This window comes from Microbispora cellulosiformans (genome assembly GCF_008728085.1).
GTDB classification, from domain to species: Bacteria; Actinomycetota; Actinomycetes; order Streptosporangiales; family Streptosporangiaceae; genus Microbispora; species Microbispora amethystogenes.
In genome coordinates this window covers 1-57671 of sequence record NZ_VYTZ01000010.1, presented here as the reverse complement: position 1 = coordinate 57671, position 57671 = coordinate 1, and the positions used below count along the sequence as shown (strand labels likewise).

Below are 57671 nucleotides of genomic sequence, written 5' to 3'. Positions count from 1 at the left end.
CTACCTGAACCCCGGGCTGCGCCCGGCGCAGGCCTTGGCCGCCGCCGCGGCGAGAGCCGTACGCCGCCCGGAGGCGTGGGGGATGCCGCCCGTGAACGGCCTGCCTGAGCTGCGCCGATGGTTCGCGGCGGAGGTCGGCGGCACGGTCACCCCGAACGACGTGCTCGTCGTCAGCGGCGGCCAGTCGGCGCTCACACACGCGTTCCGGGCGCTCGCGGCGCCGGGCTCGCCGGTCCTGGTCGAGACCCCGACCTATCCGGGCGCGCTCGCGGCGGCGCGGGCGGCCGGGCTGCGGGCCACGGCCGTGCCGCTCGACGGCGAGGGCGTACGGCCCGACCTGCTGGCGGAGGCCTTCGCCATGACCGGGGCGCGGGTGTTCTACTGCCAGCCGACGCTGCACAACCCCACCGGCGCGACCCTCGGCCACGAGCGCAGGGAGCAGGTCCTGGCCGTGGCACGGGCCGCGGGCGCCTTCGTCGTCGAGGACGACTACGCGCGTTATCTGGCGACCGGTCCCGTCCCGCCGCCCATGGCGGCCATGGACGCGCACGGGACGGTGGTCCACGTCCTGTCGCTGAGCAAGATCACCTCACCGAGCCTGCGGGTGGCGGCGCTGGTCGCGCGGGGGCCCGCCGCGCACCGGCTGCGGGCCTCGCAGGTGGTGGAGTCGTTCTTCGTCGCCCGGCCGCTGCAGGAGACGGCGCTGGAGTTCCTCACCTCCCCCGCCTGGCGCCGCCACCTCGGCGCGGTCCACCAGGAGATCGGCGTACGGCAGGCCGCACTGCTCGCCGGGCTCGCCCGGCACGCGCCCGCCGCCGAGGCGCACCTGGTGCCCCCCGGCGGCCTGCACCTGTGGGTACGGCTCCCGCCCGGCACGGACGAGGCCGAGACGGCCGAGGCGGCTCAGGCGAACGGCGTGCTGGTGAGCCCCGGACGGATCTACTACCCCGCCGAGCCTCCCGGCCCGCGGCTGCGGCTGACCCACACCGCCCCCGTCAGCCTCGCCGAGCTCGACGAGGGCGTGCGCCGCCTCGCCGCCGTCCTCCCCAACCGAGCGCCACGCTGACCGTCACCGGGCCCGGCGGTCCTGCCGGGGCGCGCGGGCGTCACGCGACAGGCGCTCGCGGCGCTCCTTGTTCCGCAGCGCCAGGTAGGCCAGGTAGCTGATACGCATGGGTTCCTCCTCCACCGGAATGCCAGACACCAGTGTAACGCTTATGGAGGTGTTGGTATTTCGCGACCTCCGACTGTCGTACAGTGGTCACGAGGGGTGATCGATCATGACGGGCCCGGCGGAGCTGCTCCGCGACTTCGTTAACACCTACGACGTCGAGGGAGACGCCGACGAGCTGGCATCGCCGGCCGACCTGTCTGTCTGGCTGCGCGAACGCGGGCTGACCGGCGATGGCGACCGGGCCTCCGACGAGGACCTCGCGATCGCCGCCCACCTGCGCGAAGGGCTGCGCGCGGCGCTGCGCCACAACCACGACGGAGGCCCGTACGACGGGCCGGAGGGCCTGGAGGCGGCGCTGGCCGGCCTTCCGGTGCGCGTGACGCTCTCGGGGGGCACACCCGCACTGGAGCCGACGGCGTCCGGCGTCGCGGGCGGCCTGGCGCGGCTCGCCGCGCAGATCCCGGCGGCCCACGCCGACGGCACCTGGCCACGGCTCAAGGTCTGCGCCGAGAGCACGTGCCAGTGGGCGTTCATCGACTCCTCGAAGAACCGGTCTCGCTCCTGGTGCTCCATGCGCGTCTGCGGAAACCGCACAAAAACCCGGGCATATCGGGCACGACGCCAGGTGGACGGCACGGCGAGGCCCTCCTGACCAGTACGGTGTTACAGGCTAAGAAAGGAGCCCGCCGAATGGGTGTGAGAGCTGCCCGCCTCGAGGACGTCGACGCGGTGACCAGCACCCAGATCCGGGCGTGGAAGGCGGTATACCGCGACTTCCTGCCACCGGTCCCGCTGGAGCACATGACGGGTCCGGCGGCGGAGAAGATGTGGCGCCGCCAGTGGGAGGAGGCGATCCTCTCGCCGCCCACGCCGCGTCACCGTCTGCTCGTCGCCGTCGAGCGGGTGGTGCCCGACACCGACGCGTTCACCGCGCTCGGGCCCGGCGGGATTCTGGCGACCGCGGCGCAGCGTGCCTCCGACCGGGTCGTGGGGCTGGCGTCGCACGGGCCCGCCGAGGATCCCGACCTCCATCCGGCCACGACGGCCGAGTTGATGACCCTGCTCGTCGACCCCAACCACATCAGGCGCGGGCACGGCAGCAGACTTCTCAACGCCACCGTGGACCACCTCCGTGAGGACGGCTACAGCACGGTCGTGACCTGGGTGTTCGCCGACAACCACCAGATGCTCGGCTTCCTGGAGTCGGCCGGCTGGGGCGAGGACGAGGCCGAGCGCGTGCTCGACATGGGCCGCCCGATCCGGATGATCCGCCTGACCACCGACATCAGCTGACCGCTCGCGTCCGCCCGGCCACCAGCAGCCCGGCCACCTCCAGCCCGCCTTCCGCCCCGCCGCCCGTCCCGTCCGCCAACCCCGCTGTCGGCACTCCGCAGGGGATTGGCCAGACTGGTGACGCCTTCACCGGCTACGCAAAGGTAGGAAAAGGGAGTCACGTGGCCACCCCAGCTCAATGGTTAGCGGGCGCACGCCCCCGCACGCTGCCCGCCGCCGTCGTCCCGGTCGCCGTCGGCACCGGCGTGGCGGTCGCGGAGGACGGCGCGGTCTGGTGGCGGGCCCTGCTCGCCCTGTTCGTCGCGCTGGCGCTTCAGGTCGGCGTCAACTACGCGAACGACTACAGCGACGGCGTCAAGGGCACCGACAAGGACCGGGTCGGCCCGTTGCGGCTGGTCGGCTCGGGCGTCGCGGCGCCGAAGCGGGTGCTCGCCGCCGCCCTGGCCTGTTTCCTCGCCGCCGCGGTCGCGGGGCTGGTGCTGGTGGTCGTCACCCGCGCCTGGTGGCTGCTGCTGGTCGGCCTCGCGTCCATCCTGGCCGCCTGGTTCTACACCGGAGGGTCCCGCCCGTACGGCTACCGCGCGCTCGGTGAGCTCTCGGTCTTCGTGTTCTTCGGCCTCGTGGCCGTGGCCGGCACGACGTACGTGCAGGTGGAACGCCTGACCTGGCTGTCGCTGGCCGCGGCGGTGCCCGTGGGGCTGCTCGCCTGCGCGCTCCTCGTGGTCAACAACCTGCGCGACATCGTGACCGACGGGCCGTCCGGCAAGCGCACGCTGGCGGTGGTGCTGGGCGACACCCGGACCCGTCTGGCCTACGCGGCGACCCTGGTGCTGCCGTTCGTGTGCGCGCTCGCCCTGGTGCCGGCGCGGCCCTTCGCCGCGCTGACCGTGCTCGCGCTCCCCCTCGTGGTGACCCCCGTCAGGACGGTGCGCTCGGGCGCGACCGGCCCCGCCCTCATCGCGACCCTGCAGCAGACCGGGCGCCTGCAACTCGTCTTCGGCGCCCTGTTCGCCCTCGGCCTGGCCCTGTTCTGACCGGCCCCGCCCTGCTCGGCCCTGCACTGCCGCCCTACTGGGAGCGGGCGCCGTTCGCGGCGTAGTCGCGGAGGGTGATGTTCTGCGCGGTCTTCCGCGCGATCTTCGCGGGCAGGTTCCTTCCGGGCAGGTAGGGCATGATCCTGTAGTAGCGGTTGAGGAACGAGGCCAGGAAGCGGTTGCCGGGGACCATCAGCTTGGCGACGCCGTCGCCCATCTTCTGGCAGCGCTCCGCGTACGCGCGCACCTCCCTCTCGTAGCGGGCGAACGCGACGCGGTGGTCGCCGTGCGCGTCGGCCAGCTCCCCCGCCAGGACGTACGCGCCGACCAGGGCCAGGCCGGACCCCATGCCCGACAGGGAGGACGGGCAGTAGGCGGCGTCGCCGACCAGGGCCACCCGGCCCCGGGTCCACGCGTCCATGCGGACCTGGCCGACCGAGTCGAAGTAGAAGTCCGGCGCGAAGCGCATGTCCCTCAGCAGCCGATCGCTCTGCCAGCCGTTGCCGGTGAACTGCTCCACGAGGACGGCCTGCTGCCGGGCCACGTCGCGCCGGTCCAGGTCCAGGATCGGTGAGCCGAAGTAGAAGACTGCCTTCGCCTCGGTGTTGTGACGCGCGCTGTACATCGCCACCAGCCTGTTGGCCGTACGGTAGGCGTGGCCGTGGTGGTCGAGGCCGAGGTGGTTGGCGGTGGTGAAGATCGCGCAGTAGACGCCCAGGTGCCTGACGTAGTCCTCCTCGGGCCCGAAGGCCAGGCGGCGGGTGGTGGAGTGCAGGCCGTCGGCGCCGACGACCAGGTCGAACCGGCGCGGCTCGCCGCGTTCGAAGGTCACGGTCACCCCGTCGGCGTCCTCGGCGAGCGAGGTGACGGAGTCGCCGAAGACATACTCGGTGTGCTCCTTGGTGGCGTCGTAGAGGATGCGGGCCAGATCGCCTCGGAGGATCTCGACGTCCCCGGCGAACAGGTCGGCGGGCAGCTCGGCCAGCGGCCTGCCGGCGCTGTTGACGTACGACATGGAGCCCATGCCGGTGCGGGCGCGCTCGATGTCGTCCAGGATGCCCATCCGGCGCAGGATCGACAGATGCGCCTCGCCCCGGAAGTCGACGGCGTATCCGCCGTCGCGCAGCGCGGGGGCGCGCTCCACGACGGTGGGGGTGAAGCCGTGGCGGTGGAGCCAGTAGGCGAGGGCGGGGCCGGCGACGGAGGCACCGGAGATCAGCACGTTGCGGTTGGCCACGGCATCGTTCACGACGTTCTCCGAGGCGTTGTTCAGGGCGTTGTCCATGGAGGAGAGCCTGCCGACAGGGGCTCACCGGAGGCTCACCCCCGGCTCACCGCCTCTGCGAGGGCCTCGGGAAGTCCCAGCCGGCGCAGCGCGTCCGGAGCCGAGATTCCGCCGGCCGCCACGGCTCCGGCGGCCTCCCGGTAGCGCGTCCGGGCCGTCGAGTGGTCGCCGCGCGCTTCCGCGACGCGGCCCAGACCGGCGAGCGCGCGCACCCGGTTGCCGAGGCTTCTGATCCAGTGCGGGTCGATCCGCTCCAGGGCCTCGCCGTACAGCCGTTCCGCCTCGTCCAGGCCGCCCTCCCCCAGGGCGATGTCACCGAGCCCTCGCAGGGCCGCCCCCAGACAGGTGCCGCTGCCGGCGCCGCGGGCCAGATCGGCGGCTCTCGCGTAGTCCGCGCGCGCCCCCTCCGCGTCGCCGGCGGCGGCCAGATAGTCGCCCCGGTTGACCAGCAGGTCGGCGGAGTCCTCCCGGGCGCCGAGCAGGCCGGTCAGGGTGAGGGCGTCGTCAGTCAGCGCGATCGCCCGCGCGTGGTCGCCGCGTCCGCCCGCCAGCCCGGCGAGCATGTCCAGAGCCAGTGCGGCGCCCCATCTGTCCCCGAGAACGCGGAACTCCTCGGCGGCCGCGCCGAAGTCCCGCTCTGCCGGTGCGACGTCCCTCTCGCCCAGGGCGCCGAAGCCCGACACGATCCGGGCGACCGCCCGCACCCACGGCTCGGGGCTGTCGTGCTGGGCCGACAGGAGGGTGAACGCGGCCTGTGGCTCGCTTTCGCCGACGTTCCGCATCATCCACGGCAACAGGACTGCCGGGTAACGGCCCGGCCGGTCGCCCGACCACGCGGCGGCCAGGGCTCTGTCCGCCGTCGCGCGGTGGCGCCGCCATGTCGCGTGGTCGGACGCGGCCAGCAGCACGCACGTCGCGTACTCCTCGCCGAGGCCGTCCGGGGGCGTGTCACCGAGCGCGCCGAGCAGCCCGATCGCGTACGGTGCGACCGCGGCGGACGCGCCCCGGATCCACAGGTAGGCCGAGGCGACCGCGAGCAGTTCCAGGGCCGTCGTGATCTCCCTGGCCTCGACCGCCCACCGCACCGCCGCCAGCAGGTTCTCGTGCTCGGCGACGAGGAGCGGCAGCCATTCCAGTTGCCCCGCCCGCCGCAGGTGCGGATCGGCCGTCCGCACGAGCTCCAGGACATGCCGCGCGTGGGCGCGCAGCGCCGTTTCGCGGTCGCCCGCCTCGTCGAGCCGCTCGGCGCCGTAGGCGCGGATCGTCTCCAGCATCCGGTATCGGCCGCGGGAGATCTCCAGGAGCGACTTGTCGGCCAGCGACTCCAGCGTCTCGGCATCCGTGCGGCACACCTGCCGCGCCGACTCCGCCGTCGCGCCTCCCGCGAAGACGGTGAACCGCCGTGCGGCTCGCCGCTCGGGCTCGGTCAGCATGTCCCAGCTCCACGCGACCACCGAACGCAGCGTCCGGTGCCGGCCGTCGGCCGGGCGGCTGCCGCGGGACGTGATCGCGAGCCGGTCGTTCAGCCTCCCCTCGAGTTCGCCAAGGTCCAGCGAGCGTAGCCGCGCTGCCGCGAGTTCGACGGCCAGCGGCAGGTCGTCCAGGGCCGCGCAGATCCGCCGTACGCGCCGGGGGTCGGCGGCGAATCCCCGTCGCACGGCGCGGGCCCGGTCGGTGAACAGCCGCACCGCCGCGTCGCCGTCGAGCGGACGCACCGGGTAGAGGTGCTCGCCGATGACTCCGAGAGGTTCGCGGCTGGTGGCCAGGACCCGCAGCCGCGGGCAGGCCGCCAGCAGCCGCGCCGCCAGTGCGGCCGCCTCCTCGACCACGTGCTCGCAGTTGTCCAGCACGAGCAGGAGCACCCGGTGGGACAGCGCCGCGATCAGGCGGTCGACCGGCGTCCGCGGGCCGTCCCCCATCTGCAGCCCGCTCTCACGCAGGCCGAGCGCGCCGAGCACCGCCCGCGCCGGCCCGTCCCCGTCGCCCAGCGCGGCCAGCTCCACGAAGCACACCTCGTCGGCCGCCGCCCCGGCCACCTCGACCGACAGCCGGGTCTTGCCCACGCCGCCGGGCCCGAGCAAGGTCACCAGCCGGGCCACCCGGAGCAGGCCGGCGACCTCGGCCACCTCCTCGTCGCGGCCGACGAAGGAGGTCAGCTGGGCGGGCGGTGCGGCGGGCCACGGCGACGGATCGGCGCTCAGCAGCTCCCGGTGCAGGGCGACCAGCTCGGCCGAGGGATCGGCGCCCAGCTCGTCGGCCAGGCGCCGCCTCACCTCCTCGAACACGAGCAGCGCCTCGCCCTGTCCGCCCTCGGCGGACAGGGCGCGCATCAACAGTCCGGCCGGCCGTTCCCTGAGCGGGTGGCGGCCGACCAGCTCGCGCAGCTCCGCGATCACGGCGCGATGCTCGCCGAGCCGCAGGTCGCCCTCGATCCGGTCCTCCAGCGCGGCCAGCCGCAGCTCCTCCAGCCGCGTCGCGGCGGCCTGGGCCGTCTCGCTCTCGGTGAGCCCGGCCAGCGCGGGTCCGCGCCACAGGTCCTGCGCCTCGCGCAGCAGCGTCACCGCTCGTTCCGCCTCGCCGTCGCGCAACGCCGTCCGGCCCTGCCCGGCCAGCCGCTCGAACCGGCAGGCGTCCACGTCGTCGTCCGCGACCAGGATCCGGTATCCCGCACCGCTCCGCTCGATCACGGCCTCCGGCCCCAGCGCGGCGCGCAGCCGGGACACCTGCGACTGCAGCGCGTGGGCCGACAGCACGCCGCCGGGATCGATCTCCCCGGTCAGCCGGTCGGACGGCACGACCCGGCCAGGGCGGATCAGCAGCAGCGCCAGCAGCGCGCGCCGCGCCGGTCCGCCCAGCGGAACCTCGCTCCCGTCGTCGCGCCACGCCCGGGTCTCGCCGAGGATTCCGAACCGCATGCCGGAGATTATCCTCCGGCGGGCGGCGACCACTACAGGTCGAGGAGGTGCTCCAGGCCCACGGTGAGGCCGTCGAGGCCCCCCACCCGCCGTACGCCCAGCAGGACGCCGGGCGTGAACGAGGCGCGGCTCATCGAGTCGTGGCGGATCGTGAGGGTCTCCCCCTCGCCACCGAAGATGATCTCCTGGTGCGCGATGAGCCCCGCGAGCCGCACCGCGTGCACGTGGACGTCGTCCACGGTCGCCCCCCGGGCGCCCTCCAGCGCGGTGGAGGTCGCGTCGGGCGAGGGGGCGAGACCCGCCTCGCGCCGCGCCCGCGCCACCAGTTCGGCCGTACGGCGGGCGGTGCCGGAGGGCGCGTCGGCCTTGTGCGGGTGGTGCAGTTCGACGATCTCGACCGACTCGAAGTGCCTGGCCGCCTGCGCGGCGAAGTGCATCATCAGCACGGCGGCGATGCCGAAGTTCGGGGCGATGAGCGAGTTCGTCCCCGGATTGGCGGCCAGCCAGCCGCGCACGGTCTCCAGCCGTTCGTCGTCGAACCCGGTCGTGCCGACGACCGTGTGGATGCCGTGGGAGATGCACCATTCGAGGTTGTCCATCACGACGCCGGGGTGGGTGAAGTCCACCACCACCTCCGCGCCGCTCAGCGCGTCGAGCTTGTCGTCCTTGTCGACCTCCGCCACGAGCTCCAGGTCGTCGGCCGCGGTCACGGCCTTGCACACTTCCACACCCACGCGCCCTCGGGCGCCCAGAACACCGACCTTAATCACGCGCCAAGGCTATAGCGCCCGGCCGCCGCGACGGCGGAGGGGAGGCACGGACAGGAGACACGGGCGGGGAAGCGCGGCCCGGGGTCAGTACGGACGGCAGACGAGAAAAGGCCGCGTGCGGTGCGAATGCACCACACGCGGCCTCCACAGCCCGCGGCGCGGGCTCACGACAGGCTTACGACAAGCTCACGACGGGCTCAGGCGATGGCGAAGCCGAAGTCCTTGTCGGCGTACGGCCCGATCACGGCGAGCGTCAGGGGCCGGTTGAGGACGTCCTGGGCGACCGCGGCGATCTCCTCGGGGGTGACCGCCTCGATGTGCCCGAGTATCTCGTCCACCGTCATGAGCCGCTCGTAGACGAGCTCGCTCTTGCCGATCCTGGACATGCGCGAGCCGGTGTCCTCGAGTCCGAGCACCAGCCCGCCGCGCATCTGGCCCTTGCCGCGGGCGATCTCCTCGGGCGTGATGCCCTCGGCCAGCACCCTGCCCAGCTCGTCGCGGCAGATCTTCAGCACGTCGTCGATCTTCGAGGGCAGGCAGCCCACGTAGATCCCGAACTGGCCGGTGTCGGCGTACTGCGAGGTGTAGCTGTAGGCGCTGTAGGCCAGGCCGCGCTTCTCCCGGATCTCCTGGAACAGGCGCGACGACATGCCGCCGCCGAGCGCCGCGTTCAGGACGCCGAGCGCGAAGCGCCGGTCGTCGTTGCGGGAGACGGCGGTCATGCCGAGGACCAGGTTGGCCTGCTCGGTGGGCCGGTCGAGCACCCGCACTCCGCTCCGGACGTCCACGCCGGGCCCGCCGATGCGCGGCTGCGCCGGCGCGGCGGAGCCGCCCAGCGCGCCCGCCCGCTCGTACGCCGCCGCGACCAGCGCGACCACCCGCTCGTGGTCGACGTTGCCCGCCACCGACACCACGGTGCGGGGCGGGACGTAGAACCGCTGGTAGTACTCGCGGATGCGGTCGCGGGTGAGCGCGTTGATCGAGTCGTCGTTGCCGAGGATCGGACGGCCGATCGGCGTGTCGCCGTACAACTCGGTGGAGAACTGCTCGTGCACCACGTCGGAGGGATCATCGTCGTGCATGGCGATCTCCTCCAGGATCACGCCGCGCTCCGACTCCACGTCCTCCTCGGTGACCAGCGAGGAGGTCACCACGTCGGCGAGCACGTCGATCGCCAGCGGCAGGTCCTCGTCGAGCACCCGGGCGTAGTAGCAGGTGTACTCCTTGGCGGTGAACGCGTTGATCTCACCGCCGATGCCCTCGATGGACGCCGAGATCTCCATGGCGTCCCGCGTCGGCGTGCCCTTGAAGAGCAGGTGCTCCAGGAAGTGGGTGGCCCCCATGTGCTCGGGGGCCTCGTCGCGCGAGCCGATGCCCACCCACATGCCGACCGCGACGCTGCGCACGGTCGGCATCGTCTCCGTCACGACCCGAAGGCCGCCGGGCAGGACGGTGCGGCGGACGACCCCCGCACCCTCCTTGCCCGGAAACAGCGTCTCGGTGGTCACGAGTTGCGCTCGTCCCGTCCGCCACGGGTACGGCTGCGGCTGCGGCGCGGAGTCCGCGGCTGCTCGTCCTCCCCCTCCGGCGCGGCGGCGGCCTCGGCGGGCGGGGCACCGGTCTCCGCGGCGCCGGTCTCAGCACCGGCGTCCTTCTCGGCGGCCTCCTTCTCGACCACCTCGACCGGGACCAGCGAGAGCTTGCCGCGCGAGTCGATCTCGGCGATCTCGACCTGGATCTTCTCGCCGACGTTCATGACGTCCTCGACGTTCTCGATCCGCCGGCCGCCGTGCAGCTTGCGGATCTGCGAGACGTGCAGCAGGCCGTCCTTGCCCGGGAGCAGCGAGACGAACGCGCCGAACGCGGCGATCTTGACGACCGTGCCCAGGTAGCGCTCGCCGACCTCCGGCATGTGCGGGTTCGCGATGCCGTTGATCAGCGTGCGGGCGGCCTCGGCGGACGGGCCGTCGGTGGCGCCGATGTAGATCGTGCCGTCGTCCTCGATGGTGATCTCGGCGCCCGTGTCGTCCTGGATCTGGTTGATCATCTTGCCCTTGGGGCCGATGACCTCGCCGATCTTGTCGACCGGGACCTTGATGGTGATGATCCGCGGCGCGGTCGGGTTCATCTCCGCCGGGGCGTCGATGGCCTCCTGCATCACGTCGAGGATCGCCAGCCGGGCGCCCCTCGCCTGCTTCAGCGCGGCGGCGAGCACGTGGGCCGGGATTCCGTCCAGCTTCGTGTCGAGCTGGAGCGCGGTGATCAGGTCCTTGGTGCCGGCGACCTTGAAGTCCATGTCGCCCATCGCGTCCTCGGCGCCGAGGATGTCGGTCAGCGTGACGAAGTTCTCGCCCTCGCCGATGAGGCCCATCGCGATGCCCGCGACCATCTCCTTGAGCGGGACGCCCGCGTCGAGCAGCGCCATCGTGGAGGCGCAGACCGACCCCATGGAGGTCGAGCCGTTCGACCCGACCGCCTCCGACACCTGCCGGATCGCGTACGGGAACTCCTCACGCGTGGGCAGCACGGGGATCAGCGCCCGCTCGGCCAGCGCGCCGTGGCCGATCTCGCGGCGCTTCGGCGAGCCGACGCGGCCCGTCTCACCCGTGGAGTACGGCGGGAAGTTGTAGTTGTGCATGTAGCGCTTGGTCCGCTCGGGATTGAGCGTGTCGATCATCTGCTCCATGCGCAGCATGTTCAGCGTGGTGATGCCGAGGATCTGGGTCTCGCCACGCTCGAACAGGGCCGAGCCGTGCACCCGGGGCACGACGTGGACCTCGGCGTTGAGCTGCCGGATGTCCTTGGGCCCGCGGCCGTCGATGCGGACGCCCTCGCTGATGACCCGCTCGCGCATCAGCTTCTTGGTCAGCGACCGGAAGGCGGCGCCGATCTCCTTCTCGCGGCCCTCGAAGTCGGGCAGCAGCTTCTCGGCCGCGAGCTGCTTGACCCGGTCGATCTCCAGCTCGCGCTCCTGCTTGCCGGCGATCGTCAGCGCCGAGGCCAGCTCGCTCCGCACGGCGGCGGTGACGGCCTCCAGGGCGTCGTCCTGGTAGTCGAGGAAGATCGGATACTCGGCGGTCTCCTTGCCGGCCACCTCGGCCAGCTTGGACTGCGCGTCGCAGAGCACCTTGATGAACGGCTTGGCGGCCTCCAGGCCCTGGGCCACGACCTCCTCGGTCGGGGCGACCGCGCCCTCGGCGACCAGCTTCAGCGTGTCGCGGGTCGACTCGGCCTCGACCATCATGATCGCCACGTCGCCGTCGGCGATCGTGCGGCCGGCGACGACCATGTCGAACGTGGCGCGCTCAAGCTCGACGTGGGTGGGGAACGCCACCCACTGGCCGTCGATGAGCGCGACCCGCACGCCGCCGATCGGGCCGGAGAACGGCAGCCCGGCGAGCTGCGTCGACATGCTCGCGGCGTTGATCGCGATCACGTCGTACAGGTGGTCGGGGTGCAGGGCCATGATCGTCGCGACGATCTGGATCTCGTTGCGCAGGCCCTTCACGAACGACGGGCGCAGCGGCCGGTCGATGAGGCGGCAGGTGAGGATCGCGTCCTCCGACGGCCTGCCCTCCCGGCGGAAGAACGAGCCGGGGATGCGGCCCGCCGCGTACATCCGCTCCTCGACGTCGACGGTGAGCGGGAAGAAGTCCAGGTTCTCCTTGGGATGCTTGGACGCGGTGGTCGCGGACAGGATCATGGTCTCGTCGTCCAGGTACGCGACCGCGCTGCCTGCTGCCTGCCTGGCCAGCCTGCCGGTCTCGAACCTGATCGTACGCGTGCCAAACGGGCCGTTGTCGATAACGGCCTCCGTGCTGTGGACACCCTCCACGGGGGACCTCCTTCTCGGATCGGTCTCCCGCGTCTCGGTTGCCGGGCTCCCCGTTCAGGTGCAGTGCCGGTCTTCGATCGAAGCGCCCGGTCCGTCCGCACGGCTTTCGCCGTGCCGACCGGGGGCCACTACCGAGGACCGGCCCTCTCACGCCGCGGGATCGCGCTGCGGCTTGCTTGCGGACGCGGGGCACTGTGTCTCGGCTCTTCAGTTGTCTTGCCAGGCCATTGTGGCCTGTTTATGGAAAAGGAGCGGCGAGGAATCGCCGCTCCTTTCTCACCTTATCGGCGAAGGCCCAGCCGCTCAATCAGGGAGCGGTAGCGGGTGATGTCCTTGGCCTGCAGGTACTTCAGCAGCCGGCGGCGCCGGCCGACCAGCAGGAGCAGACCACGACGGCTGTGGTGGTCGTGCTTGTGGGTCTTCAGGTGCTCGGTCAGGTCACTGATCCGCCTGCTGAGAAGCGCGATCTGGACCTCCGGGGACCCGGTGTCACCCTCGGTCGTGCCGTACTCGGTGATGATGGTCTTGGTGGTAGCGGCGTCGAGCGACACTGCTTCTCCGTTCTGATGAAATGGCACGCGCGACACTTCGAGCCCGCGAACGACCGTGCGTGCCTACAGTCGCCGTGACAGACAGCCGGGGTGGAAAGCTCCACCCGAACATGGCTGACATACAACCCTACCAGGTGCCGGCGGCGCTCCGTCGCGGTGCGTCACGACGTGAACGCGCGTGCCCTCGCCGTGTCCTCGTGCATCTGCTCGATCAGCGCCTCGATCGAGTCGAACCTGAGCGTGTCGCGCAGCCGCTCGCCGAAGTCCACCGCCACGTGCGCGCCGTACAGGTCGAGGTCGTCGCGGTCCAGCGCGTACGCCTCGACCGTGCGCTCCACTCCGTCGAAGGTGGGGTTGGTGCCGATCGAGATCGCGGCGGGCCAGCGCTCCCCCTCGTACGGCGAGGGGGACTGGAAGCACTCCAGCCACCCGGCGTAGACGCCCTCGGCCGGGACGGCGGTGTTCTGCGGCGACTCGACGTTGGCCGTCGGGAAGCCGAGCGCGCGGCCGCGCTGGTGCCCGCGGACCACCACGCCCTCCACCCGGTGGGGGCGGCCGAGCAGGGCCGCCGCGCCCGCGACGTCACCGGTGGAGAGCCGCTCGCGGATCCGGGTGGAGGAGATGGCCTCGCCGTCGCTGACGAGCGGCACGCCCTCGGCCGTGAAGTCGTACTTCTCCCCCAGCGTGCGCAGCGTCTCCAGGTCGCCCGCCGCCCGGTGACCGAAGCGGAAGTTCTCCCCCACCACGACACCGGCCGCGTGCAGGCGGTCGACCAGCGCGGTCTGCACGAACTCGTCCGGCGTCATGCGGGAGAACTCCAGCGTGAACGGCAGCACGCACACCGCGTCGACGCCGAGCGAGAACAGCAGGTCGACCCGTCGGGGTGTGGTGGTGAGCCGGGGCGGCTGGTGGCCGGGCCGGACGACCTCCTCGGGATGCGGGTCGAAGGTCACGGCCACGGCCGGCAGCCCGAGGTCGCCGGCCATGCCGACCGTCCGCGTCACCATGCGCTGGTGACCGAGATGGACACCGTCGAACACGCCGATGGTGACGACGGACCTGCCCCAGTCCTGCGGGACCTCGTCCAGCCCGTGCCAGCTCTGCACCTCGACCTCGCTTCGCATCCATGTGCCCCGCCTCCGGCGAGGCGGCCCGGATCGCCCTCCCGGACGCCCTCGCGCGCAGTAGACAGCCTGCCATGCCCGGGCGCCCGCGCGGGAACCAGCCCCGGTTTCAGGAGACGAAGACCACCAGGGGCCGGGCCGCCCCGTCACGCTCCTCGGCGAGCGCCAGCAGCGCGCCGTCCGGCCCGAACACGCCGACCGGGCCGGGCCCGAGGCCCGCCGCGCGCAGCCGCCCGCCGTGCGCGACCAGCCGCGCCTCGTCCTCCGCCACGTCCCGCCGAGGGAAGGCCGCCGCCACCGCGTCGGCCATCGGCATGATCACGCACTCGCGGGCCAGGTCCTCGATCGTGCGGGCCGACTCGATGCCGTACGGGCCGACCCGGGTGCGGCGCAGCCGGGTGAGGTGGCCGCCGACGCCGAGCGACGCGCCGAGGTCGCGGGCCAGCGCCCGGATGTAGGTGCCGCTGGAGCACGTGACGACCGCGTCCAGGTCCACCGTCTCCGGGGTCCGCCTGATCTCCCCGATCTCGAAGGCGCGCACCGTGACCGGCCGGGCGGCAAGGGCGACCTCCTCCCCCGCCCGGGCCCGCTTGTAGGCCCGCTCTCCGTCGACCTTGATGGCGCTCACCTGCGGCGGCACCTGCATGATCTCGCCCGTGAGCGCGGCGACGCCCACACGGATGTCCTCGTCGGTCACCTGGCCCGCGGGCGTGGTGGCGGTCACCTCGCCCTCGGCGTCGTCGGTGTTGGTCGAGGCCCCGAGGCGGATCGTCGCCTCGTACACCTTCTCGGTCAGCGCGAGGTGCCCGAGGAGGCGGGTCGCCTTCTCCACGCCGATCACCAGCACGCCGGTCGCCATCGGGTCGAGCGTGCCGGCGTGGCCGACCTTGCGGGTGCCGGCGACGCCGCGCATCTTGCCCACGACGTCGTGGGACGTCCAGTCCGCGGGCTTGTCCACGATGATGAGCCCGCTCGGCGGCGGGGGCCTTCTTGTCACGGCTCAGTCCTAGGAGAGGGCAGGTGGGGAGGCGACGAGGTGAGGAGGGGGCGGAGGGCGGCCATCGTGTCCGCCACGGGCAGCGCCGAGGAGAACCCCGCGGCCCGCGCGTGCCCGCCGCCGCCGAGGGCGGCGCAGGCACGGGCCACGTCCACCACGCCCTTGGACCGCGTCGAGACGTTCCAGCCGCCGTCGTCGTCCTCCTTGAGCACGACCGCGACCTCGGCCTCGTCGACCCGGCGTACGACGTCGATCACGCCTTCGACCTCGTCGTACGGCAGGCCCTCGGCGGCGCGGTCGGCGCGGCTCACGAAGGTCCACACCAGCCCGTGGCCGCCCGCGGCGTCCGGTTCCAGCGTGGCCCGTCCGAGCGCCGCGCCCAGCACCCGCAGATACGCGTACGGCGACCGGTCCCACAGCTCACGGGCGAGCTCCTCCGGGCGGAGCCCGGTCTCCAGCAGCCGGCCCGCCATGGCGTGGGCGGCCGGCGTGGTGACGGAGTGCCGGAACGAGCCGGTGTCGGTCACCAGTCCGGCGTACAGGCAGGTGGCGACGGATCGGTCCACCCGCAGCCCGAGCCGGTGGATCAGCTCCTCGACCACCATCGTGGTGGAGGCGGCCGAGGGATCCACCAGGTGGACCGTCCCGAACCTGGTGTTCGACACATGGTGGTCGATCACGAGCAGTTCCCCGGCCTTGCCCGCGTGCGGCGCGAGCAGGCCCAGCCGCTCCATCGTGGACGCGTCGAAGGTGATCATCAGATCCGGCTCGGCGGGGTAGGCGGGGGCCTCGACGAGCAGCTCCTGGCCGGGCAGGAACCGCAGCAGCCGGGGCACCTCGAGCACCCGGTCGCCGAAGGACGCCACGACCTTCTTCCCGGACCGCGCCAGCGCCAGCCCGAGGCCCAGCATCGAGCCGAGGGCGTCCCCGTCGGGGGAGACGTGGCAGGCCAGCGCCAGTGTGCCGGCGCCGTGGATGAGGTCGGCCGCCCGCCGCCAGTCCGGCTCGCCGATCGCGGTCTCGATCGCGGTCACCGGGCGGAGTGTCCGGCGCGGCCGCTGGGCTCCTCCTCTGCCGTCTCCTCGCCCTCCTCCTCGGCCGCCTCGGCGTCGAGGTCGTCCTCGAAGCGGTAGGGGTCGGCCTCCCCGGCGAACTGCGCGCCCTCGGCCTTCTTGGCGACCTCGGCGTCCTTGGCCCTGGCCAGCGCGAACAGGTCGTCCATGTGGCGGGCGTTGTCGGGGAGCGGGTCGTGCACGAACGAGAGGGTGGGGGTGTGCCGCAGGCCGGTCTGCCGGCCGACCTCGGAGCGGATGACGCCCTTGGCGCTCTCCAGCGCGGCGGCCGAGTCGGCCCGCTCCGCCTCCGAACCGAAGACCGTGTAGTAGACGGTCGCGTCGCTCAGGTCCGCGGTGACCCGGGTGTCGGTCACCGTCACGAACCCCAGCCGCGGATCCTTGATCCGCCGCTCCAGCATCTCCGCCACCACCTGCTGGATGCGGTCGGCCAGCTTCCTGGCACGCGCTGCGTCCATGCTCACGCTCCCTCGTATCTGTACGGCTGACGCGGGGGCCCGGCCGTCTATTCCTCGTGGTCGTTGAAGAGCCGCCGCCGCGCCGACAGCAGCTCGATCTCGGGGTGGTAGGCGACTACCCGCTCACAGGCGTCCAGCACCTCGTCGCAGTTGGCCGCCGACTCCGACACCACGGCCACGCCGATCTCGGCGCGCCGGTGCAGGTCGAGATGCCCCGCCTCGGCCACGGCGACCGCGGGAAAACGCCGCCGGATCTCGGCGATGATCGGCCGGACCACGGAGCGCTTCTGCTTCAGCGAGCGGACGTCGCCGAGCAGGACGTCAAGAGTAAGTGCACCGATGAACATGGATGTCTCACCACGGCGAAGACGCCCGACCGCCGCCCCCGCACGCGTGGTGCGGGGGCGGCGGCGCGGTGCGTCAGGCGCGCGGCTTCTCCTGCATCTCGAACGTCTCGATGACGTCCTCGACCTTGATGTCGTTGTAACCGACACCGATACCGCACTCGAAGCCCTCGCGGACCTCGGTCGCGTCGTCCTTGAAGCGGCGCAGCGACGAGACGGTGAGGTTGTCGGCCACCACGACACCGTCGCGGATGAGCCGTGCCTTGCTGTTGCGGGTGATCACGCCCGTACGGACGATCGAACCGGCGACGTTGCCGATCTTCGGAACCTTGAAGACCTCGCGGACCTCGGCCGTGCCGGTCCTGACCTCTTCGAACTCCGGCTTGAGCATGCCCTTGAGGGCCGCCTCGATCTCCTCGATCGCCTGGTAGATGACCGAGTAGTACCGGATGTCGACGCCCTCGCGCTCGGCGAGGTCGCGGGCCCGGACCTCGGGCCGCACGTTGAAGCCGATGATGACCGCGTTGTCGTCGGCGATCGCGAGGTTGACGTCGTACTCCGTGATGGCACCGACGGCGCGGTGCAGCACGCGGAGCTTGACCTCCTCGCCCACGTCGATCTTGAGCAGGGCGTCCTCCAGGGCCTCGACGGAACCGGAGACGTCACCCTTGATGATGAGCTTGAGCTCGTCGACCTGGCCCTTCTCGAGGTCCTTGAACAGCTCCTCGAGAGTGCGCCGGCGGCCGGACCTGGCCATGTCGGCGATGCGCTGCCGGGCCGCCCGCTGCTGGGCGATCTGACGGGCCATCCGGTCATCGCCGACGACGATGAAGTTGTCGCCCGCGCGCGGGACGGCGGTCAGACCGAGGACCAGGACCGGACGCGAGGGGTCGGCCTCCTCGACCGTCTCCCCGTTGTCGTCCAGCATCGCCCGGACGCGGCCGAAGGCCTCGCCACAGACGATCGAGTCGCCCACCCGAAGCGTGCCGCGCTGCACGAGCACGGTCGCCACGGGGCCGCGGCCCTTGTCGAGGTGCGCCTCGATGGCCAGGCCCTGGGCGTCCATGTCCGGGTTCGCCCGCAGGTCGAGCTCGGCGTCCGCGGTCAGCAGGATGGCCTCCAGCAGGCCGTCGATGCCGACGCCCTGCTTGGCGGAGATGTCCACGAAGAGCGTGGAGCCACCGAACTCCTCGGCCACCAGGCCGTACTCGGTGAGCTGGGCCCGCACCTTGGTCGGGTCCGCGCCCTCCTTGTCGATCTTGTTGACCGCCACCACGATCGGCACGTCGGCCGCCTGGGCGTGGTTCAGCGCCTCGATCGTCTGCGGCTTCACACCGTCGTCGGCCGCGACCACCAGCACCGCGATGTCGGTGGCCTGCGCACCACGGGCACGCATGGCGGTGAACGCCTCGTGACCCGGGGTGTCGATGAAGGTGATCTTGCGCGGCTCACCCTCGTGGGTGGTCCCGACCTGGTAGGCGCCGATGTGCTGCGTGATACCGCCGGCCTCGCGGGCCACCACGTTGGTGTGGCGGATCGCGTCGAGCAGCTTCGTCTTACCGTGGTCGACGTGACCCATGACGGTCACGACCGGCGGACGCGGCGCGAGGTCGCCCTCGTCACCCTCGTCCTCACCGAACTCGATCTTGAAGGACTCGAGGAGCTCGCGGTCCTCCTCCTCCGGGCTGACGACCTGGACGTCGTAGTCCAGCTCGGCGCCCAGAAGCTGGAGCGTCTCCTCGCTGACCGACTGGGTCGCGGTCACCATCTCGCCGAGGTGCAGCATGATCTGCACGAGCGAGGCCGGGTTCGCACCGATCCGGTCGGCGAAGTCCGCCAGGGACGCACCCCGCGGCAGGCGGATCGTCTGCCCGCCACCACGTGTGACCTGCACGCCGCCGATCGCCGGGGCCTGCATGTTGTCGAACTCCTGGCGCCTCTGGCGCTTGGACTTGCGGCCACGGGTCGGACGGCCTCCCGGACGCCCGAACGCGCCCGCCGTGCCGCCACCGCGGCCACGGCCGCCGCCACCGCCGGGACGACCGGCGAAGCCGCCGCCACCGCCGCCACCGGGACCACCGCCCGGTCCGCCGGGACGACCGGCCGTGGCGCCGGGACGCGGACCGCCGAAGCCGCCGCCACCGGGACGACCGCCGCCACCACCCGGGCGGCCACCGCCGCCACCGGGACCGGGACGGCCACCGCCGCCACCGGGACGCGGACCGCCACCGCCGCCGCCCGGTCCGGCCGGACGGCCCTGCGGCATCATCATCGGGTTCGGACGCGGACCACCGGGACGCGGACCGCCGGCGCCGGGACCCGGGCGGGGACCGCCCATGCCCGGACCGGGACGCGGGCCCCCGGGGCCGGGACGCGGACCGCCCGCGCCCGGAGCGCCGGAACGCGCGGCCGGCGGACGCGGCATGGCGCCGTCACGGCCGCCGTCACGGCGCGGCTCACGAGGAGCGCCGTCTCCACGATCGGGACGGTCGCCTCGCTCGGGACGTCCACCGTCGCGGCCGCCGGGCCGCGCGGGACGCTGGCCCATGCCGCTGGCGGTCGAGGAGAACGGGTTGTTGCCCGGACGCGGGCCGCGCGGGCCCGGCTTGGGTCCACCGCCACCGGGACGCGGGGCGCCACCGCTCGGGGCACCGGGACCGGCGGGCGCGCCACCCGGGCGCGACGCCGGCGCGGGCCGCGGGCCCGGCTTGGGCGCTCCGGGTCCGGCACCACCGGGCCGCGGACCTGAGGCCGCCGCGGGCCGGGAGGTGTCCGGACGCGGGGCGTCCGGACGCGGAACGTCCGGCCGGGGTCCCTGCGGACGGGCGGCCTCGGGGCGCGCCGCTTCCGGCTGGGCCACCGGCGGGTGGGGCATCGGAACCGGCCGCGGAGCGGGCCGCGGACCCGGCTTCGGGCCCGGCCGCGCCACCGTGTCACCGGACTGGGAAACGGGCGCCTGTGGGGCGCCCCCGTTGACCTGGCTCTCTGAAGCCGGTCTGGGCGCAGGCTTCGGCTGCGCCGGACGGGCGGGCCTACCCCCGCCCCTGGAGGCGTCACCCTTGAACGCCTCAGTCAGTTTGCGGACGACCGGCGCCTCTATCGTCGAGGACGCCGACCTCACGAACTCGCCCATTTCGGTGAGCTTGGCCATGACGACCTTGCTCTCGACCCCGAACTCCTTGGCGAGCTCGTATACCCGGACCTTCGCCACTGCACTCCCTAACTCGGCCCGGGAGGCTAGCAGTGCCGCCGGACCGTCGCTACCTGAACGTACTCATCGCCGCGTGCTCATCAGGCGCTCATAGCAATCTGACTCCGCCCATCAACTCGGCGTCCTACATGACAATTACGTCGTGCCCTGATTCCCGGAGCCGATACCGGGGACCAGCGGTAACCATTCACCCGGACCGCCCCGGCGTCAACCCCTCCAGGTGATCCCGCAAGAGCGACGTGTCAAGCGACCCCTGCGCGCGAAACGCGCGAGGGAACGCCCTGCGACGCTCTGCGAGCTCCAGACAGCGCGGGGACGGGTGCAACGAGGCACCACGTCCCGGGAGCCGTCCTCGCACGTCGGGGACGATGACGTCCTCGACCACGACCAGGCGGAGCAACTCGGACTTTACCGTGCGAACCCGGCAGCCCACACACGTTCTCAGCGGGACTGCCCGGCAACCGTCTTCCAGCTTACCTCGCCGACGCATCGGCGGGATCAGCAGGGGCCTGCTCGGTGTCCGGCCGGATGTCGATCCGCCAGCCGGTCAGCCTGTTGGCGAGGCGGGCGTTCTGCCCTTCCTTGCCGATGGCCAGGGACAACTGGTAGTCGGGCACGATGACGCGCGCCATGCGGCCATCGGCGTCGACCACCTCGACACGGGAAACACGCGCGGGAGACAGGGCATTCCCGACGAACTCGGCCGGGTCCTCGGACCAGTCGATGATGTCGATCTTCTCGCCGTGCAGCTCCGTCATCACGTTGCGCACCCGTGAGCCCATCGGGCCGATGCACGCGCCCTTGGCGTTGACGCCCGGCTTGCGCGACCGTACGGCGATCTTGGTGCGGTGGCCCGCCTCCCGGGCGATGGCCGCGATCTCCACGGTGCCGTCGGCGATCTCCGGGACCTCCAGCGCGAAGAGCTTCTTCACCAGGTTGGGGTGGGTGCGCGAGAGGGTGACCGACGGGCCCTTCGGGCCCTTCTTCACCTGCACGACGTAGCAGCGGATGCGCTCGCCGTGCGCGTACTCCTCACCCGGGACCTGCTCGTTGTGCGGGAGGATCGCCTCGATCTTGCCGAGGTCGACCAGCACCACCCGCGGATCCTTGCCCTGCTGGATGACGCCGGCCACCAGTTCGCCCTCGCGGCTCGCGAACTCGCCGAAGTTGATCTCGTCCTCGGCGTCCCTGAGCTGCTGCAGGATGACCTGCTTGGCCGTGGTGGCGGCGATCCGGCTGAAGTTGGACGGGGTGTCGTCGTACTCGCGCACGACGTCGCCGTTCTCGCCCAGCTCGGCCGCCCAGATCACCACGTGGCCCGTGTCGCGGTCCAGCTCGGCGCGCGCCTTCTGCGCCGCGCCCTCGGTCCTGAAGTACGCGATCAGCAGCGCGTCCTCGATCGCCTTGACGACCAGGTCGAAGGAGATGTCCTTCTCCCGCTCCAGGCTGCGCAGGACGCTCATGTCAATGTCCACAAGGCTCCCCCCTAGCCCTCGTCGCCGGTGTCGGCGGCGTCGGCGATGTCCTCGTCGACATCGAGGTCCTCGTCATGTTCGTCATCAAGTTCGCCGTCGTGCTCGTCGTCGAGACCGGCGTCGCGCCGGTTGAACTCGACCTGCACGCGGCCGCGCACCAGCTCGCCGAAGGCGATGCCGCGCGCGCCGTCCAGCTCCACGCCGGACTCGTCCGCGCCGGTCACGCGGCCCTCCACCGAGGTGCCGTCGCGCAGCTCCGCCCGCACCAGCCGCCCGTGCGCCCGGCGCCAGTGGCGCGGCTCGGTGAGCGGCCGGTCCACGCCGGGGGAGGTGACCTCCAGCACGTACGCGCTGCCGCCGAGCACGTCCACCTCGTCGAGCCGCTTGGAGACGGACTGGCTCACGTCGGCCACGTCGTCCAGGCTCACGCCGCCGTCCCGGTCCACCACCACGCGCACCAGTCTCCGGCGTCCCGCCGGAGTGACCGTCACGTCCTCCAGGTCGAACCCTTCGGCGGCGACCACCGGGCCGAGCAGTTCGACCAGGCGGCCGCGTCGAGCGTCGATGCCCATGCCGACCTCCCTACGACTGTGTAACTAGCCCGATGTGCCAACAGCCTATCGACACCGGGAGGTGGAAACTGCGCCACACCCGGGCGACCGTCCGACACGCACACGATCATCACCGGTCACGGGCGGGGACCAGTGGGCGGCGCGCCGTACGATGCTGTGTCGTGAAAGAGGACAGCGGCGGTGAAGGGGGCAGCGGCGGCGGACGGGACAGCGGCGGGGCACGGGTGACCAGACGTGCGCTGCTGGGCGTCGCCGCCGCGGCGGGCCTGGCCGCCGCGGGAGGCTGTTCGAACGGCCCGGACAAGCCCGTCACGCCGCCCCCTCCGGACCCGCAGGCCGTGCTGATCGGCGAGCTGATCGCGGACAAGGAGCGACTGGTGGCGCTGTACGGGCGCGCGGTCGCCGCCCTGCCCGGCCGGGCCGCCACGCTGGAGCCGTTCCGGCAGCGGCACGCGGCTCACGTGCGGGCGCTGCGCGCGCTGCTGCCCGCCGGGACCGCTCCGATCACCCCGGTCCCGTCGTCCTCCGGGTCGCCCCCCGCGTCGCCGTCCGGATCGCCCTCCGACGGCTCGACCCAGGTCTCCGTCGGAGTGCTGCGGGACTTCGAACAGGCCTCCGCGGCGGCGCGTCCCGCGCAGACCGCCACGGCCTCGCCCGCACTCGCCCAGCTTCTGGTCAGCATCGGCGCCTGCGAGGCCGTCCACGTCGTCGCCCTGGGGAGGCTTCGTGGCTGAGCCCGCGACTCCGCCCGCCGTGAGCCCGGCGGTGAGCCCGGCGGTGAGCCCTGCTCCGGGCTCCGCCGCAGGGCCCTCTGTCGCCGCCCTCGGCCGCGCCCTGTCCGCCGAGTACGCCGCCGTGTACGCCTACGGAGTCGTCGGCGGGAGGACGAAGGGCGCGCTGCTCGCCCGGGCGACGGCGGGCTTCGACGCGCACCGGGCGCGGCGCGACCAGTTGCGCACGCTCATCACCCAGCGGGGCGGCACACCCACCGAGCCGGGCCCCTCCTACGGCCTGCCGTTCGAGGTGCGCACGCCGTCCGACGCGGTGCGCCTGGCGGTGCTCGTGGAGCAGCGGGTGGTCACCGCCTACCTGGAGCTCGCCGCCGACCGCGATCCCGCCCTGCGGCGGCTCGCCGCGCTGGCGGCGCAGGAGAGCGCGACGCGCGCGTACGGCTGGCAGCCGGAGATCGGCGCCTTCCCCGGCATGCCCGGCCGGGACACCGGCCCCACTCAGGCCGGACCGCCCGACACCGCACAGCCCGACAGCACGGAAACCGGCACCGCGGAACCCGGCCCCACGGAAACCGGCACCGCGCAACCGGAAGCCGGGCTTCCCGACGCCACTCCCTCCGGGTCCTGACCTCGGTAGGGCCGGAGGCCGGCCCTACCGGAAAGGTCACGCGGAAGAGGCGGGGAGGCAGGCGGCGAGGACGCGGTCGACGGCCTGGTCCAGCGGGATCTCCTCCTTGGTCCCGGCGACCCGGTCGCGCAGCTCCACCACGCCCTGGGCCAGCCCACGGCCGACGATCAGGACGGTGGGCACGCCCAGCAGCTCGGAGTCCTTGAACTTGACGCCCGGCGACACGCCCTGACGGTCGTCCACCAGCACGCGCAGTCCCCGCGCCTCCAGGCTCTCGGCGAGCTCGGTGGCCACCTCGATCTGGTTCTCCTTGCCGGTGCCGACGATGTGCACGTCGGCGGGGGCCACCTCCCTGGGCCACACCAGGCCCAGCGCGTCGTGCCGCTGCTCGGCCAGCACCGCCACCGCCCGGGACACGCCGACGCCGTACGAGCCCATGGTGATGCGGATGGGCTTGCCGTCCGGCCCGAGCGCGTCGAGGTGGGCCGCGTCGGCGTACTTGCGGCCGAGCTGGAAGATGTGCCCGATCTCGATGCCGCGGTCGATCGACAGCGGGTGGGCGCAGCGGGGGCAGGAGTCGCCCGCGCGCACCTCGGCGGCCTCGATCGTGCCGTCGGGCTGGAAGTCACGGCCCGCGACCACGTGCGCGGCGTGCCTGCCCGGCTCGTTGGCGCCGGTCACCCAGGCCGAGCCCGCCACGACGCGGGGGTCGACGAGGTAGGTGATCCCGAGGTCCGCGAGCACCTGCGGGCCGATGTAGCCGCGTACCAGGCCGGGGTGGCGGGCGAAGTCCTCGGCCTCGAAGATCTCCGGCACGCCGGGCGAGAGCGCGGCCTCCAGGCGCTTGAAGTCCACCTCGCGGTCGCCGGGGACGCCGACGACCACGGTCCTGACCTCGTCGGAGCCCGGCGTGCGGACCTTGACGACGAGGTTCTTCAGCGTGTCCGCCGCGGTGATTCCGAGGTCGTACCGCTCGTTGACGTACGTCACCAGCGACTCGATCGTGGGCGTGCCGGGCGTGTCGAGGACCTCCATGGCCGGCTGCTCCGCGGTCACCGCGGGCGGCGCGGGCGTCACGACCGCCTCGGCGTTGGCCGCGTACCCGCAGTTGTGGCAGGCCACGAAGGTGTCCTCACCGGTGTCGCAGGGCGCGAGGAACTCCTCGGAGGCCGAGCCGCCCATCGCCCCCGACATGGCGAAGCAGATCCGGTAGTCGATGCCGAGGCGGTCGAAGATGCGGATGTAGGCGTCGCGGTGCATCTCGTAGGACCGCTTCAGGCCGTCGTCGTCGAGGTCGAAGGAGTAGGAGTCCTTCATCACGAACTCCCGGCCCCGCAGGATGCCGGCCCGGGGACGCGCCTCGTCGCGGTACTTGGTCTGGATCTGGTACAGCGTCACCGGGTAGTCCTTGTAGGAGGAGTACTCCCCCTTGACCATGTCGGTGAACATCTCCTCGTGCGTCGGCCCGAGGAGATAGTCGGCGCCCTTGCGGTCCTTCAGGCGGAACAGCGTGTCGCCGTACTCGGTCCAGCGGCCGGTGGGCTCGTAGTAGTCGCGGGGCAGCAGCGCGGGGAACAGCACCTCCTGCGCGCCCATCCGGTCCATCTCCTCGCGGACCACCCGGGCGACGTTCTCCAGCACGATCTTGCCCAGCGGCAGCCAGGAGTAGATGCCGGGCGCGACCCGGCGGACGTAGCCGGCGCGGACGAGCAGCTTGTGGCTCGGCACTTCCGCGTCCGCCGGATCCTCACGCAGGGTGCGCAGGAACAGGGTCGACATACGCAGCAGCACGGCTACTCCTTGCTCGTGAGAGGTCTCCCGCGACGTCTCCCCCGGATCGCCGCGGCCGGAGACTCCGGCGCGGATCTCCTCGCGGATCCCCGGCGGCGACGTGGGAGACGAAGACGATGTGCTCCAAGGCTATCGACTCGGGGCACCGGCCGCCTCCCCTCAACGCGCGCCCGCCGCTCAGCCGCCGAGAAGTTCCTCCCAGTGCTGGCGCGACCGCTCCCCCGCGCCCGCCGGCCCGTCCAGCGCCGCCGACAGCCGCCACAGGCCGGGCCTGGACCGGAGCCGTTCCATGCCGAACGGGTCGATCGCCCGCAGCACGAAGGTCACCTCCATCACGTCGATCACCGCGGTCGACGCGGTCGCGGGACCGGCCGGGGCGGCGGGCGCGGCGTCGGGACCCGGTTCGCCGATCCGCTCGACCAGCAGCGCCGCCACCTCCGCGGCCTGCGGGCCGTCGCGCCACTCGACGTGCCAGGAGTGGTCGGTCGTCCGCCACCAGGTGAGGTCGCGGCACGCCTCCAGCGTCTCCGCCTCGCCGGACAGCGCGGCCATGACCCGGCCCAGCGCCTCGTAGCGGCGGCCGTCGCCTCGATCGTTCCGCGACCCCCGGGCCGTGGCCGGCGAGGCCCCGGGCTCGTCCTGCCCCCCGCGCAGTCCCCTCATGTCAGGGAGGGTCCCACCGCCCGGCCGTCTCGTCCGCGGGTTTCCCCGTCTTTTAGCCCCAGAGCCCACGAGCATCACTCTGATCGCGGCCGCCGGGTCGCCGCAACCCCACGAATCATCACAACACGGATCACAGAAAGGATCACAGTCCGGTGCCGCGGCATGGCGTTCCGGTGACACGGCCGCCGCCGATGATAAAGAATCGAAGCAGACACGCCGCCGCTGCCGGGAGGCCATGGTGACACTGCGCGTCGCGATCGTCGGGTCGGGCCCGGCCGGGATCTACACGGCCGAGGCACTGGTCAAACAGTCGCGCGACCCCGTCGAGGTGGACGTGCTCGAACGTCTGCCCACGCCCTACGGGCTCGTGCGGTACGGCGTCGCGCCCGACCACACCTCGATCAAGTCGATCGCCGGATACCTCCGGCGCGTCCTGGAGACGCCCGGGGTGCGCTTCCTCGGCGGTGTGGAACTCGGCGCGGACGTCTCGGCCGACGACCTGCTGTCCTGCTACGACGCGGTCGTCTACTGCACCGGCGCGATGGTCGACAGACAGCTCGGCATCCCGGGCGAGGACCTGCCGGGCAGCGTCGCCGCGACCGACTTCGTCAACTGGTACTGCGGCCACCCCGACGTCCCGCCGGACACCTTCTCGCTCGACGCCGAGGACGTCGTCGTGATCGGCGTCGGCAACGTCGCCGTGGACGTCGTGCGGATCATGGCCAAGACGGCCGACGAACTGCGCGGCACCGACGTGCCCGAGGAGGTGCTCGACCGGCTGGCCTCCTCGCGCGTCAGGCGCATCCACATGGTCGGCAGGCGCGGCCCGGAACACGCCAAGTTCACCCTCAAGGAGCTGCGCGAGCTCGGCGAGTTGCTGAACGCCGACGTCCTGACCTTCCCGCACGAGGTCGCGACCGGTGACCTGGCCGCCCTGTCGCGGCAGGTCAAGGGCAACGTGGACGTGCTGCGGTCGTGGTCGGAGCGCGAGCCGGCCGACCGGCCGCGCCGTCTGGAGGTGCGTTTCTGGCTGCGCCCGATCGAGATCCTCGGGGTCTCCCGGGTCGAGGGCGTACGGCTGGAGCGGACCCGCCTGGAGGACGGGCGGGTCGTCGGGACCGGCGAGTTCGAGACGATCCCGGCGGACATGGTCATGCGCTCGGTGGGCTACCGGAGCGTCGCGCTGCCCGGGGTGCCCTTCGACACGCGGGCGATGACGGTGCCCAACGTCGCCGGGAAGGTGACCGACCGGCAGTACGTCGCGGGCTGGCTGAAGCGGGGCCCGACCGGGGTGATCGGGACCAACAAGTCCGACGCCGCGGAGACCGTGCGTACCCTGCTCGCCGAGGTCAAGCCGGGGACCGCCACCGCCCGGCTGGACGACCTGCTCGCCGCCCGCGGCGTGCGCCCGGTGACGTACGAGGACTGGCTCGGCATCGAGGCCGCGGAGACGGCGCTGGCGGAGAACCTCAAGCGGGGCGAGCGGGTGAAGCTGGTGGGCAGGGACGCCATGCTGGGCGCGGCCGGTCGTCTCACGCACAGGGGAACGCCCTCCTGACCGCGCGGCCGCGCGGCCGGCGAGGTCAGTTCCAGTACCCCGGCCGGTGATAGCGGGCGCCGTCGCGGCCGGGCACGAGGTCGGGCAGCTGTGACCTGCGGATGATCGCCTCGCCGAGGGGAAACCACGCGTCACTCGCCAGGCGCAGGCCGTCAGAACGGCGGCCGGGCGGGAACACGGTGACCACCCGGGTCTTGCCGCCCCGTCTGGCGTCCACCGACCGCACCGCCTCGATCGCCGCGCACAGGTCGCTGTCGGCCGACAGCAGCAGCACGACGTCGACGAGATCGAGCGCGACGTCACCGACGATCGCGGCGGCGAGGGCGGCGTCGGACTGCTTCTCCTCGTACGTCCGCCAGGAGGCTCCGCAGATCCGGCAGGAGGCCCGCTGTTCCTGGAACCGCCCCAGCACCACGTCGACCTCCAGGGTCTCGAGAACCGCGAGGTAGGTCTTCTGTCTCAGCAGCGCGCCCGGTTCGTTGCGCACGTGGGCGCTGAAGTAGCGAATGGTGGTCAGGGTCTGCCCCGGCTTCAACAGGCGACTCGCCAGCGCGTGCAGATCGAGCCATAGATAGCGCCGGCCCCGCAGGGAACGCAGCCCGTAGTAGAGGTTGAACCCATCCACGTAGAACCCGACACGCACGGATCGAGGAACGGGGTTGTCGCACATCGCCATCACGCCCTAACATGGTGTCACCGCGCCCGGGGTTACGTCCCCGGGCTCTACGGCCCCCAGCAGGGGGCCGTTTCTTTTTTCGCTCGCGTGTTCGAGTAAGAGGATACCCAACTCTCCGTCGCAGCGTGGCGACGTTGCGTGATGAAGTGGCCGTGCCGGGACTCTGCGAGGATCGTCCCCATGGAGACGACGCTGACCGGCCTGGACGGGCTGCTCGACGGCTTCGACCACGTCTACCGTGACCAGCTCGCCCGTTACCCCGCGGGCCAGGAGCCGGCGTGGCAGCCGGTGCACACCGTGTACGTGCCGGCGGACCGGGTCACGGCGGGGGTCGTCCACGAATGGCGGCACGCCGCCACCGACCTGCTGAACCGGCTGCTGTTCACCCCCGGCGAGCTGGCCGCGCTGTTCGGGCTGGACCCCGGGCTGGCCCAGCCCGTGCACGAACGGGTCCGCCGCAAGCTCCACAACGAGCCCATCGAGGACCTGCGGATCGACTTCGAGGACGGGTACGGCGTGCGCGCGCCGGAGGAGGAGGACCGGCACGCCGAGTCCGCGGCGGCGGCCGTCGCCGAGATGCACCGGGCGGGCACCCTCCCCCGCCGTTGGGGGCTGCGGGTGAAGTCGTTCGCCGACGGTGACCCGCACCGCTCGATCCGTACGCTCGACGGCTTCCTCACCGAGGTCGTACGGCGGGCCGGGCGGCTTCCGGACGGGTTCACGGTGACCTTCCCCAAGGTCCTCATGGAGGACTACCTCGGTCAGTTCGCCCGCTGCCTGGAGACGCTGGAGCGGGCGCTGGCGCTGCCCTCGGGGACGCTGCGCTTCGAGATGCAGGTGGAGGCCCCGCAGACCGTGCTGATCCTGCAGCGGTCGGCCGATCTGGTGCCGTCGCTCGGCGGGCGGCTCGCGGCCGCGCACTTCGGGGTGTTCGACTACACCGCGGCGGTCGGGCTGCCCCCGGACGAGCAGCGGCTCGACCATCCCGCGTGCGACCACGCGAGGCACGTCATGCGGACCGCGCTCGCCGGCACGGGCGTCGAACTGTCGGACGGCTCCCTCGCCGCGGCGCCCGCCTCCGACTCGGCCGCCGACGTGCACGCCCTGCTCCGCAGGCACTCGGCTCTGGTGGCGCACTCGCTGTCCCACGGCTTCCACCAGGGCTGGGACATGCACCCCTCGCACCTCGTCAGCCGTTTCACGACCGTCTACGCCTTCCATCTCGCCTGCTACGAGAAGTACGCCGACCGGGTGCGCGCGTGGGAGGAGCGGCGGGCCGCGGCGGGCGGGGTGCTGGACGAGCCCGCGACGATACGGACGCTGGTCGCCGCGCTGGCCCGGGCCGACCAGGCCCTCGGCTGACCACGCACCCGTCTTTGCCATATCGGCAACGTTGTTTGGCGATCCAGCCGATCATGGCGCATCGTGACCCGAGCGATGAGAGGAGACTCGGGTGGACAGGACATATGACGTGATCGTGGTCGGCGGCGGCGCGGCCGGGCTCAGCGGCGCCCTGGCGCTGGCGCGGGCGAGGCGGTCGGTGCTGGTGGTCGACGACGGGCGGCCGCGCAACGCGCCTGCCTCGCATGTGCACAACTACCTCGGCAGGGAGGGCACACCGCCCGCCGAACTGCTGGCGGCCGGGCGCGCGGAGGTCACGGCGTACGGCGCCGAGATCACCGACGGGCGCGTGGCGAACGCGGCACGGGAGGACGACGGGCGCTTCCTCGTGACGCTCGACGACGGGCGCGCGCTCCGGGCACGACGGCTGCTGCTCGCGACCGGGCTCGCGGACGAGCTTCCGGACGTGCCCGGCCTGGCCGGACGCTGGGGCCGCGACGTGCTGCACTGCCCGTACTGCCACGGCTGGGAGGTCCGCGACCGGCGGATCGGCGTGCTGGCCACCGGCCCGCACGCCGTCGAGCAGGCCTGCCTGTGGCGGCAGTGGACCGAGAACGTGGTGTTCCTCAACCATCACGCCGTGCCGCTGCCGGCGGAGCACGCCGAGCGGCTCGCCGCGCGCCGGATCGCCGTCGCGGACGGCCAGGTCGCGGAGGTGGAGGTGACCGGCGACACGCTCACCGGGGTACGCCTGGCCTCGGGCGACGTGGTCGCGCTCGACGCGGTCGTCGTCGCGCCGCGGTTCACCGCCCGCGCCGACGTGGCCCGGTCGCTCGGCCTCACGCCGGTCGAGGTGGAGAAGAACGGTGACGTGGTCGGCAGCCGGATCCCCGCGGAGCCGACGGGGGCCACCGCCGTGCCCGGCGTCTACGTGGCGGGGAACACGGCCGACCCGATGGCGCAGGTGATCACGTCCGCCGCGTCGGGCCTGACCACCGGCGCGGCGATCAACATGGACCTCGTCGCCGAGGAGACCGCGGAGGCGGTCGACGCCTACCGGCACACCATGGGCACGATGTTCGAGGAGGCCGCCTGGGAGGAGCGCTACCAGTCACGGCCGGCCGTCTGGAGCGGGCGCCCGAACGTGCAACTCGTCGCCGAGGCCGCCGATCTGCCGCCGGGCCGGGCCCTCGACGTCGGCAGCGGCGAGGGCGCCGACGCCGTGTGGCTCGCCGGGCGCGGCTGGCGGGTGACCGGCACGGACATCTCGGCCACCGCGCTGAAGCGGGCCGCCGCCCACGCCGCCGACGCCGGCCCCGAGGTCGCGGCCCGCATCGAGTGGCTCCACGCCGACCTGCGTGACCACCCGCTCCCCGAGGGCGCGTACGACCTGGTGTCGGCGCACTACATGCACCTGCCGGTCGAGACGCGGCAGGCGCTGTACGCCCGGCTGGCCGCGGCGGTGGCGCCGGGCGGCGTCCTGCTGATCGTCGGGCACCACCCGCTCGACCTGCTGACCGTGGCCCACCGGCAGCACCTCCCACAGGCGATGTTCACCGCCGAGGAGATCGCGGCCTCGCTCGACCCGGCCCGCTGGGAGGTGACGACCGCCGAGGCCCGGCCGCGGACGGCGACGGACCCGGAGGGGCACGAGATCACCATCCGGGACGCCGTCCTGGTCGCGCGCCGCCGTACCTGACGCCGCCGGGCCCGACAACGCCGGGCCTGACGGCGCCGGGCCTCAGAGCCGGTCCACCAGGCGGCGCCAGTGCCTGACCCGGTTCGGGTCGACGGGCTCCTGCCAGGAGCCCCGCACTGCGCCGCCCACGTGGAAGGCGCGGATGCCGTAGTCGAGCAGCGCCGGGACGTGCGCCTCGCGCAGGCCGCCGCCGGCGAGCACGAGCGAGGCGTCTCCCGCCTCCGCCCGGGTCCGCAGGACGTCCAGGCCGCTGCCGACGCCCTCGGGCGACCCCGACGTGAGGACGGTCGCCAGGTTCGGCAGCAGCCGTACGGCACGCCACGCGGCCCGCACGTCGGCGGCGTGGTCCACGGCGCGGTGGAAGGTCCAGGGCAGCGGCGAGACGGCCTGGATCAGCGCCTCGGTCGCCTTCACGTCCACCGAGCCGTCCTCGTCGAGGAATCCGAAGACGAACCCCGCCGCGCCCGCCTCGGTCAGTTCCTTCACGTCGCGGCGCAGCCGGTCGAGCTCCTCCGGGCGCACGGTGAACCCGGCGTCGCGGCGGAGCATGATCATCTGCGGCAGCCCGCACTCGCGGGCGATGGCCGCGACGAGGTCCGCCGAGGGGGTGAGCCCGCCCGAGCCCATGTCGGACACGACCTCCAGGCGGTCCGCCCCACCCTCCTCCGCGGCCACGGCGTCACGCAGATCGAGCGCGATCACTTCAAGGAGGGATCCCGTCATGATGTGAACAGTATCGGGTCCCTTTGCGGCGCCTCACGGCATCCGCCCTGTTCAGCACTCGATCAACTCGTTGTGTGCCGTGATGTCAAGAACGCGCAACTGCTGCGCCCCGTGACCTCCACGCGGGGCCGGCACCGCCGGCGTGTGGCGCTCCTGCCGCCGCCGGCGCCCCGGCATCGCCGGTTCGCCGTGCCCGGAACGGTCCCACGCGGGGAGCACGGCGCAGGCGTCCCGCTCGAACAGCGCCCCCGAGGCGCGGTGCGGCAGGTCGACGGTGCGGACGTGCCGGAAACCCACTCCCCGGTAGTACGCCTGCAGGCGGGCGTTGTCCTTCGAGCAGTCGAGCCGCAGGTACGGCCGGCCGTGGACGGCGGCCCGCAGGCCCGCCCAGTCGAGCAGCGCCTCCCCCAGGCCCTGGCCGGAGAAGGACCTGTGCACGGCCAGTTTGTGGACGTACAGCGCGTCTCCCGGCCGGTCCCGCGGCGTCCAGAACTCCGCGTCGGCGTGGCCGTCCACCGCGATCGTGGCGGCGGGCACGCGGGCGGCACCGTCGAGGGTCTCCGCGGCCTCACCGGCGTCGAGCAGGTACATGACCCCCTCGCCGATCAGCGGGTCGATGCGCTCGGCGGGGAAGCCCCCGGCCGGCCACTGCCGTACGCCGAGGCCGTTCAGCCAGCCGGCGGTGCGGGCCAGCAGGGCGAGGACCCCCGGAAGGTCGGCGGGGGTGGCGCGACGCAGCGTGAGTTCCGTAACAAGATCCAGGGTGTTCGCAGGCATGCCTGATTCCTTTCGTGCCGAGGGGGGTGATCCGATCACTCAGAGTGACGGCGAGATGCCGTACAGCGTCCGTCGCGGTGGACGGCGGACCTCGCTACGGCGCGCGGGTACGGCGAGGCCCACGGCGGGATCGGCCCCGGGGACCGCCATGGGGAACGGCATGGGGAACGGCACGGTGATCCGTGCGGGAATCGGCCCACAGACGGGCACAGTGATCGGCGCAGCGGCCGGGCGGGCCGGCGCACAGGAGGGATGGGCCCCCCGGAGGAGGGCTCGGCCTGCGGCGCCCGCTCAGGGGAGCGGACGCCCGGGCCTCGTCAATGACGTTCCAGCTCGTATCGGATCAGATGCTTGTCGGCGGGCAGAACGGACACGGCCACGCGGACCGGAGTGTCGTCGGCGTCGTAGCCGACCCGGGTGTGGACGACCACCGGGGTGCCCGGCTCCAGCTGGAGCCGCGCCGACTCGTCGGAGGTGGGCATGCGGGCCGAGAGGTCGTCGACCACGCGGGTCTGCAGGTGCCCGAGCTCCTCCAGCACCCTGTTGGCCCCGCGGGTGATGTCCCCCGGCCGGGCGATCTCGGAGCCCCCCACGATCTCCAGCGGGAAGTACGAGTCCAGCGTGTTGAACGGCTGGGCGTCGACGAACCGCAGGCGGCGGCGCACCACGGCCAGGGCACCGTCGGCGAGGGCGAGGCGCGTCGCCACGTCCTCGGGCGGCTCGACGATCGACACCTCGATCCGCTGGTCGGCCGTACGGCCCTCGGACCGGACGGCGTGGACGAACGCGTCGAACCGCGGCTCTTCCTGGTCGTGCGCGAGGAACTCGTCCTGGGGCCGCATGAGGAGGGGACGGCGCTCGCGTACGAACGTTCCACGCCGGCGCATCCGCAGGATGAGACCCTCGTTCTCCAGTTCGCCGAGCGCCAGCCGTACGGTGTTGCGGCTGACCCCGTGCGCCTCCATGAGGTCGGTCTCGGTCGGGATCTGGTCCCCCGGCGCGAGTTCGCCCGCGTAGATGGCCCTGCGCACCTCGGCGGCCACCTGCTGATAGAGCGACGATCGTGCCATCTTTCCTCAATCCACCCTTTTGTTCCAACAAATCTAGAGGATCTCGGTCTAGCGGGAAACAACCCCTTGACCGGAGCCCTCCGGGCCGCGCATTATCCAAACGTTGGTACAAATCCATCCAATGGAGGTGGGGCAGGTGCTAGCGGTCCGTGCGGGCACGCCGTACTTGCCCTGGCGGGATCCCTGCGAGGCGACGCGCATGCTGCGCTACGCCTTGCACCGGCAGGGGTTCACCCACACCTACCAGAGCAACGGGAACGGCATGTCCGTGCTGTCGGTATCCACCGACTTGACGGTCTGGTGCAGGAACGGGTCGTTTGTGTGGCATGAGGATGAGTTCTTGATCACCCATCCCTCCGACGACCCGGACGGCGCGACACGCCTGATCATGCGGCACCACCGCACACCGGAGCGGCCGGACGACGGCCTCTCCCCAGAGACTCCGTGCGATTGAACGAGGTCTCGACCCCAACCCTCGCCGGGGTCGAGGCCTCGCGCCGGGGCGGAGCGCGTCCTGGCGGGTCCCCCACGCCCGCCAGGACGCGCCACCGTTAGCCGGCGCCGTCAGCCGGCGCGTCGCCCCCGGCACCGCGCGGCGCGAGCCAGGAACCGACCGGTCGGTACGCTTCCCCCATGACTCTGTTCTCGGTGGAAGGCAAGACGGTCGTCGTGACGGGCGGCTCCCGGGGAATCGGCAAGATGATCGCGCGTGGGTTCCTCGACGCGGGCGCGACCGTCTACATCTCCTCCCGCAAGCAGGACGAGCTGGAGGCCACGGCCGCGGAGCTGGGCTGCCGGGCGGTCCGGGCCGACCTGTCGACCCCCGAGGGCGTCGAGACGCTGGCGCAGGCGGTGGCCGAGCGGGAGAGCCGGCTCGACGTGCTCGTCAACAACGCCGGGGCGAGCTGGGGCGCGCCCCTGGAGGAGTATCCCGAGCACGCCTTCGACAAGCTCTGGGACATCAACGTCAAGGGCGTCTTCTTCCTCACCCGCCGGTTCCTGCCGCTGCTGCGCGCCGCCGCCTCGCCCGCCGACCCCGCCCGCGTGATCAACATCGGGTCGGTCGACGGGCTGCGGGTGCCGTTCATGGAGAACTACGCCTACTCGGCCGCCAAGGCGGGGGTCCACATGCTGACCCGGCATCTGGCGCACCGGCTGGCCAATGAGTCGATCACCGTCAACGCGATCGCCCCCGGGCCGTTCGAGTCGAAGATGATGGCCTTCGCGCTCGACGACCCCGAGATGCGCGGCGCGATCGAGAGCGGCGTGCCGCTGGGGCGGATCGGCCGGCCCGACGACATGGCGGGCGCGGCCATCTTCCTCGCCTCACGGGCCGGCTCCTACCTCACCGGGGCCGTCATCCCGGTGGACGGCGGCATCTCGACGCACGGCTGAGCGCCGGCCGCGGGCGTCAGCCCACCTTGAGCGTCTCGGCGAGGACCTCGGCGAACAGGTCCGGCGCGGCCAGTTCGTCCCGCAGGAACAGGTACGGCTCGGTGAGCTCGACCTCTATCAGCACCGGCTCGCCGTCGGGCATCCGTACCAGGTCCACCCGGGCGTAGAGGAGGTCCTGCGGCACGGCGGCCAGGACCCGCTCGGCCAGCGCGAACTGGTCGTCGTCCGGGTCGCGCAGGGTGGCGCGGTTCGCCGCGACGGGTTCGCCGCTCAGCATGGGATTTCGCCGTACGGCGTGGCTGAACCGGCCGCCGAAGTAGAGCAGCGACAGCTCGCCCTCCTGCTCGACCGACGGGACGTACGGCTGGACCATGGCCGTGCGGCCCTCGGCGAGCAGCGCGGCCGCGTGCGCGGCGGCGGTCTCCCGGTCCGCGGTGCGGATCGTGTCGCGGGCGCCTCCCGAGACGGCCGGCTTGACGACGTACTCCTCCCACTCGGGCAGCTCCGCGCCCGGCTCGGGCCAGAAGGTGGGCACGATCGGCACGCCCAGCGTGCGCAGGTAGGTCTTGTCGGTGTTCCATTCGAGCACCGGCGCCGGGTTGAACAGCCGCGTGACCCGCTCCACCCGGTGGGCCCAGGCGACGAACTCGTCCCGCCGCTCGACGTAGTCCCAGGCGGAGCGGACGACCGCCGCGTCGAAGTCCGCCCAGTCGACGGCGGGATCGTGCCAGTTCACGGGCGACCCCTCGATGCCGGCCCCGAGCCAGGCGGCGAGGACGATCTCCCGTTCGTCGTCGAAGCGGATGATCGGGTGATCCGTGGTGACGTAGGCGACCTTCATCGAACTCCCATCCGCGATGCGTCGGCGCCCCATGCTACGGCGCACGCCACACCGCCCAGCCGCCGCCCGCCTCCCCCGCCCTCACAAGCCCGGCGCCCCCGTCACAGGCCCGGTGCCCTCAGCCGAGGCCGGCGAGGACCTCTGCCGCCGCCTGGCCGCAGACCCTGGCGGCGCCGTGCGTGGCGATGTGGACCGCCCCCAGGTCCGTACGGCCCGGCAGCCCCATCTCGACCACGACGCCGTCGGGCCGGGCGGCCAGCAGGCGCTCCAGCAGGTCCGTCTGCCAGGGATGCCGGTGGGCGTCCCGCACCACGACGACGAGGGGCCGGTCGGCGGCCTGGCGCAGGACCACGGCGGCGACGCCGTCGCCCGGCTCGTGCGCCCCCCGCACGTCCTCCTCGCGCAGGCGGGCGACCGTGGTGCCCGGCAGCAGCTTGGCCAGCGGCTCCCCGGCGCCCCACGGCATGCCCTTGTCGATCGCGAGGTTGGTCTCCGGCGCGAGCTCGACCACATGGGGCGCCGCGGCCAGCGGCAGCGTCCCGGCCGGCCCGCGCAGGGTGACCCGCAGCGCCCGGCGGGCGGCGGCCAGCCCGATCTCGCCGGGCACGGCGTCCCCCGGCTCCGCCGCGACCCGCCAGGCGGCGAGGGCGCGCACGCGCGCCGCCGCGTCGGCGAGCCGCTCCTCCGTCAGCGATCCCTCCGTCACGGCGTCGGCGATCGCGGCGCGGATGCGCGCGTGGGTCGCCTCGTCGGCGTTCTCGCCGCCCACGCAGACCGCGTCGGCCCCCGCCGCCACGGCCATCGCGCTCGCGCCGCCGAGGCCGTACCGGCCGGAGACGGCGGCCATCTCGATGCCGTCGGTGACGATCAGGCCCTCGAAGCCCAGCTCCCGCCTGAGCAGGCCGGTGAGGACGCGGGGGCTCAGGGTGGCCGGCCGTTCCTCGTCGTACGCCGTCACGAGCAGATGACCGGTCATGACGGCCCGCACTCCCTCGCGGATGGCCACCCGGAACGGCAACAGCTCCACCTCGGCCAGTTCCTCCCGCGAGGCGGTCACCCGCGGGATCCCGTGGTGGGAGTCGACGGACGTGTCGCCGTGCCCGGGGAAGTGCTTGGCGCAGGCGGCGACGCCGGTGGACTGCAGTCCGCGGATCCAGGCGGCCGTGTGCCGCGCGACGAGCCGCGGATCGGCGCCGAACGCCCGCAGGCCGATGACCGGGTTGTCCGGGTTGGAGTTGACGTCAGCGGCCGGGGCGAAGTCGATGGTGATCCCGGCCCGCCGCAGGTCGCGCCCGATGTCGCGGGCCACCTGCTCGGTCAGCTCCTCGTCGTCGACTACGCCGAGCGCGTAGTTGCCGGGCCGTGAGCTGCCCGTGCGGGCCTCCAGCCGCGTCACCTCCCCCGCCTCCTCGTCGATGCCGATCACGATGTCGGGGTTCTCCGCGCGCAGCGACGAGGTCAGCGCGGCGAGCTGGGCCGGGGTGTCCACGTTCCGCGAGAACAGCACCACGCCGGCGAGGCCGCCCGCGAGCCGCCGCCGCACCCAGTCGGGGGCGGCGGTCCCGGCGAAGCCGGGCAGCAGGACCGTGTCGGCGAGACGGAGCAGGTCGGGGCTTCGCTTCATGCTGCGCCCGCAGGGCATCGCTCAGGCATGCCCCGCAATTTAATAGGAAACTTTCCTATTTGCTAGTGCGGATCAGAGATCGGTGCGGTGCAGCCGGTTCTCCCTCACCTCGAAGCCCGCGATCGTGGTCAGCGGGGCACCGGGCTTGTCCACGAAGGCGACCGCCCGGTAGTCGGCCCGGAACTCGGTCATGCCGGCCGTGCAGGACACGTATCCGTGCCGGCTGTCGAAGAAGGCGATGTGGGGGTTGATGTCGAGGATCTTGCTCGCGTCGGTGATGCCCGGCATGCTCGTCACCGAGGGGCCGACGAACTCGGCGCCGAGCGCGCGGGAGGCCGGGTCCGCCCAGTCCGCGCGCACGTCGCAGGCGTACGCGCTGTGCACGTCGCCGCTCAGCACGACCAGCCCGTCCGGGGCGGCGGCGAGCACGCGGGCGCGTGAGTCGGGAAAGCCGTCCCACGCGTCGGCGCTGACGGGTTCGAGCGGGAACCTGCGCTGGGAGAAGAACACCGCCTGCGCCAGCACCTTCCACCGGGCCGTCGAGCCGCGCAGCCGGTCGACCAGCCACTTCTCCTGCTCGGGGCCGAGCATGTCGCGGCCCTGGCGGTACTGCCGGGCGTCGGCGAGCAGGAAGTCGGCCACCCGCCCGTACGGCCGCCGGCGGTGGTTCTGCAGGCTCGCGTCGGACGGGCGCACGCGCAGCGGCTGGTGCTCGTAGTACGCCTTGAAGGCGGCGGCCCGGCGCTTGAGGAAGGCGGCGGAGGCGCTTCCGTCGCCCGGCAGCGCGCCCGCCCAGTTGTCCCGCACCTCGTGGTCGTCGGGGATCGCGAGCCACGGCGCGGCGGCGTGCGCGGCCTGCAGGTCGGGGTCCATCTTGTAGCGGGCGTAGCGGTTGCGGTACCCCGCGAGCGTGGTGCACTCGGCGGTCGACTCCAGCGGGCGCACCCAGCGGCCGGGCCCGGGGTTCTTCGGCTTGCCGTACTCGTAGATGTAGTCGCCGAGGTGGAGGACCAGGTCGGGCCGTTCGGCGGCGAGATGGCGCAGCGCGGTGAAGTGACCGTGCTCGTAGCGCTGGCAGGAGACGAAGCAGAAGCGGACGGGAGCGGTCGAGCCGGCGGCGGGGGCGGTCCTGGTGCGGCCCACCCGGCTCACGTGGCCCTCGGCGGAGAACCGGTAGAAGTAGTCGGCCCCGGGCTTCAGCCCGGCCACCCGCACGTGCACGCTGTGCGCCCAGTCGGGCTGCGCGGACGTGGTGCCGGACTGCACGACCTTCCGGAACGCCTCGTCCTCGGCGATCTCCCACCGCACGCTCGTCGCCTTGTCCGGCATGCCGCCGGGGCGCGTCGGATTCAGCGGCTCGGGAGCCAGCCGGGTCCAGAGGATCAGTCCGTCGGATAAGGGCTCGCCCGACGCCACCCCCAAGGTGAACGGATACTGCAATTTCGCCATGCGTCCGATCCTGCCGTACGGGCGGCGGTCATGCCGGGAGGTCACGCGAGGCGAGAGTTGCGAACAAGCCCTTGCTCGACGGCCATAATGGGAGCCGTGAACCAGCGTAAGGAGTCCGGCGGCACGGCCGTGCCGGTCAGTGTGCCGGGCAGGGCGAGGCGCGGGGTGGCCGGGCCGGCGTCGGAACGACGCGAGCACCTCGTCAGGCTCGCCGCCGAGTTGTTCGCGCGCAAGGGCTTCCAGGCCACCACGGTACGGGAGATCGCGCTGGAGGCGGGCATCCTCTCCGGCAGCCTCTACCACCACTTCGACTCGAAGGAGACGATCGTCGACGAGGTGCTGCGCACCTTCCTGGACGATCTGATCACCCGCTACCGGGCCGTGCTGGAACGCCGCGACGATCCCCACTCGGTCCTGGCGGAGATGGTCCGCATCGGCTTCGGCACCCTGGAGCCGCACCGGGCGGCCATCACCGTCATGCAGAACGACTGGAACTACCTGCGCTCGCTCCCCGGCGACCGGTTCGACTACCTGCTGCGGGCCGAGGACGAGGTGGAGCGCATGTGGGTGGAGCAGATCAGGGCCGGCCAGGCCGCCGGCCAGTTCCGCGCCGACGTCGACCCCAAGCTCACCTACCGGATGATCCGCGACACCATCTGGGTGACCGTGCGCTGGTTCCGCCCCGGCGGCAGGCTCGACACCGACAGCCTGGCCGACCACTTCGTCAAGCTCCTGTTCGACGGTCTCGCGACCGGGGAGCGGGCGAGCCGGCCGTCATGACACTGCACAAGGCGGTACGCCTCGCGCTGACGGAGGCCGCCGACCCGGCGCGCGCCCAGTCCATGCGGGCGTACATGAAGTCGGAGATGCCGTTCCTCGGGGTCACGGCCGTGCCGCGGCGGGCCCTGCTGCGCAGGCTCTTCACCGAGCACCGGCTCGACAGCGCGCCCGAGTGGCGCCGGGCGGTGCTGGCGCTGTGGCGCGACGCGGAGTACCGCGAGGAGCGCTACGCCGCGATCGAGCTGTCCGCGCACCGGTTCTACCGGTCCTGGCAGACGCTCTACACGATCCCGATGTACGAGGAGATGATCGTCACCGGGGCCTGGTGGGACTTCGTGGACGACATCGCCATCCACCGGATCGGCACGCTGTTGCGGCTCTATCCCGAGAGCATGCGCCGTCTGGTGCTGGAGTGGGCGCACGACGCCGACCTGTGGAAACGGCGCGCCGCCATCCTGTGCCAGAACTCCTTCAAGGACGGCACCGACGTCCACCTGCTCTACGCGTGCATCGAGCCGAGCCTGTCGGACACCGACTTCTTCGCCCGCAAGGCCATCGGCTGGGCGCTGCGCGAGTACGCGAGGACCAACCCGGAGGAGGTGCTCCGCTACGTGAAGCACCGGGGCCTCAGCGGGCTGAGCCGCCGCGAGGCGCTGCGGAACCTCCCCGGCGCCTGACGTCCTTGGGCCCCGGAGGTTCACCGCCCCAGGGCCCAGCGCGCCGACCGCTGGAGCAGCCCGCCGCCCCGGGCGAGGTGGGCGAGCACGTCCGCGAGGGCGGCGGACGTCGCCGGGAGGTCGTGGGCCACCCCGCCGGACAGGATGAGATTGCGCGCCATGAAGGTCACTTTACGGCCCGGCCGAAATGTGCTCCGCCCGGGAAAGCGCCCCGTACGGACGACAGCGCGCCCGATCTCCCGGATTACATCCGCGAGGTGACGTTTTTGCTCCGGTGACAACCGCCCTTTCGGGTGAGACCTTGAGTCAGGGCGGATTCAAGGGGGCGTCATGAGGGCCTGGTCGGTACCGGGCTACCGGGAGGTGCGGGAGCTCGGCGCGGGCGGCGCCGGGCGGGTCGTGCTGGCGACCTACACGACCACCGGCGCCTACGTCGCGATCAAGTATCTGCGCGAGGAACTGCGCCGCGATCCGCGCTTCCTGGCCGGGTTCCGGCACGAGGCCCGGGTCATGGTGGAGCTGAACGACCCCAACGTCGTGCGCCTGTACGAGTACGTCGAGGCGCGTGACGGCGCGGCGATCGTCATGGAACTCGTCGACGGCGTCTCCCTGCGCAAGATCCTCGCCGAGCACGGCTCGACCAGTCCCGAGGCCGCGCTGGTCGTGCTGAAGGGCTCGCTGGCCGGCCTGTCGGCCGCGCACGCCGCGGGCATCGTCCACCGGGACTACAAGCCGGAGAACGTGCTGGTCCAGGCCGACGGCGCGAGCAAGCTGTCGGACTTCGGCATCGCGACGCCGAGCGGGACGCCGGAGGCCCCGGCCGGCACCCCGCCGTACATGGCGCCCGAGCAGTGGTACGGCGGGCCCGCCGGCCCGGCCACCGACGTCTACGCGGCCACCTGCGTGTTCTACGAGTGCCTGACCGGGCGCCGGCCGTACCGCGCGCAGGACATGGCGGTGCTGCGCATGCTGCACCGCAGCGCGCCCGTCCCGGCCGGGGACGTGCCGGCCCCGGTGCGGACCCTGGTCGCGCGGGGCATGGCCAAGAACCCGGCCGACCGGCCGCCGACCGCCCGGGCCTTCGTCGCCGACCTGGAGACCGCGGCGACCTCGGCCTACGGCCCCGACTGGGAGCAGCGTGGCCGCCGCCACCTGGCGGAACTGGCCACCCTGCTCGCACTGACCTTTCCCCTGGCCGCTCCGGCGGTGCCGGTCGAGGTGTCCACGTCGCTCGCCCGGACCGTGCTCGCCGAACGGCTCACGCGCTTCGCCCCGCGCTTCGCCCTCGGCGCGGTCGTGCTGGCGGCCCTGGTGACCGCGGGGGTGGTCGCCGCCAACCGGCAGATGCCGGTCGCGCAGGGCACCCTGCTCACGCCGCCGCCGCACAGCCGTCCCGCCGCGCCGCCTCCGGACACGGCCGGACCGGTCCCCGCGGACTCCACCACCGCCGACTCCACCACACGGGATCCCACCACCGGGGGCTCCACCACCGAGGACGCCGGCGGCGCGTCCGGAGGCGGCACGGACGGCGGCACGGGCGGCGGGCCGGGCGGGGAACCTGTCCCCTCCCACATGGGCGCCACGAGGTCTCCGAGCCATGGGCCGTCGTCCAGCCCCGCCCCGCCGCGGGTGACCGGCCTCGGCATCACGTCGTTCGACGGACAGGCGGTTACGGTCGAGGTGCGGGCGAGCACGACCGGGCGGGTGCTGCTCACCGCGCGGTTCGCCTCCGGGCCGTCGCCCGCCGCGCTCGTCGCCGCTCCGCCGCAGACGATCGCGCTGCGGGGCGCGACCTCCTACCGGATGGGTTTCCAGCAGCCCTTCCCCTCCCCCGCCTGCGGGACGACCGTGCACCGCAGGGTCGAGGTGTCCACGGTCCCGGCGACGCGGGAGGGCGACCGCACACGCGTGCAGACCAGGACCGTCACCGGCCCCCGGTGCCCCAAGCCGGACGCGTCTCCGCCAGGCCCAGGCAACAGCCCCGGCCCGCGTGAGAGCCCCGAGCCGGCCGGAACCCCCGGCGTGCCCAGGACTCCGAAAGCGCCGACTCCCGCGCCACCGAAGACTCCGGATCCCCCCAGGACACCGGATTCGCCCAGGACACCGGAGCCGCAGCAGACTCCCGAAGCGCCCCAGAGTCCCGACAAGCCGCGCACTCCCGACACACCACAGAGTGCGCCTCAAAGCGCGCCGCAGAGTGCGCCGCAGAGTGCGTCACAGGACGCGCCGCAGGGTGTCACGCAGGGCGTGACGCTGAGTCCCGAGCCGCCCGGGAGCGCGGCGCCGGAGGACTCCGCACAGTCGGCGGGTTTTCGCCCGGACCGGTGAAATATTCACCGGGTGCCCCTCGCCGTTCCGGTCGGCCGTGCCGCCGGCTGCCGCGAAGCGCCAGGCCAGAGCGGTGTGGCAGACGCGGCGTGAGCACGGCGGAGACTCCGCCGCGTTGACGCGTCCGGGTCCGCCGGGTTGGCTCGCGCTCAGCGCACCAGGCCATCCTTCGCGGGATGTTGGCGGTCCGAGATGTTAACGCTCACATAAGGCATCCGCGCCGCCTCCCGGAGCGGTGGCCCCCACCAGCGCGTACGCGCAGCAGCGGAGAAACGCCACAACTCGGAGAATGGGAAAAGCCTGTGCGACATGACAGCTCTATTCGCCGGCGGTCGAGCCTGACGGCCGCCGCCGTCGCCGCGCTGCTGACAGCCGGCGCCGGGGTGGCCGGCGTCCACGTCGCGTCGGCGGCCACGGCCGGATGCCAGGTCACCTACACGGTGACCAGCGAATGGCCGGGCGGCTTCGGCGCGAGCGTCGGCATCCAGAACCTGGGCGACCCCGTCAACGGCTGGCGGCTGACCTGGTCGTTTCCCGCCGGGCAGACCATCACCCAGCTGTGGAACGGCACCCACACCCAGTCGGGCTCCCAGGTCACGGTCACCAACGCCTCCTACAACGGCGCCATCCCCACCGGCGGCAGCGTCGCCTTCGGGTTCAACGGAAGCTTCAGCGGCTCGAACCCGAAGCCGACGAGCTTCGCCCTGAACGGCGTGACCTGCACCGGCGGCGTCGCCTCCCCCACCGCCTCACCCAGCCAGTCACCGAGTCAGTCACCCACGCCGAGCCCCAGCCCCAGCCCGAGCCCCAGTCCCAGCCCAAGCCCGACGCCGAGTGCCACGCCGCCGGACCGCCCAATGATCAACAACAACTTCCCGGTGACCCGTGAGGGGGCGTACGGCACGAACCGCTACACCGTGTTCCGCCCGTCGAACCCCTCGGCCGTCGGGCGCCCGATGCCCGTGCTGGTCTTCGGCAACGGGGCCTGCGCGCACACGAACGGGAGCGAGGTCGTCCAGGCGCTGACGTTCATCGCGGCCCGCGGCTTCGTCGTGGTGGACACGGCGTCGGTCGACGGCTCGCCGAACGGGGTGAACAGCGGGTCGCCGATCCCGTCGCTGCTGACCGACGCGATCGGCTGGGCCGAGCGGGAGAACGCCCGGAGCGGGTCGCCGCTCTACCAGCGGCTCGACCTCTCCAGGGTGGCCACCGCCGGGCACTCCTGCGGCGGGCTGGAGGCACTGATCGCCGGGCAGGACCAGCGGGTCGACAGCGTCGTGTCGCTCGACAGCGGGTTGTTCGCCGACGGCTCGTTCGGATACTCGCGCTCGGAGCTGTCCAAGCTGCACACGCCGGTGATGTTCCTGGACGGCGGGCCCTCCGACATCGCCTACGACAACACCCGGGCCAACTACGACCTGGTCAGGGTGCCGGCCGTGCTGGCCGAGCAGGCGCAGGCCGGGCACACCGGGTTCATCTTCGGCGCGCAGATGACCGACGGCATGACCGCCGTGGTCCAGTTCCTGGACATGACCCTCAACGGCAACGCCACGGCCCGCTCGTACATCCTCGGCTCCTCGGGCCTGGCGGCCAAGGCCCAGTGGACGGTGCGCAGCAAGAACTTCTGACGCCCGCGCCCCCTCGCCGGGAACCGGCGAGGGGGTCAGGGACGCCGGGCGTGCCGGCCGGCGTCCACGAGGAGGGGCTCCGTCCGCTCGGCGGGCGGAGCGTCCTCCTCGTGCCCCTCGACCGACAGGTTCGGCAGCAGACGGTCGAGCCAGCGCGGGATCCACCAGTTGAGCCGGCCGAGCAGCACCATCGTGGCGGGCACGAGGAAGCCCCGGATCAGGGTGGCGTCGACCGCGATGGCCACGGCGAGCCCGACCCCGAACACCTTGACGAGGGGATCGGGATAGGCGATGAACGCGGTGAACACCGCCACCATGATCAGTGCCGCGGAGGTGATGACCCGGCCGGTCGACCCGAGCCCCTCGGCCACCGCGGCGCGGTTGTCCCCGCTGCGCGTGTAGGCCTGCCGTACGGAGGTCAGCAGGAAGACCTCGTAGTCCATCGACAGCCCGAACAGCACGGCGAACAGCATGAGCGGCACGTACGTGTCGATGGGCACGGAGAAGAACAGCGTGGCGAGATAGGACCCGTCGGCCGAGACCGGCGGGTCCATGCCGACCACGCGGCTGCCGAGGCCCTGGGAGAACACCACGGCGAGCGCGCCGAAGGCGGCCCCCAGCGAGACGAGGTTCATCACCGCGGCCTTGACCGCGACCAGGGGCGCGCGGAAGGCCAGCAGCAGGAGCAGGGCGCTCAGCAGCACGACGACGCCGACGACCAGGGGGGTCCTGCTCATCATCCGGTCGCCCGCGTCGGCCATGCCGGCCACCTCGCCGCCGACGTGCAGGCGTGCCCCCGGCACCTGGACGGCCCGCACCCGCTTCACCACGTCGAGGGCCCGCGGGTCGCTCGGCGCGTAGTCGGGGACGACCTGGAACATCACCGAGCGGCCGTCGTCGTTGACCATCGGCTCGGCGACGAACGCGACGCCCTCGATGTGCTCGATCCGCTGCCGCAGCACCTGGACGAGCGGGTCGGGCGGCGTGGATTTCGCGATCCTCTCATCGGTCTCGGCGACCGCGATGAGCCCGGCGTTGGCCCCCGGGCCGAAGCCGGCCTCGATCAGCTCGTACGCCCGCCGGGCCGACGTGCCCTTGTCGCCGTACCCGTCGTCGAGGGGGCCCAGCCGCATCGTGACGGCCGGGGCGGCGAGCGCCGCGAGCACGACGACGGTGACGGCGAGCACCCGCCAGGGGCGGCGCGCCACCCACAGCCCGAGCCTGGTCCAGCCCGTCGCCGGGCCGTCCCGGCGGGCGGCGCGCCCGAAGAACGGCAGCCGCAGCGCGTTGATCCGCTGACCGAGGATGCCGAGCAGCGCCGGGACCAGCGTGATCGAGGTGAGCACGGCGCACACGACCGAGACGCCGGTGATCCAGCCGAGCGTGGCCAGCAGCGGGAACCCGGCGAGCATCAGCGCGCTCAGGGCGATGACGACCGTGCCGCCCGCGAACAGCACGGCGCCGCCCGACGAGGCGGCCGTGCGCCGGACCGCCTCGTGCACCGCGACTCCCCGCGCCAGCAGCGCCCGGTGCCGGGACAGCAGGAACAGCGCGTAGTCGATGCCGACGCCGAGGCCGATCATCGTGGCCAGGATGGACGCCGTCGAGGGCACGTCCACGATGTGGCCGAGCAGCCCGATGATGCCGAGCCCGACGCCGATGCTGACGATCGCGGTGAAGATCGGCACGATCGCGGCGACGAGCGTGCCGAAGGCGAACAGCAGCACCAGCAGCGCGACGACGACCCCGATGACCTCGCTGACGCCGGTCTTGATCTGCTTGTCGGCGGGGGTGGAGCTGTCGGAGGGGACGACCTCGATGCCCGCGCGGGCCGCCGGAGCGGCGGCGGCGGCGAGCTGCTCGGAGGTCTGCGCGATCTTCGTGGTGTCCTGCCCCCGCAGGCGCACGGTGATGATCCCGATGCGCAGGCTCGGCGACATGCCGCCCACCCGGTACGGCGTCTCCACCTGGGCGACGTGCGGGGTCCGCCGCAGGGCGTCCATCGACCGCTCGACGGCCTTCTTGCGGGCCTTCTCGTTCAGCGTGCCCTTCGGGGTGTAGAGGACGAGCTGCACGGTCCCGCCCGGGTCGAACCCCGGGCCGAAGCCCTCGCGCATGAGCTCGTGCGCCCGCTGCGCGTCGGTGCCGGGGATCGCCACGTTGTTGTTGACCGGCCGGCCCCACACCACCGTGCCCGCGGTCAGCAGCCCCGCCGCGAGCACCCACAGCGCGAGCACGAGCAGGCCGTGCCGAGCGCACCATTCGCCGAGCCGCCCAAGAAGCCCGCTCATCGTCGACCGTCCGTCCCCGGGTAGCACGTCATGACGGCCGTACCGTACAGCCGTACAGTACGAGGGTAAACGTAGGAGATCGGCGGGCGGACGCCACCTTCGCCCTACCGTATCGTGGTGGTCCGGTTACTCACCGGCGATATCGGCGGCGCCACGTCCCGGTCGCCCGGCGACGGGGAGGCGATCACGGAGCTCGCAAAAGAACTTTTCATCCGGCGCGCCAGGCCCGTCCCCTCTCCCGTGACCCGCGTGCGCGCCGGGCCTCCCAGGTACGGCGTGGTGCGGCGCGGTCGGGGGTGCTGCGGACCACCGGACGGGCCCCGCGCCGGTGTCCGGGGAGACCCCGCCGTCACCGTCGCGGCGTTCGAATTCTGGTATCCATATCCCCTTGCGATCACCGCCGGGGCGCGTCACATTTCGTGTGAACGTTCAACCTTTATGCCGCGTCCTAGGAACGCCAGCGGACCCGATGTGAAGGGGGTGACGGCCAGCCGTGGACGTACCGGCCGTCGGGGAGGGCCGCGCGGGCGCGCTCGGCCAGGTGGTCTCGGCCCTGTCGAGCACCCCCCGGACCGTCCTCATCGTCGGCGAGCCCGGAATCGGGAAGACCCGCCTGCTCGGCGAGGTGGCGGCGCGGCTGGAGGGCTTCCGCGTGCTGCGCGGCCAGGCGCGGGAACTGGACGGCGGACGGGCCTACGCCCCCCTGGTCGACGCCCTGGGCTCGCTGCGCGGCGAGGTGGCCGACGTCCTGTCCGACCTGCTGGAGTCGATCGACCAGGCGGCGCTCGGCGAGCCCGCGGCGGCGCCCGGCGCGATGGCCGCCCGGGTCCTGGAGTCGCTGCCCGGCCCCACCCTCCTCGCCATCGACGACATCCACCTCGCCGACGCCGACACGATGGGCGTGCTGCGGGCCCTGCCGCACCGGCACGACTCCATCGCCATCCTCTGCACCGCGCGGCATCCGCCCGCTCTCGACGTGGACCTGTGCGTACGGCTCCAGCCGCTGACCATGCCCGAGGTGGCGGAACTGGTCACCGCGCTGCTCGGCCGTACGCCGAGCGACGCCGTCCTGCGGCGGATCCACGCGGCGAGCCGGGGCAACCCGTGGTTCGCCCAGGAGGCGGTGCTGACGCTGGTGCAGGGCGGCGCGGTGCGCTCGGCGGACCCGGGGGCCCGGCGCGGCGCGATCCTCAGCCGGCTGTTCCAGCGCGACCGGGGCGGCCGCGACCTCGCCCGCGTGCTGGCCGCGCTGTCGCGGACCCGGGAGACCGCGGACCCTGCGGCGCTCGCCGCGCTGGCCGGGCTGCGCCCGGAACAGGCCGAACGCGCCTTCGACGCCCTGGTCCGGGACGGCGTCGTCGCCCGGAGCGGCGACGGTTACGCCCTGGCCCACCCGCTGGTCGCCGAGGCGCTGTACGACGACCTCGGCCCCGCGGGGCGGCGGGAGGTGCACCACCGCATCGCCGACATGCTCGAAGGCGACGGACTGACCGGCACCCGGCGGGTGCTGGAGTGGGCCACGCACATGGCCGAGGCCGGCCCGCCCGCGCGGGCCCTTCCGGCGGTGCTGCGGGCGGCCGACCTGACCCGCTGGACCGCGCCGCTGTCGGCCGCGCACTGGTACGGCAAGGCCGCGGAGCTGTCCCCCGAGCCGGGCGAGCTGCTGGCGAGGCAGGCCCTGGCCTACTGGAAGGGCTCGCGGCCCGCGCTCGCGCTCAATTCGGCCCAGCGCGCCCTCGCCGTGCTGCCCGCCGGTCGGCGCCGCACCCAGGCCGCGTACACCGCCGTCGGCGCGGCGCACGCCATGGGGTGGTACGAGGTGGCGCTCGACGTGGCCCGCCGCCAGATCCCGAAGGCCGACGACGCCTCGGCGCTGCTCGCCCAGCAGGCGCTGGTCAGCGCGGAACTGGGCCGCCCGAGCCGCGACATCGCCCGCCGCGCCTGGGAGGGCGTCGCCGACTGCCCGCCGCAGGACCGCGCGATCGCGGTGGGCTGCCTGGCGATCCACGCGCTGGTGCGGGGCGACTGGGCCGAGTGCCGGCGGGCGGTCGACGAGTTGCTCGCCTTCGCCGCCGCGCTGCCGCCCGGTGCCCGCCTCGCGGCCCTGGAGTCGGCGGCGCACGTGCTCGCGGCGGCCGGGCAGCGCGCCCGCGCCGCCGACGTGCTGGAGCAGGCCGAGCAGATCCACCGCGGGCTCGGCTGGCACGACATCGCCGGGCAGCACGTGCGGACCGTCGCGGTCATCCGGCGGCTCGGCGGCGACTGGGACCGCGCGCTCCAGGAGATCGCCGTCGCCGCCCGGGGGCTCGCCGAGGCGGGCCTGCTGGAGAACCTCGCCCTGCTGCGCAACATGGAGCTCGACATCCTGCTCGACCAGGGCCGGCTGGAGGAGGCCGACCGGGTCCTCGCCGAGCCGCCGCCCGGCTGCGCCATGCAGAACGGCCTGCGCTGCACGTTCCGCGCGCGCCTCGCGCACGCCCGGGGCGACCTCGCCACGGCGCGGCGCGAGCTCGGCCGGGCGCTCGCCTGCGACGTGCCGGACGTGGTGCACCGGGCCCTCGCCGTACAGGTGTTCATCACGGGAGCGGCCGGTGACGACGCGGCCTGCCGGGCGGCCGCCGCCCAGCTGGACGAGCGGTCGGCGAACGGCAGTCCCCGGACCCTGCTCGCCGCCGACCTGGCGGTGGGCTGGGCGTTCCGGAGGCCCGCCCGGGCGGGCGCGGCGCTGGAGCGGGCCCGCGCCGACGGCCTGCCGTTCGAGGAGGCCCGCGCCCGGTTGATCCTCGGCGCGCTGGGCGACACGGCGCAGCTCCCCCGCGCGCACACCATCTTCACCCGGCTCGGCGCGGCTCCCTGGGCGGCGCTGTCCGAGCGCCGCCTGCGCGAGGCCGGGATGGTCCCCGAACCCGAGGGCCGCCTCACCCCCGGCGAGCGCCGCGTCATCGAACTGGTCGCGGGCGGCCTGAGCAACCCCGAGATCGCCGAGGAGCTGCACTACAGCCGCAAGACCGTGGAGGTGTACCTCACCCGCGTCTACGCCAAGACCGGGCTGCGGTCCCGCGTGGAGCTCGCCCTGGCCGTCGCACGTGGCGAGCTGTGAGCGGCCCCGTGTCACTGGGGCGGCCGACGATGGTCAGGCCGCGGGGAAGTCGGTGGCGGGCGCGCTGAGAGCGGTGGCCTCGACGTTCGCCCGCAGGGCCTCGACCTTGGCCACGGCGTAGGAGTGGGCGTCCGAACCGAGCAACTGCCGCAGCGGGCCCTCCCCGGCCAGGACCCGCCCGATGATCGCGCGGGCGCCCATGACCGGGTCGCCGAGCTGGCTGCCCTGGAGCTTCAGGTGATCGAGGATCATCTCGCGGATGGCCGGGTAGTGCGCGGTCGTCTCCGCGGGCAGGACGAGACTGTCCGTGGTGAGGAAATCGGTGCGGAAGTAGCCGGGCTCGACGATGGTGACCTCGACGCCGAACTCCGCCACCTCGGCGGCGAGCGCCTCGCTCAACCCCTCCAGCGCGAACTTCCCGGCGCAGTAGAGGGCCCAGCCCGGGACGGCGGTCAGGCCCAGGATCGAGGACACGTTGACGATGTGGCCGCCTCGTTGCTCGCGGAGGATCGGCAGGGCGGCGCGCAGCACGTTCCACACGCCCACGACCTGGACGTCGAGCATGTCGCGGACCTCACGGTCCCCGGTCTCCTCCACCGCGGCCAGGAAGCCGTAGCCCGCGTTGTTGACGACGACGTCCAGGCCGCCGAAGCGCCCGGTGGTCTCCCGGACCGCCCGGCGGACCGCCTCGTCGTCACGCAGGTCGACGGTGAGCGGGAGAAGGCGCGACGTCTCGATCCCGTCGCCGAGTGCGGCGAGCAGCCGCTCCGGCGACCGCGTCGTCGCGGCGACCTGGTCTCCGCGCTCCAGTATCCGCCTGACCAGTTCGAGGCCGAGGCCGCGGGAGGTGCCGGTCACGAACCACGTGGCGGGCCGGTCCGCTGGGAAGCTCATGGTGATCCTCTCGAATGTCGCGAGTGGCGCCGGCCGGGAGGCCCCCGAGACCGGCACAGCACCAGCCTCCTTCGCCGCGACCCGCCGTGGACGTCCATATCGCGCCCTGCGCGACCGCGCACCGGGCAACCTAGGACGCACAGGACCAGTCGGGAAGGCGCGGCACCGTGGAGACTGGATTCGTGGCCGGAACCAACCGTGAACTCGCCGACTTCCTCAGACGCGCCCGCGGCCAGGTCGACCCGTCGCGCGCGGGACTGCCTCCCGACGGCCGCGTGCGACGCGTCCCGGGCCTGCGCCGCGAGGAGGTCGCTCTCCTGGCCGGGGTCTCGACCGACTACTACGCGCGCCTCGAACAGGGCCGGCGCATCGTCCCCTCGACGGCCGTCGTCGAGGCCATCGGCCGTGCTCTCGGGCTCGACGACGCCGGACGCGCGTATCTGCACGACCTCGTGGGGATGACCGCGGCCCCCGTACGACGCCGGAGCCGTGGCGTCCAGCGCGTGCGCCCCGGGCTCTACCAGCTCCTCGACGCCCTCGACGGCGAGCCCGCCCTCGTCCTCGGCCGCCGCACCGACGTGCTCGCCGCCAACGCGATGGCGAAGGCGCTGTTCACGGACTTCGACCGGATGCCGCCCGGGCAGCGCAACTACGCGCGATGGATGTTCCTCGACGACGCCCGCTCGCTGTTCGTGGACTGGGAGGTCCAGGCACGCGCCGCGGTCGAGAGCCTGCGGCTCGACGCGGGCCGCGACCCGGACGACCAGGCCACCGTCGCGCTCATCGCCGACCTGCGCGAGCACAGCCGTGAGTTCGCCCACTGGTGGGAGCAGCACCGCGTCCACCAGCGCACCCACGGCTCCAAACGCCTGCGGCACCCTCTCGTCGGCGAACTGACCGTCGAGTACGAGACCCTCTCCCTGCCCGGAGACCCGGAGACGACGCTCTTCGTCTACACTGCCGAACCCGGCTCGTCCTCGAAACGCGCCCTGGACCTGCTCGCGAGCTGGACCGCCGAGACCCCGGCGGTTCGCGGCGGACATTAGGGATCTCCCTACTGGGCCTCGCGCGCGCGGAGGGCCAGGCTCTGGAGCATGGAGTCACCGATCCTTCGGTTCGCCGACGCGGTCTGGCGTGGTTCGGTGCGTCCCGAGGACGTGCCCGTCTCCGATCTGCGCCGGGACGGGGTGCAGGAGATCGCCTACGGCGTCGCGATGTGGCCCGCCTGCGGCAACGTCTACGTCGTCCGGGGCGAGGACGGGCTGGCTCTCTTCGACACCGGCGACGCCCGCGAGGCGTCGCCGTCCTACCGGGCCATCAGGAAGTGGTCGGCCGAGCCGCTCAAGTACGCGATCTTCTCCCGGGGCAGGGCCGACCGGCTGGCCGGGCTGGAGGAGTTCGACGCGGAACCCGGCCCGCGGCCGCTGGTGGTGGCGCAGGAGGGCCTGGTGCGCCGGCTCGCCCAGCAGGGCAGGACGGCCGGCTACAACGCCACCGTGGACCTGCGCGAGCAGGGGTTCCCACGGGTGGTGTGGCCGCTGCCGCACCGGCTGCCCGACCTGACCTACCGCGACCGGCTGTCGCTGTCGCTGGGCGACGTCACCTTCATGCTCACCCACGCCCACGGCGCCACGGACGACGCCACCTGGGCGTTCCTGCCGGAGCGCGGCGTGCTGCTGACCGGGGACCTCTTCGCCTGGACGGTGCCGGGCGCGGGCGACCCGCAGCGGGTCCAGGGCTATCCCGACGAGTGGGCGGTGGCCCTCCGCGCCATGGCCGCGCTCGACGCCGACCTGCTCCTCCCCGGCCGGGGCCTGCCGATCTGCGGCTCCGCCCGGGTGCGCAGGGCGCTCGCCGACACCGCCGACTACCTCGACAGCCTGGTGGAGCAGACGCTCGACCTGATGAACTCCGGCGCCCGGCTGGACGAGATCCTGCACGAGGTCAAGCCGCCGCCCGCGCTCGCCGCCCGCGTCTACCTGCGGGAGCACCACGACGAGCCCGAGTTCATCGTGCGCAACATCTGGCGGCTGCACGGCGGCTGGCACGACGGCAACCCGGCCAACCTCAAGCCCGCCCCGGACGCGGTTTTCGCCCGCGCGGTCGCCGAGCTGTCCGCGGGCGCGGCGTCGGTCGCGGGGCGCGCCGTCTCCGCGGCGGCCGACGGCGACCTGCGCCTCGCGTGCCAGCTCGCCGAGCTCGCCGCGCAGGCCGAGCCCGACGACCACCAGGTCCACGAGATCAGGGCCCTCGTGTACGCGCTGCGGGTGCAGCAGGAGCCCGGAACCATCGCCCGCGGCGTCTACGCCTGGGCCGCCGCGGAGTCACGCAGCAAGATCACCGGCCTGGACCTTCTCGACGTCTACCACGACGTCACGGAGGGCCGGGTCTGGTGGCTGCCGGTCGCCAACTGAGACCGGCGACCGGCACCGGAGACGTCGTCCGTCACGACGGCCGGCGGGCGCCTGGAGGGGAGCGCCCGCCGGCCCTGCCGGTAACCTTCCTGTCGTGCTCGAACAGATCACGGCGACGCGGTACGTCGCGCCGCTGCGCGAGGGCGGCTCGCTGCCCGGCGTCGTCGAGGCCGACGACCTCGGCACCTACGTCGTCAAGTTCCGCGGCGCGGGCCAGGGCAGGCGGGTGCTCGTCGCCGAGATCGTCTGCGCCGAGCTCGCCCGGCGGCTGGGCTTCGCCACGCCGGAGCTGAAGGTCGTCGACGTCGATCCCCAGCTCGGCGCCCGCGAGCCCGACGAGGAGATCCAGGACCTCCTCACCGCGAGCACCGGGCACAACCTCGCGATCGACTTCCTGCCCGGCGCGCTGGGCTTCGACCCGCTCGCCTGGCGGCCCGACGCCGAGTTCGCCTCCCGGGTGCTGTGGTTCGACGCCTTCGTCCACAACGTGGACCGGAGCTGGCGCAACCCCAACCTGCTGGTGTGGCACGGCGGGGTGTGGCTGATCGACCACGGCGCGGCCCTGTGGTTCCACCACAACTGGCCGACGGCCGACCCCCGCCGCCGGTTCGACGGCCGCGACCACGTGCTCGCGCCGTTCGCGACCCGGCTCGGCGAGGCCGACGCCGACCTCGCCGGGCGCGTCACCCGTACGCTGCTCGACGAGGTGACCGCGCTGGTGCCGGACGAGTGGCTGGAGGACGAGCCGGGCTTCGCGGACGCGGAGGCCGTACGGCGGGCCTATGCCGAGCACCTGCTCGCCCGGGCCGCCGGGCCGCGCGACTGGCTGCCGGACCCGGGCGAGGCACCCGCCCCGCGCGACGAGCGGGGCGCGACGATCGGCGGCTTCTGGCGGGCCGCGCGGGAGGCCGGGCGATGAGCGGGCGGGACGTCTACGAGTACGCGGTGATCCGCGTGGTGCCGAGCGTCGAGCGGGGCGAGCTGGTCAACGCGGGGGTCATCCTCTACTGCCAGCCACGCGGCTATCTGTGCGCGCGGGCCGAGCTGGACGAGCCACGGCTGCTCGCGCTGGGCGCGCCGGTCGACCTCCCCGGCGTGCGGCTGGCCCTGGCGGCGTACGAGCGGGCCTGCGGCGAGGAGGCGGGACCGTTGTGCGGGGAGCCGCTCGGCGCGCGCTTCCGCTGGCTCACCGCTCCGCGCAGCACGGTCGTGCAGACCGGGCCGGTGCACGCCGGGCTGACCGGCGACCCGGCCGCCGAGCTGGAACACCTGCTGAACCGGCTGGTCAGGCCGCCGGCCCCGGTCAGAACAGCACAGATCAGAACAGCACGGACATGAACGAGTCGACCTCCTGGAAGCCCACCCTGCGGTAGACGGCCCTGGCCGGGAGGTTGAAGTCGTTCACGTAGAGGGTGACGACCGGGGCGAAGTACTTCAGCGCCTGCTCCACCACCGCGGCCATGCCCGCCACGGCGTGGCCCCGGCCGCGCAGGTCCGGGTGGACCCACACGCCCTGGATCTGGCAGGCGTGCGGCGTGACCGCGCCGATCTCCGCCTTGAAGACCACCTGGCCGTCGTCGATCCGGGCGTACGACCGCCCGATGCGGATCAGCTCGGCGACCCTCGACCGGTAGAGCGCGCCGCCGTCGCCGTTGTCCGGCGAGACGCCCACCTCCTCGGTGAACATCGCGACACACGCGGGCAGCAGGATGCCGAACTCCTCGGGGCGGACCCGCCGGACGAGCGGGTCCGGCTCGACGGCGGGCGCGGAGCTCGTGGCCATGACCGGCTGGGCCGACCGGATCGCCCGGGCTCTGCCCCAGTGGGGTTCGAGCCGCTCCCAGAGCTGTTCGACGGCGGCGGCCGGGCCGACGATCGACGAGCAGCGGCGGCCCTGCCTGCGCGCCCGGTCGGCGAAGGCGTGCACGGCCTCACGGGTGGCGTGGACGGGCACCAGGTTGGCCCCCGCGTAACAGAGGGACACCAGCCCGCCGCGCGGGCCGTATCCCCACATCTGGCCGCCCAGCCGCGAGGGGCTGAGGCCGACGGCCCTGACCCTGGCCGCTACGAACACGTTGGCGACCGGATCGGTGTCGAGGAGCGCCAGCACCTCGTCCCGATCGCCGTCGTCGAGCACGCGCGACGCCGATGTGCGCAGCATCACGGGCCCAGCCTACGCGAACGGTTCACGTTTGGGATGTATCGGCCCGCGCGGGCCTCACCGCCGTACGGCGGATTCGTGCGCGGCCGCGCCGGGCGCCGCCGCCATGTTCACCGGTGCCGCCCGCGGCGACGGGTCGGCCGGGCAGCTCGCGCCCGCTCCCCGCGCGCCCCTGCGCTGCGGCGGCGCCGACCCGTCCCGCAGGTAGGCGGCGAGATAGCGGTCCACGCACGCGTTCCCGGCGAGGGACACGCCGTGGTTGCCCCCGGCCGAGGTGACCAGCCGCGCGGTCGGGAACCGGCGGCGCATCCGCAGCGCCCCGTCGTACGGCGTGGCGGCGTCGCGCTGGGCCTGGATCAGCAGGATCGGCGGCAGCTGCGCGCTGCCCGCCACCTTGACCGGCGTGCCGCCCTTCTCCGGCCAGAAGGCGCACGGCGCGTTGTAGACGGCGTTGGGCCAGGCCATGAAGGGCGCCTCCGCGTGGAGCCGCCGCGTGTCGTCGTGCCAGCGGGCCCATGACCGGGGCCAGGGCGCGTCCCGGCACTCCACCCCGAGGTAGACGGCGTAGGCGTTCTCCTTCTCGGCGTCGATCTCGGCCTCGCTGTGGAAGAGCTTCACCAGGATCGAGGGGTCGCCCCGGTGGACGTAGGCCGAGAAGGCGGCCCCGAGGTACGGCCAGAGCCGGTCGGTGTAGGCGCCGTTGGAGAACACGTCGTCGAGCTCGCTCGGGCCGACCAGGCCGCCCGCCGGGCGGTCCCGCAGGCGGGCGCGCATGGCGTACCAGGCGTAGGAGACCGCGGCCTCGCTCGCGCCCAGCCGGTAGACGTCGTCGTGCCCGGCCAGCCAGGCGAGGAAGTCGCGGTGGCGCCGGTCGAAGCTGCGGTCCTGGGCGATGTTCGCGCCGTACCAGACGCCCTCGGGGTCGACCACGCTGTCCAGCACGAGCCGGCGCACCCGCCGGGGGAACAGGGTGGCGTAGACCGCGCCCAGATAGGTGCCGTACGAGTAGCCCAGGTAGCTGATCTTGTCCTCGCCGAGGGCCGCCCGGATCGCGTCCATGTCCCGCGCGTTGTTCTCGCTGGTCAGGTAGGGCAGGAACCAGGCCCAGCGGTTGCCGCACCCCTCGGCGTACTGCCGGGCCCGGTCCGCCAGCACCTGCTCGTCGGCGTCTCCGCGCGGCACGTTGTCGGGGCGGGGCGCGGCGAAGAAGCGTGCCGGGTCGACGCACGACAGCGCGGGCCTGCTCGGAGCCACCCCGCGTGGGGCGAAGCCGACGACGTCGAACCGCGCGGCGACGTCGGCGGGCAGCCGGGCCGCGACGTATCCCGCCAGGCTGAGGCCCTCGCCGCCCGGGCCGCCCGGGTTGACCAGCAGCACGCCGAGGTGGTTGGCGTCGCGCGAGACCGTGCCCCTGAAGCGGTTGAGCGCCAGTGAGATCCGCTGGCCGTACGGCTCGGAGTAGTCGAGCGGGACGTCGAGCGTGGCGCACTCTTTCACCGGCTCCCGCCGCATCGTGCGGGAGGCGGCGGAGCCCGGCAGGCCGCCGGAGGACGTGTCGCCCTGGACCACGTCCTGGGCGGGGCCCTCCGAGGGACAGGGCCGCCACTCCACGGGCCGCTGCGGCGGCCCCCAGGGGCGTCTCCGGGACGTCGCCGGGTTCCACGGCGCCGTCCGGTCCCCGGCCCGCGCCCCACTCGAAGGCTCCACCCGGCTCGAAGGCTCCACCCGGCTCCACGACGCCGCACCCCGAGCCTCCGCACCCCGAGCCTCCGCACTCCGGGCCGCGGCCTCTCCGGATGCCGCCGCCCCTCCCGGTACGGCGAGCCCGGCGACCAGAGCCGCCACGCCCGCGACCACACCAACGACCCGCTTCACCGGCAACGCTCCTCTGCTCCTGTACGGCAGAGGCCAGCCTCGCGGTGTGATCGCGGCGCTACGCCCGGTACTACCCGGTCATTGCCATTGTGTAGTCAGAGTATTGCTTGTTGTAACGAGCCGACCCTGTCGAGCCGACCCTGTGATCAGCGGACGACGACCTCGGGGCCGCCGGCCTCGTCGTCGTCGAGGTCCACCTCGACGCCCATCTCCTCGGCCAGGCGCAGGGCCTCCTCGATGAGGGTCTCCACGATCTGCGACTCCGGCACGGTCTTGATGACCTCGCCCCTGACGAAGATCTGCCCCTTGCCGTTGCCCGAGGCGACGCCGAGGTCGGCCTCCCTGGCCTCGCCGGGCCCGTTGACCACGCAGCCCATCACGGCCACGCGCAGCGGCACCTTGAGCCCGGCCAGCCCGGCCTGGACCTGCTCGGCGAGGGTGTAGAC

General features: G+C 73.1%; 49 protein-coding genes and 1 pseudogene (1 of these 50 running past the window's edge). 20 read left to right on the top strand and 30 right to left on the bottom strand.

What is annotated here, in order from left to right; translation table 11 throughout:
• The 4 genes from F5972_RS26060 to F5972_RS26045 form a co-directional block, all read left to right on the top strand.
• A protein-coding gene (locus tag F5972_RS26060; protein ID WP_150936818.1) for an aminotransferase-like domain-containing protein crosses the window boundary here: on the top strand, positions 1-1066 show its 3' portion. 341 nt of this gene lie to the left of the window's left edge; only the last 1066 of its 1407 coding nucleotides appear in the window; its start codon lies beyond the left edge, outside the window; it ends in the stop codon at positions 1064-1066.
• Positions 1067-1280: 214 nt separating this feature from the next.
• Positions 1281-1826 (top strand): CGNR zinc finger domain-containing protein, encoded by a 546-nt coding sequence (locus F5972_RS26055; RefSeq protein ID WP_150936816.1) that lies wholly within the window; start codon positions 1281-1283, stop codon positions 1824-1826.
• Positions 1827-1864: 38 nt separating this feature from the next.
• Positions 1865-2467 (top strand): GNAT family N-acetyltransferase, encoded by a 603-nt coding sequence (locus F5972_RS26050; protein WP_150936814.1) that lies wholly within the window; start codon positions 1865-1867, stop codon positions 2465-2467.
• 161 nt (positions 2468-2628) lie between these two features.
• Complete coding sequence (locus F5972_RS26045; protein WP_150936812.1) at positions 2629-3501, top strand: 1,4-dihydroxy-2-naphthoate polyprenyltransferase; 873 nt, start codon at positions 2629-2631, stop codon at positions 3499-3501.
• A 34-nt stretch (positions 3502-3535) separates the two neighbouring features.
• On the opposite strand, the gene F5972_RS26040 is transcribed toward F5972_RS26045, so the two are convergent.
• From F5972_RS26040 to rimP, 15 genes and pseudogenes are all read right to left on the bottom strand, one after another.
• Positions 3536-4786 carry an FAD-dependent monooxygenase gene (locus F5972_RS26040; protein WP_150936810.1) on the bottom strand — a complete coding sequence of 417 codons (1251 nt, stop codon included), beginning with the start codon at positions 4784-4786 and terminating at the stop codon, positions 3536-3538.
• A 35-nt stretch (positions 4787-4821) separates the two neighbouring features.
• Positions 4822-7701, bottom strand: coding sequence for a BTAD domain-containing putative transcriptional regulator (locus F5972_RS26035; protein WP_150936808.1), 2880 nt, complete (start codon positions 7699-7701; stop codon positions 4822-4824).
• Positions 7702-7733: 32 nt separating this feature from the next.
• On the bottom strand, positions 7734-8471 hold the full coding sequence (gene dapB / locus F5972_RS26030; RefSeq protein ID WP_150936806.1) for a 4-hydroxy-tetrahydrodipicolinate reductase: 738 nt from the start codon (positions 8469-8471) through the stop codon (positions 7734-7736).
• A gap of 197 nt (positions 8472-8668) precedes the next feature.
• On the bottom strand, positions 8669-9979 hold the full coding sequence (locus F5972_RS26025; protein ID WP_150936804.1) for a M16 family metallopeptidase: 1311 nt from the start codon (positions 9977-9979) through the stop codon (positions 8669-8671).
• Complete coding sequence (locus F5972_RS26020; RefSeq protein WP_150936802.1) at positions 9976-12306, bottom strand: polyribonucleotide nucleotidyltransferase; 2331 nt, start codon at positions 12304-12306, stop codon at positions 9976-9978. Before F5972_RS26020 ends, F5972_RS26025 begins: the two co-directional genes overlap by 4 nt.
• 281 nt (positions 12307-12587) lie before the next feature.
• Positions 12588-12857 carry a 30S ribosomal protein S15 gene (gene rpsO / locus F5972_RS26015; RefSeq protein WP_150936800.1) on the bottom strand — a complete coding sequence of 90 codons (270 nt, stop codon included), beginning with the start codon at positions 12855-12857 and terminating at the stop codon, positions 12588-12590.
• Positions 12858-13018: 161 nt separating this feature from the next.
• Entirely contained in the window at positions 13019-13963 is a 945-nt protein-coding gene (locus F5972_RS26010) for a bifunctional riboflavin kinase/FAD synthetase (RefSeq protein WP_150937123.1), read from the bottom strand.
• A 127-nt stretch (positions 13964-14090) separates the two neighbouring features.
• Positions 14091-14978: a tRNA pseudouridine(55) synthase TruB gene (gene truB / locus F5972_RS26005; RefSeq protein ID WP_150936797.1), complete on the bottom strand. Its 888-nt coding sequence runs from the start codon at positions 14976-14978 to the stop codon at positions 14091-14093.
• A complete protein-coding gene (locus tag F5972_RS26000) occupies positions 14975-16012 on the bottom strand; it encodes a DHH family phosphoesterase (protein ID WP_150936794.1) in 1038 nt (345 codons plus the stop codon). The genes truB and F5972_RS26000 overlap by 4 nt, the downstream gene beginning before the upstream one ends.
• Positions 16009-16509, bottom strand: a complete 501-nt coding sequence (rbfA, locus tag F5972_RS25995) for a 30S ribosome-binding factor RbfA (RefSeq protein ID WP_150936792.1) — start codon at positions 16507-16509, stop codon at positions 16009-16011. Before rbfA ends, F5972_RS26000 begins: the two co-directional genes overlap by 4 nt.
• A gap of 47 nt (positions 16510-16556) precedes the next feature.
• Entirely contained in the window at positions 16557-16856 is a 300-nt protein-coding gene (locus F5972_RS25990; protein ID WP_167521514.1) for a DUF503 domain-containing protein, read from the bottom strand.
• Positions 16857-16929: 73 nt separating this feature from the next.
• On the bottom strand, positions 16930-20064 hold the full coding sequence (gene infB / locus F5972_RS25985) for a translation initiation factor IF-2 (RefSeq protein ID WP_150936790.1): 3135 nt from the start codon (positions 20062-20064) through the stop codon (positions 16930-16932).
• A 187-nt stretch (positions 20065-20251) separates the two neighbouring features.
• Positions 20252-20554 carry a YlxR family protein gene (locus tag F5972_RS25980; protein WP_150936788.1) on the bottom strand — a complete coding sequence of 101 codons (303 nt, stop codon included), beginning with the start codon at positions 20552-20554 and terminating at the stop codon, positions 20252-20254.
• On the bottom strand, positions 20538-21527 hold the full coding sequence (gene nusA, locus F5972_RS25975; protein ID WP_204287092.1) for a transcription termination factor NusA: 990 nt from the start codon (positions 21525-21527) through the stop codon (positions 20538-20540). Before nusA ends, F5972_RS25980 begins: the two co-directional genes overlap by 17 nt.
• Positions 21528-21628: 101 nt before the next feature.
• Positions 21629-22111: pseudogene (gene rimP / locus F5972_RS25970) on the bottom strand (ribosome maturation factor RimP); the annotation flags it as partial.
• Between the two features lie 161 nt (positions 22112-22272).
• Between rimP and F5972_RS25965 the strand changes: the two are divergent.
• Together F5972_RS25965 and F5972_RS25960 are read left to right on the top strand one after the other, a co-directional pair.
• Positions 22273-22845: a hypothetical protein gene (locus F5972_RS25965; protein ID WP_150936784.1), complete on the top strand. Its 573-nt coding sequence runs from the start codon at positions 22273-22275 to the stop codon at positions 22843-22845.
• Positions 22838-23470, top strand: coding sequence for a ferritin-like domain-containing protein (locus F5972_RS25960; RefSeq protein WP_225311871.1), 633 nt, complete (start codon positions 22838-22840; stop codon positions 23468-23470). The genes F5972_RS25965 and F5972_RS25960 overlap by 8 nt, the downstream gene beginning before the upstream one ends.
• A gap of 36 nt (positions 23471-23506) precedes the next feature.
• On the opposite strand, the gene F5972_RS25955 is transcribed toward F5972_RS25960, so the two are convergent.
• The gene (locus tag F5972_RS25955) at positions 23507-25261 is read right to left on the bottom strand and encodes a proline--tRNA ligase (RefSeq protein ID WP_150936782.1); all 1755 of its coding nucleotides are present in this window, start codon (positions 25259-25261) and stop codon (positions 23507-23509) included.
• 177 nt (positions 25262-25438) lie between these two features.
• The gene (locus tag F5972_RS25950; RefSeq protein WP_225311869.1) at positions 25439-25924 is read right to left on the bottom strand and encodes a hypothetical protein; all 486 of its coding nucleotides are present in this window, start codon (positions 25922-25924) and stop codon (positions 25439-25441) included.
• Between the two features lie 235 nt (positions 25925-26159).
• Between F5972_RS25950 and F5972_RS25945 the strand changes: the two genes are divergently transcribed.
• Positions 26160-27482 carry an FAD-dependent oxidoreductase gene (locus F5972_RS25945; protein ID WP_150936780.1) on the top strand — a complete coding sequence of 441 codons (1323 nt, stop codon included), beginning with the start codon at positions 26160-26162 and terminating at the stop codon, positions 27480-27482.
• A 25-nt stretch (positions 27483-27507) separates the two neighbouring features.
• Here F5972_RS25945 and F5972_RS25940 read toward each other — a convergent pair whose 3' ends face one another.
• Positions 27508-28125 carry an NYN domain-containing protein gene (locus F5972_RS25940; RefSeq protein ID WP_191910319.1) on the bottom strand — a complete coding sequence of 206 codons (618 nt, stop codon included), beginning with the start codon at positions 28123-28125 and terminating at the stop codon, positions 27508-27510.
• Positions 28126-28338: 213 nt separating this feature from the next.
• Here F5972_RS25940 and F5972_RS25935 point away from each other — a divergent pair, with 213 nt between their 5' ends.
• Both F5972_RS25935 and F5972_RS25930 read left to right on the top strand, forming a co-directional pair.
• On the top strand, positions 28339-29520 hold the full coding sequence (locus F5972_RS25935; protein WP_150936776.1) for a DUF6986 family protein: 1182 nt from the start codon (positions 28339-28341) through the stop codon (positions 29518-29520).
• 91 nt (positions 29521-29611) lie between these two features.
• Positions 29612-31198 (top strand): bifunctional NAD(P)/FAD-dependent oxidoreductase/class I SAM-dependent methyltransferase, encoded by a 1587-nt coding sequence (locus F5972_RS25930; RefSeq protein WP_150936774.1) that lies wholly within the window; start codon positions 29612-29614, stop codon positions 31196-31198.
• Between the two features lie 42 nt (positions 31199-31240).
• Here F5972_RS25930 and F5972_RS25925 read toward each other — a convergent pair whose 3' ends face one another.
• The 3 genes from F5972_RS25925 to F5972_RS25915 all read right to left on the bottom strand — a co-directional run bounded on the left by F5972_RS25925 (position 31241) and on the right by F5972_RS25915 (position 33768).
• Entirely contained in the window at positions 31241-31921 is a 681-nt protein-coding gene (locus F5972_RS25925) for a copper homeostasis protein CutC (protein WP_150936772.1), read from the bottom strand.
• Between the two features lie 51 nt (positions 31922-31972).
• Positions 31973-32698, bottom strand: a complete 726-nt coding sequence (locus F5972_RS25920) for a GNAT family N-acetyltransferase (protein ID WP_150936770.1) — start codon at positions 32696-32698, stop codon at positions 31973-31975.
• 317 nt (positions 32699-33015) lie between these two features.
• Positions 33016-33768: a GntR family transcriptional regulator gene (locus F5972_RS25915; protein WP_117410488.1), complete on the bottom strand. Its 753-nt coding sequence runs from the start codon at positions 33766-33768 to the stop codon at positions 33016-33018.
• Positions 33769-33967: 199 nt separating this feature from the next.
• On the opposite strand from F5972_RS25915, the gene F5972_RS25910 reads away from it, so the two are divergent.
• Complete coding sequence (locus tag F5972_RS25910; protein ID WP_150936768.1) at positions 33968-34222, top strand: hypothetical protein; 255 nt, start codon at positions 33968-33970, stop codon at positions 34220-34222.
• Positions 34223-34401: 179 nt separating this feature from the next.
• Entirely contained in the window at positions 34402-35163 is a 762-nt protein-coding gene (locus F5972_RS25905; RefSeq protein ID WP_150936766.1) for an SDR family oxidoreductase, read from the top strand.
• A 16-nt stretch (positions 35164-35179) separates the two neighbouring features.
• Here F5972_RS25905 and F5972_RS25900 read toward each other — a convergent pair whose 3' ends face one another.
• The 3 genes from F5972_RS25900 to F5972_RS25890 form a co-directional block, all read right to left on the bottom strand.
• Positions 35180-36004, bottom strand: coding sequence for an ATP-grasp domain-containing protein (locus F5972_RS25900; RefSeq protein ID WP_150936764.1), 825 nt, complete (start codon positions 36002-36004; stop codon positions 35180-35182).
• Between the two features lie 118 nt (positions 36005-36122).
• Positions 36123-37628: a glycoside hydrolase family 3 protein gene (locus F5972_RS25895; protein ID WP_150936762.1), complete on the bottom strand. Its 1506-nt coding sequence runs from the start codon at positions 37626-37628 to the stop codon at positions 36123-36125.
• Positions 37629-37700: 72 nt separating this feature from the next.
• Positions 37701-39077: an alkaline phosphatase D family protein gene (locus tag F5972_RS25890; RefSeq protein ID WP_150936760.1), complete on the bottom strand. Its 1377-nt coding sequence runs from the start codon at positions 39075-39077 to the stop codon at positions 37701-37703.
• A gap of 87 nt (positions 39078-39164) precedes the next feature.
• On the opposite strand from F5972_RS25890, the gene F5972_RS25885 reads away from it, so the two are divergent.
• Positions 39165-39857, top strand: coding sequence for a TetR/AcrR family transcriptional regulator (locus tag F5972_RS25885; RefSeq protein ID WP_150936757.1), 693 nt, complete (start codon positions 39165-39167; stop codon positions 39855-39857).
• Positions 39854-40534: a DNA alkylation repair protein gene (locus tag F5972_RS25880; protein WP_150936755.1), complete on the top strand. Its 681-nt coding sequence runs from the start codon at positions 39854-39856 to the stop codon at positions 40532-40534. The genes F5972_RS25885 and F5972_RS25880 overlap by 4 nt, the downstream gene beginning before the upstream one ends.
• A gap of 20 nt (positions 40535-40554) precedes the next feature.
• Here F5972_RS25880 and F5972_RS37480 read toward each other — a convergent pair whose 3' ends face one another.
• Positions 40555-40695 carry a hypothetical protein gene (locus F5972_RS37480; protein ID WP_191910318.1) on the bottom strand — a complete coding sequence of 47 codons (141 nt, stop codon included), beginning with the start codon at positions 40693-40695 and terminating at the stop codon, positions 40555-40557.
• 169 nt (positions 40696-40864) lie between these two features.
• Between F5972_RS37480 and F5972_RS38370 the strand changes: the two genes are divergently transcribed.
• On the top strand, positions 40865-42862 hold the full coding sequence (locus F5972_RS38370; protein WP_225311868.1) for a serine/threonine-protein kinase: 1998 nt from the start codon (positions 40865-40867) through the stop codon (positions 42860-42862).
• Between the two features lie 302 nt (positions 42863-43164).
• The gene (locus F5972_RS25870) at positions 43165-44490 is read left to right on the top strand and encodes a cellulose binding domain-containing protein (protein WP_225311867.1); all 1326 of its coding nucleotides are present in this window, start codon (positions 43165-43167) and stop codon (positions 44488-44490) included.
• Between the two features lie 35 nt (positions 44491-44525).
• Here F5972_RS25870 and F5972_RS25865 read toward each other — a convergent pair whose 3' ends face one another.
• Positions 44526-46781 carry an MMPL family transporter gene (locus tag F5972_RS25865; RefSeq protein ID WP_150936750.1) on the bottom strand — a complete coding sequence of 752 codons (2256 nt, stop codon included), beginning with the start codon at positions 46779-46781 and terminating at the stop codon, positions 44526-44528.
• A 493-nt stretch (positions 46782-47274) separates the two neighbouring features.
• Between F5972_RS25865 and F5972_RS25860 the strand changes: the two genes are divergently transcribed.
• Positions 47275-49881, top strand: coding sequence for an AAA family ATPase (locus tag F5972_RS25860; RefSeq protein WP_150936748.1), 2607 nt, complete (start codon positions 47275-47277; stop codon positions 49879-49881).
• 33 nt (positions 49882-49914) lie between these two features.
• On the opposite strand, the gene F5972_RS25855 is transcribed toward F5972_RS25860, so the two are convergent.
• Positions 49915-50775, bottom strand: a complete 861-nt coding sequence (locus F5972_RS25855; RefSeq protein WP_150936746.1) for an SDR family oxidoreductase — start codon at positions 50773-50775, stop codon at positions 49915-49917.
• A 182-nt stretch (positions 50776-50957) separates the two neighbouring features.
• Between F5972_RS25855 and F5972_RS25850 the strand changes: the two genes are divergently transcribed.
• The 4 genes from F5972_RS25850 to F5972_RS25835 all read left to right on the top strand — a co-directional run bounded on the left by F5972_RS25850 (position 50958) and on the right by F5972_RS25835 (position 54527).
• Positions 50958-51821 carry a helix-turn-helix transcriptional regulator gene (locus tag F5972_RS25850; RefSeq protein ID WP_150936744.1) on the top strand — a complete coding sequence of 288 codons (864 nt, stop codon included), beginning with the start codon at positions 50958-50960 and terminating at the stop codon, positions 51819-51821.
• Positions 51822-51869: 48 nt separating this feature from the next.
• Positions 51870-53189, top strand: coding sequence for an alkyl sulfatase dimerization domain-containing protein (locus tag F5972_RS25845; protein ID WP_150936742.1), 1320 nt, complete (start codon positions 51870-51872; stop codon positions 53187-53189).
• 94 nt (positions 53190-53283) lie between these two features.
• Positions 53284-54108 (top strand): HipA family kinase, encoded by an 825-nt coding sequence (locus F5972_RS25840; protein ID WP_150936740.1) that lies wholly within the window; start codon positions 53284-53286, stop codon positions 54106-54108.
• Entirely contained in the window at positions 54105-54527 is a 423-nt protein-coding gene (locus tag F5972_RS25835) for a DUF3037 domain-containing protein (RefSeq protein ID WP_150936738.1), read from the top strand. Before F5972_RS25840 ends, F5972_RS25835 begins: the two co-directional genes overlap by 4 nt.
• On the opposite strand, the gene F5972_RS25830 is transcribed toward F5972_RS25835, so the two are convergent.
• The 3 genes from F5972_RS25830 to F5972_RS25820 form a co-directional block, all read right to left on the bottom strand.
• Positions 54508-55350 (bottom strand): GNAT family N-acetyltransferase, encoded by an 843-nt coding sequence (locus F5972_RS25830; RefSeq protein WP_150937118.1) that lies wholly within the window; start codon positions 55348-55350, stop codon positions 54508-54510. The two genes, F5972_RS25835 and F5972_RS25830, sit on opposite strands and share 20 nt — an antisense overlap.
• A gap of 57 nt (positions 55351-55407) precedes the next feature.
• Positions 55408-57225, bottom strand: coding sequence for an alpha/beta hydrolase (locus F5972_RS25825; protein WP_225311866.1), 1818 nt, complete (start codon positions 57223-57225; stop codon positions 55408-55410).
• 146 nt (positions 57226-57371) lie between these two features.
• A partial coding sequence (locus F5972_RS25820) for a flavodoxin-dependent (E)-4-hydroxy-3-methylbut-2-enyl-diphosphate synthase (RefSeq protein WP_191910317.1) occupies positions 57372-57671 on the bottom strand: 300 nt, incomplete at its 5' end.

Excerpts from the sequence above, each read along its gene's own strand:
- F5972_RS37480 (WP_191910318.1), bottom strand. The coding sequence starts at position 40,695 with ATGGCGCGCAATCTCATCCTGTCCGGCGGGGTGGCCCACGACCTCCCG.
- F5972_RS26055 (WP_150936816.1), top strand. The coding sequence starts at position 1,281 with ATGACGGGCCCGGCGGAGCTGCTCCGCGACTTCGTTAACACCTACGAC.
- F5972_RS25885 (WP_150936757.1), top strand. The coding sequence starts at position 39,165 with ATGGGAGCCGTGAACCAGCGTAAGGAGTCCGGCGGCACGGCCGTGCCG.
- F5972_RS25895 (WP_150936762.1), bottom strand. The coding sequence starts at position 37,628 with ATGAAGCGAAGCCCCGACCTGCTCCGTCTCGCCGACACGGTCCTGCTG.
- F5972_RS25830 (WP_150937118.1), bottom strand. The coding sequence starts at position 55,350 with ATGCTGCGCACATCGGCGTCGCGCGTGCTCGACGACGGCGATCGGGAC.
- F5972_RS25935 (WP_150936776.1), top strand. The coding sequence starts at position 28,339 with ATGGAGACGACGCTGACCGGCCTGGACGGGCTGCTCGACGGCTTCGAC.
- F5972_RS25845 (WP_150936742.1), top strand. The coding sequence starts at position 51,870 with ATGGAGTCACCGATCCTTCGGTTCGCCGACGCGGTCTGGCGTGGTTCG.
- F5972_RS26035 (WP_150936808.1), bottom strand. The coding sequence starts at position 7,701 with ATGCGGTTCGGAATCCTCGGCGAGACCCGGGCGTGGCGCGACGACGGG.
- F5972_RS25890 (WP_150936760.1), bottom strand. The coding sequence starts at position 39,077 with ATGGCGAAATTGCAGTATCCGTTCACCTTGGGGGTGGCGTCGGGCGAG.
- rbfA (WP_150936792.1), bottom strand. The coding sequence starts at position 16,509 with ATGGACGCAGCGCGTGCCAGGAAGCTGGCCGACCGCATCCAGCAGGTG.
- F5972_RS26040 (WP_150936810.1), bottom strand. The coding sequence starts at position 4,786 with ATGGACAACGCCCTGAACAACGCCTCGGAGAACGTCGTGAACGATGCC.
- F5972_RS25915 (WP_117410488.1), bottom strand. The coding sequence starts at position 33,768 with ATGGCACGATCGTCGCTCTATCAGCAGGTGGCCGCCGAGGTGCGCAGG.
- F5972_RS38370 (WP_225311868.1), top strand. The coding sequence starts at position 40,865 with ATGAGGGCCTGGTCGGTACCGGGCTACCGGGAGGTGCGGGAGCTCGGC.
- F5972_RS25945 (WP_150936780.1), top strand. The coding sequence starts at position 26,160 with ATGGTGACACTGCGCGTCGCGATCGTCGGGTCGGGCCCGGCCGGGATC.
- F5972_RS25990 (WP_167521514.1), bottom strand. The coding sequence starts at position 16,856 with ATGTTCATCGGTGCACTTACTCTTGACGTCCTGCTCGGCGACGTCCGC.
- F5972_RS25855 (WP_150936746.1), bottom strand. The coding sequence starts at position 50,775 with ATGAGCTTCCCAGCGGACCGGCCCGCCACGTGGTTCGTGACCGGCACC.
- F5972_RS25925 (WP_150936772.1), bottom strand. The coding sequence starts at position 31,921 with ATGACGGGATCCCTCCTTGAAGTGATCGCGCTCGATCTGCGTGACGCC.
- F5972_RS25920 (WP_150936770.1), bottom strand. The coding sequence starts at position 32,698 with ATGCCTGCGAACACCCTGGATCTTGTTACGGAACTCACGCTGCGTCGC.
- nusA (WP_204287092.1), bottom strand. The coding sequence starts at position 21,527 with ATGAGCGTCCTGCGCAGCCTGGAGCGGGAGAAGGACATCTCCTTCGAC.
- F5972_RS25910 (WP_150936768.1), top strand. The coding sequence starts at position 33,968 with ATGCTGCGCTACGCCTTGCACCGGCAGGGGTTCACCCACACCTACCAG.
- F5972_RS26050 (WP_150936814.1), top strand. The coding sequence starts at position 1,865 with ATGGGTGTGAGAGCTGCCCGCCTCGAGGACGTCGACGCGGTGACCAGC.
- F5972_RS25950 (WP_225311869.1), bottom strand. The coding sequence starts at position 25,924 with ATGAGGGGACTGCGCGGGGGGCAGGACGAGCCCGGGGCCTCGCCGGCC.
- F5972_RS25900 (WP_150936764.1), bottom strand. The coding sequence starts at position 36,004 with ATGAAGGTCGCCTACGTCACCACGGATCACCCGATCATCCGCTTCGAC.
- F5972_RS25835 (WP_150936738.1), top strand. The coding sequence starts at position 54,105 with ATGAGCGGGCGGGACGTCTACGAGTACGCGGTGATCCGCGTGGTGCCG.
- F5972_RS25980 (WP_150936788.1), bottom strand. The coding sequence starts at position 20,554 with ATGCGTCGGCGAGGTAAGCTGGAAGACGGTTGCCGGGCAGTCCCGCTG.
- F5972_RS25865 (WP_150936750.1), bottom strand. The coding sequence starts at position 46,781 with ATGAGCGGGCTTCTTGGGCGGCTCGGCGAATGGTGCGCTCGGCACGGC.
- F5972_RS25880 (WP_150936755.1), top strand. The coding sequence starts at position 39,854 with ATGACACTGCACAAGGCGGTACGCCTCGCGCTGACGGAGGCCGCCGAC.
- F5972_RS25905 (WP_150936766.1), top strand. The coding sequence starts at position 34,402 with ATGACTCTGTTCTCGGTGGAAGGCAAGACGGTCGTCGTGACGGGCGGC.